Origin of the sequence: Mesobacillus jeotgali (genome assembly GCF_900166585.1) — a bacterium.
Lineage (GTDB): Bacteria > Bacillota > Bacilli > Bacillales > Cytobacillaceae > Mesobacillus > Mesobacillus jeotgali_A.
Genome location: NZ_FVZC01000009.1, coordinates 2,473,740 through 2,531,410, shown reverse-complemented (window position 1 = coordinate 2,531,410; position 57,671 = coordinate 2,473,740). Strand labels below are relative to the sequence as shown.

Below are 57,671 nucleotides of genomic sequence, written 5' to 3'. Positions count from 1 at the left end.
GGAAAAGAAGTGAGGATTTATCCGGGATCCTGAATGGGATCGACCATGATTTATATGATCCTGAGAGTTACCCAGGTTTGGCAGCTCGCTTTGGAACTGGGTCTCTTGAAAGGAGAATCGAGAACAAGCTTCAAATCCAGCGGAGTTTCGGTTTGCCTGAAAATGAGGATATGCCTGTAGTCGCGATGATCACGCGGCTGACAAAACAAAAAGGACTTGATTTGGTTAAAGGTGTTTTCCATGAAATTATATCGACTGGGTTACAGCTCGTGGTCCTTGGCACTGGCGACCCTGAGTTCGAGCAATTCTTCAGGGAAATGTCGGCACAATATCCTGATCAGTGTGGAGTGTATATTGGCTTTGATGAAAATTTGGCGCATCAGGTCTATGCAGGTTCAGATTTGTTCCTGATGCCTTCGCAGTTCGAGCCATGTGGTCTCAGCCAGATGATCGCGATGCGCTATGGCTCGATTCCTGTAGTCAGGGAGACGGGCGGTCTGAATGATACGGTCCAGCCTTACAATGAATTCAACGGTGAGGGAAATGGTTTTACCTTTGCCCATTTCAATGCCCATGACATGCTATTTACAATCGAGCGGGCGCTAGCTTTTTACCATCAGCGTGAAAAATGGCAAAAGCTGATGGTGGCAGCGATGAAAACAGATTATAGCTGGGCCCGGTCCGCGAAGCAATACAATGAACTATATTCCGATCTCATCTCAAGGAGTGAATCGCATGTTTTCTAGTGTTCCCAAATTCAAAACAGCTTTCTTGAAAAAACTCGAGATGATGTTTGGAACCAGCTTTGAAGAAAGCACAAGCCGGGAGCAATTCCAGACTCTCGGGCATATGATCAGGGAGCATGTAAGTTCAGATTGGATCAAGACGAATGAGCTATACCGTTCCGGAGCTAAGAAGCAGGTGTATTATCTGTCAATTGAATTCCTGCTGGGCCGGCTGTTGAGGCATAATCTTATCAATTTAGGTGTTGAAGAGGTTGTTAGTAAGGGACTAAGGGATCTTGGGATAGAGCTTGATCAGTTAGAGGAGATCGAGGCAGATGCTGGCCTTGGCAATGGCGGTCTTGGCCGCCTTGCAGCCTGCTTCCTGGATTCACTTGCTTCTCTTGATCTCCCGGCTCATGGCTGCGGCATCCGCTATAAACACGGTTTGTTTGAACAAAAAATTGTCGATGGCTACCAGGTGGAGCTTCCGGAACAATGGCTGAGACATGGCCACGTCTGGGAGGTGCGTAAAGCAGATGATGCAGTGGAGATTCCATTTTGGGGTGAAATCGAGAGCCGGATGGAAAATGGACGGCTTGTTTTCAGGCACCTGAACGCTGAGACAATCATGGCTGTTCCTTACGACCTTCCTGTCATCGGTTACCAGACTCAGACGGTCAACACCCTGCGCCTTTGGAATGCTGAACCATCCAGGTTCCCGGCTAATGCTGATATTTTTAAATATAAGAAAGATACCGAGTCGGTTTCAGAGTTTTTGTACCCAGACGATACGCATGATGAAGGAAAAATCCTCAGGCTCAAGCAGCAATACTTTCTCGTATCAGCGAGCCTGAAGGCCATTGTGGCCTCTTTTAAAAAGAAGAATAAGAGCTTGCTAGAGTTCCATGACTATGTGAGCATCCACATCAATGACACACACCCTGCGATCGCGGTGCCTGAATTGATGAGAATCCTGATGGATGAAGAGGGTCTCGGCTGGGAGGATGCCTGGCATATTACCGTCCAGACGCTTTCCTATACGAACCATACGACCCTGGCCGAGGCTCTTGAACGCTGGCCAATCCGGATTTTCCAGCCGCTTCTGCCTCGTATATTCATGATTGTAAATGAGATCAATGAGCGGTTCTGCAAAGAGGTGTGGGAGAAATATCCTGGTGACTGGAATCGGGTTGAAAACATGGCGATTATAGCCCATGGAGAGGTAAGAATGGCGCCGCTTGCGATTGTGGGCAGTCACAGCATCAATGGAGTAGCAAAGCTTCATACGGATATTTTGAAAAATCGTGAGATGAATTTGTTCTATCAATTCTATCCGGACCGTTTCAATAACAAGACGAACGGGATTACCCACCGGCGCTGGCTGCTGAAGGCGAACCCGGGGTTGTCAGGGTTGATTTCCGATGCAATTGGGCCAGATTGGGTGACATCGCCCCGTAAACTCGAGGAATTATTGAGCTTCAAGGGTGATTCTGCGTTCTTGGAAAAATTGCATGTCATTAAGCAGGCGAATAAGCAGCGGCTTGCACGGCGGATTTTAGACAAAACAGGGATTGAAGTCGATACAGAGTCAATCTTCGATGTCCAGGTAAAAAGGCTTCACGCCTATAAGCGGCAGCTATTAAATGTATTGCACATCATGCACCTGTATAATGCGCTTAAAAAGGACCCTGAAGCGTTACTGTATCCTCGGACATTCATTTTTGGAGCAAAGGCTTCACCAGGGTATTATTTTGCCAAAAAGGTCATTAAACTCATTAACAGTGTTGCAGAGAAAGTAAATAATGATCCGGCCACGAAAGATAAGCTGAAGGTCGTATTCCTGGAAAATTACCGTGTATCCCTGGCTGAGGATATTTTTCCTGCAGCCGATATCAGTGAGCAGATTTCCACCGCCAGCAAGGAAGCTTCAGGCACAGGAAATATGAAGTTTATGATGAATGGGGCTTTGACGCTAGGCACGCTTGATGGAGCCAATGTCGAGATTACCGAAATGGTTGGCAGGGAGAATGTATTCCTGTTTGGTTTGACGGCAGAGGAAGTGCTGGATTATCAGCATAATGGCGGGTACCATTCGCTTGAGTATTATCACCATGATGAACGGGTCCGAGAAATAGTCGACCAGCTGGTGAATGGATTTTTTCCCGATACAGAGAACCATTTTAACGAAATTTACGACTCCCTGCTTGGTCATAACGATCAATATTTTGTGTTGAGGGACTTTGCTTCCTATGCAGAGGCACATCAGGAAGTCAGCCGAAAGTATCTAGACCGCGGCGAATGGCTGCAAATGAGCCTGGTCAATATCGCCAAGTCGGGATACTTCTCAAGCGACAGGACGATCAGGGAATATGCGGATGAGATTTGGAAAGTTCAATCCGCCTTGAAAGTTTAAATGTTTCAGAAGGCTAAACCGGTGACGGTTTGGCCTTTTGTTTTGCAGCAGAAGTTGTCATCCGTTTCAGGAAAATACTGGCGATAGTGGGAAACGGTAAGAGGATTAGATCTGCATTGCCCGAAAAACCGGGGACGGGGGAAAACGGTAAAAGGAGAGGGTCTGCATTGCCGGAAAATGCCGGGGATGGGGGAAAACGGTAAAAGGAGAGGGTCCGCATTGCCCGAAAATGCAGGGGACGGAGGAAAACGGTAAAAGGAGAGGGCCTCCATTGCCGGAAGATATCGGTGACAAAGATAAACGGTCTTAGAAAAAATCCATAAGCCCAAATAGAATTAAGGATCACGAAAAGGTCACATAGAAAGATTCTATAAGCCCGAAGTGAGTTGTGAACCGCGAAAAGGTCACACAGAAAAATTCTATAAGCCCGAAATCAGTTGTGGGCCGGCGAAAAGGTCACATAGAAAGATTCTATAAGCCCAAAATTAGTTGTGAACGGTGAAAAGGTCACATAGAAAAAATCTATAAGCCCGAAATCAGTTGTGGACCGGCGAAAAGGTCACATAGAAAGATTCTATAAGCCCAAAGTGAGTTGTGAACCGCGAAAAGGTCACATAGAAAAAATCTATAAGCCCGAAATCAGTTGTGGACCGGCGAAAAGGTCACATAGAAAGATTCTATAAGCCCAAAGTGAGTTGTGAACCGCGAAAAGGTCACATAGAAAGATTCTATAAGCCCAAAGTGAGTTGTGAACGGTGAAAAGGTCACATAGAAAAAATCTATAAGCCCGAAATGAGTTGTAAACCACGAAAAGGTCACATAGAAAGATTCTATTAAGCCCGAAATGAGTTGTAAACCACGAAAAGGTCACATAGAAAGATTCTATAAGCCCAAAATGAGTTGTGAACCGCGAAAAGGTCACATAGAAAGATTCTATAAGCCCGAAAAGGTTTGTTAACCGCGAAAAGGTCCTCTAGAAACAATCCACCAATCAGAGCAGCTGAATACCCTTTTACAAAATTAATAAGGCTGTTCCAATCGTAATCAATATAGCTCCAGCAACGGTAGACCTAGTAGGTCTTTCTTTTAGGATAATGAAGCTGAGAATCATGGTCAGTACGACGCTGAATTTATCTATTGGATTGACGATGCTCACCTTTCCGATGGCAAGGGCAGCAAAGTAACATAGCCATGAAAACCCTGTAGCTGCACCGGAAAGTATAAGAAAGATATAAGATTTTCTGGTGATCGTTTTCAAGTCCTTCATTTTTCCCTGAAAAAAGACGATCCCCCAGGCAAAAATGATAATCACGACTGTTCGGATGAAGGTTGCTACATTTGAATCAACATCTTCGATACCTATTTTTGCTAGGATGTTCGTCAATGCTGCAAAAACGGCAGACATGATGGCGAGAAATAAATAGGACTTCGTATCGAAAACCTTTTTCTTAGCCTTTTTCTTCTTATCCCTCCCAATCAGCACAAAGGTACCAATGGAGATGATGACACCTCCGGCTACTACCGGCATTGTGGCTGGCTCCTTCAAAATAAAAAAGGAAAGCAGGATCGTCAGAACCACACTGGATTTATCGATCGGGACAACTTTTGATACATCCCCAATCTGGATTGCTTTAAAAAAAGCCAGCCAGGAAAGGCCGGTGGTCAGGCCAGAAAGAATGAGGAAAATCAGGGAATTCGTTGATACTGCCAAAATATTTTCCGTTTGTCCGGTAATCACCACCATCAAAAAGGCCATGATGACGACAACCACGGTCCTAACGGCAGTGGCCAGGTTAGAGTCGACATCCTCAATTCCGATTTTCGCGAGAATGGCTGTAAATGAAGCAAAAAGTGCAGCAAGGAGAGCAAGAATAATACTCATTGTCTATCTCCATTTCTATTTAGTCTAGTTTTAGTTTGGGGTTCTGCAAATAGAATATTCCTGTCCAAAAATAGAATAATACGACGACAACAGTTAGATGACCTCCTATCTTTTTTGATATCTTCGTATAATATTACGGATTTTTGGGCACTAATCGTGATAGTATGCAATCTTTTAAGAGGTGTTTTGGTTGAGAAAAGAAAATAATAATTTATTTATCGCCGGCTTGATCCTGGGATTGGGCTTATTGGGAGCGATAGATGGGATTGTGTTTCACCAGCTGCTCCAGTGGCATCACATGGTTCTTAGCGATAATCTGCAGCTGGAGATTTTCACAGACGGACTGTTTACCGCATTGTTTTCTGCAAAGCTCATTTGGGGCGGTGTCAAAATTTTTCAGGATGCGCGGAAAAATCAGCTTGGCAGCAGCTGGAGAATCTTTCTTGGCGGGATTTTCATCGGCGGCGGCGCCTTCAATATTGTAGAAGGTATCGTTGATCATCATATACTGCAAGTTCACCGTGTCAAGCCGATGGCTGAAAATCCATTAATGTATGACCTGGCATTTTTGGCCATAGGTGCCTTGCTGATGGTGATAGGTTTCATGATCAAGCGTCTGGAAGTGAATGCATGAAGATGGGGTGTTGTATTTGAAAAGAATCAATAGCTTTTTAGTTTTTTTCATACCATTTATTGCGTTCTTTTTTTACTTTACCAGTAACAATGAACACAATGCTTCTTCGGCTAATCATATGCAGCATGATTTCGTAGAAATACCAGAGGGCTATAGAGTTCCTTCTGTGAATTTAATTGTCACCCAGGACATGTCAGGTTCCTGGCTTTTAGAGGTAAATACCGCCAATTTTATATTTGCTCCTAAGAAGGTGGGGAGTGATGTCCCAAGTTACAACGAAGGTCATGCCCACCTTTACATAAATGGAAAAAAATCACCCGGCTCTATGGGCAATTTTATAATCTTGACAACTTGAAAAAGGGTGAAAATGAGATAAAGGTTACCCTCAATTCCAATAATCATGGCGGATTAGTTTTTAGAGGGAAGGCAATCAGCAGCAGAGTAGTTGTTTATAACGGAAAGTGAAGGATAAGGGCAACTCATAAAGGAGTCATTTAGACAATTAGGATTAATAAAGGACTTCATTATGAGACCTGATTTGGGAAAAACCACATTTCAGGTTGAAACAAAACAGCCTCAGTTCCCAAAATGCGAACTGAGGCTGTTTTTTTCTTAATCGTCGTCTTTCTTTTTGCGGTCATCTATATAGCTGTCTCCCTCTTTATACGGAATATCGCCGAGCTCTGATTCAAGGCCTGCTTCGTCAAGCATTTCCTCATACTCCTCTTCAGTATCGCTCTGGAATACTTGTCGGTCATCGCCTTCGATATCTGTGGCGCTGAAGGATTCATAGTCTTCAGTGAAACCTCGTTCTTTTTCTTCATCAATGTACAGTTTATTGTAGTCTTTATGATCTCCAGTAAAGTCAGCAGGTGTTTCCGATGTGCCGAAATCGGCAACATCATCGAAACTGTTCCTGTTATCGGTCATTTCTTCGTTTTGTCTCCGGTCAAAGTTGGTGTCATGAGTATATTCCAGCACATCCTCTTCTGCTGGACGGTCATTCGATATATGCTGTTCCTGTGAGTGTTCTACGCAGTATAAAGTGTATGGTACTGCTTCAAGTCGCTCGAACGGGATATCTTTACCGCACTCCGCACATTTGCCATACGTCCCATCTTGGATTGCTTTCAGGGCATTATCGACTTTATCAGCCTGGTTTTCATGATGCTCGTCCATCGCAAGATTCTTGCTGCGTTCAAATAGTTCTGTACCGCTGTCGGCAGGGTGATTATCATAGGAAGAAAGCTCTCCGGTTGCCTCTCTCTGGCTGCCATCAAGGTAACCTTCATTTTCGTTTAAATCTATTTGTGTTTGCAGTGTTTCTTTTTCATCTATTAACGTTTGCTTCAGTTGATTAAGCTTGTCATTTGTCAGCATGATTACACATCCTTCATATTGTTTCGTGTCATACGTACTAATTACCCGCTCAAAAGTTCAGGAAACATAGAAAAAGCTTCCGCCAGAGGCAGAAGCTTCTCAAATTAGATTAAATTAAACTGATAAAAATACCAACCGATAAAAGCAGGCCGAAAATCGTATTGGTTTTTGCAGTTGCAGCCATGGCCGGCATCATTTGCAAAGGATCTGATTTACCGATGAACCCTTTTGTTGCCTTGACAGCCTTTGGAATGCTTAAGGCTACAATTGCAAGCCATGGAGATACAATCCCTGCAATAATCAGGCCGATTACCCAAATGTATGAAACAATGAACATACCTGCAAGCAGACGAATCGCACCTGTTCTTCCAAGCAGGATGGCAAGTGTTTTTCTGCCAAACTCTTTGTCGCCGTCAAGATCGCGAATATTGTTAGAAAGCAGGATCGCTCCTACCAGTAAAAAGCTAGGAAATGATACCATTACACTGGTCGCTGTGACGGTGCCGGTCTGGATGTAGAAAGAAATCAATATGATCAGGACACCCATGAAGAAACCAGCGACGAGCTCCCCGAAAGGTGTGTACGCAATCGGAAGCGGCCCGCCTGTGTAGAGGTAGCCTGCTGCCAGGGAAACAACTCCAACAGCTGCCACCCACCAGCTTGTGCTCATACAGATATATACACCGAGTAAAACGGAAATTCCATATAGAGTGAAAGCCAGGTTAAGGACCGTTTTAGGCTTAATACCATGGCGGACAATCGCTCCGCCAATCCCCACAGAATTTTCATTATCTAGTCCGCGTTTAAAATCGTAATATTCGTTAAACATATTTGTTGCTGCCTGTATCAACAGGCTTGCGATCAGCATGGCCAGAAACAAACCCCAATGAACGCCGCCGCCGCTGTATTGTATGGCCAAAGCAGTACCTAGAAGGACAGGTGCAAATGCAGCAGTCAATGTATGAGGTCTTGTAAGCTGCCACCAGACTTTCCAGCTTGCTCCGTCGACTGCTGGTGAAGAACTAGGCTGAATCTGTGTTTGCATTCTAATTCTCTCCCTTAATATCAATCTATCAAACCTTAATATTTTATCTAAAAGAACGAAAATTGTCAAAAAGACCATTAACTTATAGGCTAAATTACCTTACAATTATTAGTGTAGATATTCACATACACACTGTCAATTAGTATTTTCACGACTAAACAGGATTAAATTTCCAGATTGTACAGCTTGCTTAGGTGAATTATATAATAATGAAGATAATAGCTTTGAAAAGCCCGCCCTAATTGACATTGCGATGTATGAGGTGTATCTTAAAATAAGCTTTTAAACGTTTGATAACAGATGAGAGGCTGTTATTGGGGGGATAATTTTGGTTGCCATTCAGGACACGGAACTTAGACAGGGAATTCTTGATGGAATTGAGCGGGCCAAAGGACAATCTCAGTCGATTTTGGTCAGTGAAGTCCATAAAATAGATCGCATGAATCCTTTTTATTTTTTTGCCTCTGGAAGGGAAAAATACTTTGGAGAACGTTTTTTCTGGAAAGATCCAGAGGGGGAGCAATTCCTGACGGGTTTGGGTATTTGCGGTCAAATACAGTCGGTTCAGGCAGCTGACCGCTTTTTTCATGTTGAAAAAGAGTGGAAGCGCTTCATGGAAACCGCACTTGTTTTTAATAAATACAATTATAGTGGAACAGGTCCAACCATATTTGGAGGATTCTCTTTTGATCCGTTGAAAAAGGGGACAGCATTATGGTCTAAATTTTCAGAAGCGCTGTTTCATATTCCGAAATTCATGCTGACCATCATTAAGGGTGAGGTATATTTTACGACGAATGTAATCTGCACCCAGCATGATGATATTTCATTATTTGAAAAAGTGACCCGAGAGCGGCAAGAAGTGCTTACTAAAGCCATGCTTACACCAGAAACTGCCGAGATGGATCTTAAGGAAATGGTTGAAATTGAACCGGAAGCCTGGAAACAAACAGTCAGAGATGTTGTTAATGGTTTTGGGGACAGCAATTTAAAAAAAGTCGTTCTCGCGAGGGAACTGCGCCTTCATTTCGAAAATGAGGTCCAGGCTGAAAGAGTCCTTGGGAATCTTTTGGAGAACCAGAAAGCGAGCTTTATATTTGCCTTCGAATCCAATGGGGATTGTTTTATAGGGGCTTCACCTGAAAGGCTGGTCAAGAAAAATGGAGACAGCCTGTTTTCTGCATGTCTTGCAGGTTCTATCGCAAGGGGAGCAAATCCCGAGGAAGATGAGAAGCTTGGCAATGAGCTTTTAACTGACCAGAAAAACTTGATAGAACATCAATATGTTGTCGATATGATCAAAGAGGCTATGGAGGAAACCTGTGATGAGGTAATCCTTCCAGATCAGCCAGCGTTAATGAAAATGAAATACATCCAGCATTTATATACTCCAGTTATCGGTAAAAACCGGAAAGGAACCTCTATCCTTCATCTGGTAGACAGGCTCCATCCGACACCAGCGCTTGGTGGATTGCCGAAACAGGCAGCGATTGAGAAGATCAGGGAAATTGAACAGCTGGACAGAGGCCTTTATGCTGCTCCTTTAGGCTGGATGGATTATCAGGGAAACGGTGAGTTTGCCGTAGCAATCCGCTCGGGACTGATCCAGGGAAAAGAGGCTTCATTATTTGCCGGATGTGGAATCGTGGCAGATTCAAATGCAGAAAGCGAATACAAAGAAACTAGCATCAAGTTCCGGCCGATGCTTACAGCACTTGGAGGAAAGATAACATGAGTCACCAGGAAGGTTTAACATCATATATCGCTGCATTCGTTGCAGAGTTATCGAAAACAGGGGTGAAGGATGTTGTCATTAGTCCTGGGTCCAGGTCGACGCCTATGGCACTTGTCATGGCGGAGCACCCTGACCTGCGAACCCATATCCTTGTAGATGAGCGCTCTGCATCATTTTTCGCCCTCGGGATTGCCAAAGCAACCCGGAAACCGGTTGCCCTCCTATGTACATCTGGAACGGCTGCGGCAAACTATTATCCTGCGGTAATTGAAGCTAGTGTTTCAAGAGTCCCGCTTATTGTCCTGACAGCAGACCGTCCGCATGAATTGCGCGATGTTGGTGCTCCACAGGCCATTGATCAAATCCATCTATACGGAAAGAACGTTAAGTGGTTTGTCGAAATGGCACCGCCGGAAAAAACGGAAGACATGATCCGTTATGCACGTACTGTTTGTGGCAGAGCAACTGCAACAGCCTCAAGCTATCCGCAGGGACCTGTGCATTTGAACTTCCCATTCAGGGAGCCATTGATACCAAAGATGGATGAGAATTTGTTTGAACTGCCTGAACGTGTGGGTGGCTATGTCGATATTCAGACAGGACATCTGAGTCTCTCTGATGAAATGTTCAAGAGAATTGGTAAGGACTTATCATCATACAAGAATGGTATCATCGTCTGCGGGCAGATTGATAACAGTGATTTTATTGAACAAGTCATCTCGCTTGCTGACAGCTTGAAGTTCCCGATTATAGCTGATCCGTTGTCACAGCTGCGGAGCGGGGAACACAAAAGGAGTCACATCATTGATACATATGATGCATTTTTGCGGAACGAAGATGCAAAGGAAGCATTGAAACCTGATGTGATTATCCGTTTTGGGGCAATGCCTATTTCAAAGGCACTGACTATTTTTATAAAAGAAAACCGCCATGCCCGTCAGTTTGTGATTGACAGCGGTGCCGGGTGGCGTGAGCCGACAATGTCAGCAAGCGATATGTATTATTGTGACGAAGCGATATTTTGCGAGAAGATCAATAGTGTCGTTGATTATGTGAATGAGTCCGGTTATATGAACAAGTGGCTCTCTTTGAACGAGACGGCCAAGCAGCAATTAACCGCCATTTCCGAGACAAAGGAATTAAGCGAAGGAAAGCTGTTCCATATGCTTGCCGAAATGCTTCCTGAGGGAGCGACTCTTTTTGTCGGCAACAGCATGCCAATACGCGATCTTGATTCGTTTTTTTTGCTCAATGATAGGAATATCAAGGTTATGGCAAACAGGGGAGCGAATGGCATAGATGGAATCGTTTCTACTGCGCTTGGCGTAGCGAATGTATCGCAGCCATGTTACCTGGTGCTTGGGGATTTGACATTCTACCATGATTTGAACGGTTTATTGGCTTCCAAATTATATAATATCGATATCAATATTTTGCTGATTAACAATAATGGCGGCGGAATTTTCTCATTCCTCCCTCAGGCAAATGAGCCAAAGCATTTTGAGATGCTTTTCGGCACACCTCTAGATCTGGATTTCAGTCATATTGTCGCCATGTACAATGGGAAATATGATGTGATTAAAGACTGGGAGCATTTTGCGGATACTTTTGCCGAGAACCGGAGTGCTGGTGGTCTTAAGGTGATGGAAGTCCGTACAGCCAGAGACTCGAACTTGACAGAACATCGAAATTTGTGGAAATCTGTTTCCCGGGAAATAACAGGGATGCTTACCGGTGACAAATTATGAAAACCATGATCAATGGAATCCAATATCATATCCAGCAATATGGCAGCGGCATTCCGCTCATATTGCTTCATGGTTTTACCGGAGCGGCTTCTACATGGAAGCCGTTTTGTCCTATGTGGGGACAGTATTCGGAGCTTTTGATGGTTGACCTGATTGGTCACGGGAAGACTGAATCGCCAGGCGATATGGGACGATACAACATCGAGAAAGTAGCCTATGATCTAAAGATCCTTCTGGATCAGCGGGGCATTGAAAAAGCTGATGTGCTTGGGTACTCGATGGGAGGACGGACAGCCATCACATTTGCTAGTCTGTATCCTGAAAGAGTCCGAAAGCTGGTTCTGGAGAGCACGACACCGGGGCTGAGAAATACAGAGGACCGGGAAGCGCGAATTCTGCAGGACCATAAGCTGGCGGCGAGAATTGAGAGTGAGGGGCTGGAAAGGTTTATCGATTTTTGGGAGTCAATCCCGCTTTTTCGCTCACAGTTGAATCTTTCGGAACAAGTAAGGGAACAAATAAGGAGTCAAAGGCTGAAGAATGATCCTGTCGGTCTGGCTAACAGCCTCAGGGGAATGGGAACGGGTGCCCAGCCTTCATGGTGGAATCATCTGGAGAACTTCGATTTCGAAACTCTTTTGATTACAGGCGAACTCGATGAAAAGTTCTGTGGAATTGCCGCTGATATGGCTTCAAAGCTGCCAAATCCGACACATTTGACGATAAATGGATGCGGGCATGCAATTCATGTGGAAGATAGTGAAAAATTTGGTACAATAGTAAGTGAGTTTTTGTGGAATACATAAGAGGAGGTTGTCTTAATGACAGTTGAATGGGTTTCAGAACGCAAGTATGAAGATATTCTGTATGAAACATATAACGGAATTGCAAGAATCACCATCAATCGCCCGGAAGTGCGCAATGCTTTCCGTCCTAAAACGGTTATGGAAATGATCGATGCATTTGCTTATGCACGTGATGATTCAAGTATAGGAGTAATCGTATTGACTGGTGCTGGAGATGATGCATTCTGCTCAGGCGGTGATCAGAAAGTACGCGGCCACGGCGGATACATTGGGGAAGACGAGATTCCTCGTTTGAATGTGCTTGACCTTCAACGTTTAATTCGTGTAATTCCTAAGCCGGTAATCGCTCAGGTAAAAGGTTATGCAATCGGCGGAGGCCATGTGCTTCATGTCGTATGTGACCTGACAATCGCAGCCGACAACGCTATCTTCGGCCAGACTGGACCTAAGGTAGGAAGCTTCGATGCTGGATACGGTTCAGGCTACCTTGCAAGAATCGTTGGCCACAAAAAGGCTCGCGAAATCTGGTTCCTGTGCCGCCAGTACAATGCCCAGGAGGCTTTGGATATGGGTCTAGTCAACACGGTTGTTCCTCTTGACCAGGTTGAAGAGGAAACACTTAAATGGTGTGAAGAAATCCTTGAAAAAAGCCCAACTGCACTTCGCTTCTTGAAAGCAGCAATGAACGCCGACACAGATGGACTTGCTGGACTTCAGCAAATGGCAGGAGACGCAACATTGCTTTACTACACAACAGATGAAGCGAAGGAAGGCCGTGACGCTTTCAAGGAAAAACGCAAGCCAGACTTTGGCCAGTTCCCAAGATTCCCTTGATTTTATAATTTTGACTCAGCTTGATGGACATCCATCAAGCTGTTTTAGTATGTAGAGAAGGGGTGACCACAATGACTGAATCGATGCCGAATTGGCTGAAAAAGCGGGCGGATCTAACTCCTGACAGAGAAGCCTTGATTTTTGATGGACAGACATATACATTTAAGCAAGTTTTTCAACAGGCAAATGAGTATGCTGGCAGGCTTGCTGCTCTCGATCTCCACAAAGGTTCATCTGCCGCGGTGCTTTTTTCCAATCAGGCTGAATCTGTCTTTATTTTATATGGATTGCAAATGGCTGGTATCAGGGCGGTGATTCTGAATAATCGGCTTACCTCCGAGGAGCTGTCATGGCAGCTGGACGACAGTGAAGCAGATGTACTCGTGTATGAAATGCGATTCAATGAAAAAGTAACTGCGATCAACACCAATATTAAAAAAATCAGTACGAATAATTTGAGCCAGCTAGAAGGAAATATTCCAGTTGTTCTTGAAGAATATCCAATGGACGAAGTGACGTCGATCATGTACACATCAGGTACTACCGGTAATCCGAAGGGTGTTATGCAAACATACGGGAACCACTGGTGGAGTGCAAATGCATCAGCATTAAATCTCGGATTACATGACCAGGATAAATGGCTTTGTATAGTGCCGATCTTCCATATCAGCGGCTACTCAATTTTAATGAGGAGCCAGATATACGGCATGCCAGTTGTATTGCATTCCTCCTTTGAAGAGAAAAAGGTAATCGATGATATCCATCAATATCAAATAACAATCATGTCGGTGGTCAGCACGATGCTGAGGCGGATTATTGATGAACTTGGCGCAGAGAGATTGCCAGTGCAATTCCGCTGCATGCTGTTGGGAGGCGGACCTGCACCGCTGCCTTTACTGGAATCATGTCTTAAAAAAGATATCCCGGTATTTCAAACCTATGGCATGACAGAAACATCTTCACAATTTGCAACATTGTCACCTGAATACAGTATTGAACGTTTGGGTTCTGCCGGTAAGGCGCTATTCCCAAACCAGATCCGGATAGTCGATGTTGATGGCCAGGATGTTCCTGCAGGCGCTGAGGGTGAGATTGTAGTAAAAGGGCCGAATGTTACAATCGGGTACCTGAACCGGCCGGATGAAAGTGCTGATAAAATCCGTAACAGATGGCTTCACACGGGCGATATTGGCTATATGGATGCTCAAGGCTTCCTTTATGTTCTTGACCGACGATCGGATTTAATCATTTCAGGCGGGGAAAATATCTATCCTGCTGAAATTGAAGGAGTTCTGCTTTCGCATCCCGGTGTTGCAGACGCAGGGGTGATTGGAGCGTCTGATGAGCAATGGGGGCAGGTACCAGTTGCTTTTATAGTGAAAAAAGAAGAAGTTTCTGAAGAAGCATTGCTGGCTCTTTGTAAACAGAAACTCGCTAAATACAAACTTCCGAAGAAGGTCTACTTTACGGACAGTCTCCCGAGGAATGCTGCAAAGAAATTATTGAGGCGCAAACTGCGAGAGTGGCTGGATGCGGAGCGTGATGGTAATGGATATTAAGTCCGTCTGTTTATCGGTTATTAAGATGCCATTAAAGCAGCCCTTCATGACTCATTTAGGTTCGGTGACGGACAGGGAAGCCATCATTGTGGAAGTGGAAGATCGAAATGGCATAGCAGGCTATGGTGAAGGGGTAGCTTTTACTTCCCCATGGTATACCGAGGAAACAGTCCAGACTTCATTCCATATGCTGAAAGATTTTTTGATCCCTCTTTTAAAAGAAAAGGGTATCAGCCATCCTGATGAAGCTTTTGCCCTGTTTAGTTCAGTTCGAAGGAATCATATGGCAAAGGCCTCGCTGGAAACTGCACTCTGGGATTTGCATGCGAAGAGAGAAGGCATTTCGTTATCGAAGATTATTGGAGGAACAATGTCAGCCATTCCAGCAGGGGTGGTTGTCGGCAACCCTAATTTGGCTGAGGTCCTTAAACAAATTGAAAGCTATTTGGAGCAGGGCTTCAAGCGGGTGAAGGTTAAAATCAGTCCAGATGCTGACTTCCAGTTAATCTCTGGAATCCGTAAGCAGTTCCCTGATTTGCCCCTGATGGCTGACGCGAACTCGGCATATTCACTACGAGATGTGGACAGGTTAAAAGCTCTTGATGAATTCGGCCTGCTGATGATTGAGCAGCCGCTGGGATTTGATGATATTATCGATCATGCGAAGCTTCAGGAGAAAATCAAGACGCCTATCTGCCTTGATGAAAGCATCGTCACTTTTGAAGACGCCAGGAAAGCAGTCGAGCTCGGAAGCTGCGGAGTTATCAATATAAAACTCGGTCGTGTTGGCGGCCTTAACGAAGCAAAAAGAATACACGATTACTGCCATTCCAAAGGAATTCCTGTTTGGGCGGGCGGCATGATAGAATTCGGTATTTCAAGAGCCCATAATATCGCCATCGCTTCACTGCCGGGATTCATGATTCCAGGTGATATTTCTGGTTCCGACCGCTATTGGGAACAAGATATCATCCAGCCGGAAATAAAGGTGGAGAATGGGATGATCAATGTGCCTGGCAGCCCTGGAATCGGAGTTGAACTTAATAGGAAGCGCATGAAAGAAGTTACTGTTATTGAAGAACGGTTTGTATTATAGAGTGAAGGAGCACTGCTAACGCAGTGCTTTCAGTTTGTAGACAAAAGGGATTCGGAATGCTCTCATTCCGAACCCCTTTTTGGATCTCATCGGATTTTTCAAAGGAAATAGACTCTATTTGCTATACTTTTAGGCCATTTTTGGACTTCTCCATGTCCAGTTGGCCATCTTCTTCAGGTTCAAGGCAGCGAAAGTAAGCATCGCCTGCATCGACAATTTTTTAAGCCCCCTCAGGGTTGTCCAACGCATGCCATGCTTTTCTTTTGCATCTGCGAATACACGCTCAATGGTTTCCTTGCGCTTCGCATAGATTTGTTTTACTTCTGGTGTATGCCTTAAGTGATCCGCCTCTTCCACATACTCCTGCCAGATATGGCGCGTTACCACCTTTTGGTGGTCTTTGCTTTCTGTGCATTGCCCTAAAAACGGGCAGGTTGCGCAGATCTGTTTGGGGGATTTATATTCACGATATCCCTCTTTCGTTGTGGTCGAATACTTTAGGACCTCACCGGCAGGACACAAGTAACAGTCGAAAAATTCGTCATACACATATTCATATTTGCGGAAAAAGCCATCCTTCGTCCGTGGTCGGGTATAAGGCAAAGCAGGGGTCATTTCGTTTTCCATCAGAAACTTCGTAATAGCTGGAGTTTTATAGGCTGCATCTGCCGCAACGGCATTAGGCTTTCCAACTTTCTCTATCACTTGTTCTACCATTGGCTCAAGGATCAGGCTGTCATGCGTATTCCCAGGTGTCACGATGGTTCCCAAAACAAATCCATTCCGATCTGATGCCGCATGGAAAGAGTAGGCAAACTGCTTTGTTCGCTCGTCCTTGACGTAGTATCCACTCTCAGGATCGGTCGTGCTTTCCTTGATTTCCTTCGTTTCTTCCTTCTCGAATTTATCGGGAGGAAAAGGTTTCTTCCCGTGGTCTTCTCGATCCTGATTGATCTCTTCCTGGAGTTTCTCTTGATACACCCGTGTTTCCTTTCGCACCACTTTCTTCTGGAATTTATTCTTATTCGCACTTGCTTTTACATGGGTTGAATCAATAAAGACATGTTCAGCACTAATAAGTTTCTTATCCGCTGCGGTCTTAAGAATTCGATAGAAGATCTGTTCAAACAAATCGGTGTCTTTAAAACGGCGTTCGTAATTCTTCCCGAAGGTGGAGAAATGGGGCACTTTATCATGGAATCCATAACCCAAAAACCAGCGGTAGGCCATGTTCGTTTCTACTTCGGCAATGGTCTGGCGCATGGAGCGGATGCCAAAGGTATATTGAATGAAGCTGAGCTTAATTAGAATCACAGGGTCAATGCTTGGGCGACCTACTTCGGAATACACATCCTTCACCAAATCATAGATGAAAGAAAAATCAAGGGCTGCTTCCATCTTACGGACTAAATGGTCCTGAGGAACCAGTTGGTCTAAAGCAACCATCTCTAATTGATCTCGTTGGATTGGATTATTTTTCGAAAGCATCTTCATCACCTCAAGCGTTATATGTATCTATTTTAAAAGAGACTTATGGTTAGTTCCACACTAAGTTGAGGAATCCTGTTGATTGAAGTGGAAGGCGCGTAGACTCCTGCGGGATCAGACGGACAGGTGAGACCCCGCAGACGCCAACGGCGGCGAGGAGGCTCAGCGCCGGCCCCGCGGAAAGCGAAGCGCCTGGAACGGAAATCAACGGCCCCATTCCAGCACAAACCAAAAAGACTGTAGACAAGCTCGATCTCCATCAAGTTTGTCTACAGTCTGGGAGCACTGCTAACGCAGTGCTTTTATTTTTTTCTCTAAGATAAATTCGAAAAAATCAGCGTTTTTTACCAATTCGCTATAAAAAAGAAAAAGTCGCTATAAAAAATTTATTTTCGTTATAAAAGAGAAAAAGTCGCTATAAAATCAAGATTTTCGCTATAAAAAAGGTGCCACCCTTTTTTGTGGCCAGTTTAATCAGTTAACACGTTTGAAAATCCTGATTTGGTTCATTTTTATCATAAAATTCGTTGCGAATGAAGCAATTCCTAATTAAAAATCTAATTCGAAAGAACTATTTTACGATAGTGTGATTTGAATCACTTAGTCTGCCGAATTAATTTATTATAATCACTATGGGAATGAGGTAAAACACCTCGATAAGAAGATATTGATATAGGGGAGTGTATGAAATGCTAGATCAAAAAACTATTGAGATCATCAAATCGACAGTACCGGTTCTGGAAGTGCACGGAGAACAAATCACGACAGTATTCTATAAGACGATGTTCGAAAATCATCCTGAGCTGCTGAACATTTTTAACCATGCTAACCAAAAGCAGGGCAGACAGCAAAGAGCATTGGCTGGAACGGTCTATGCAGCAGCGAAGTACATCGACAATCTTGAAGCGATCCTGCCGGTTGTAAATCAGATTGCCCACAAGCACCGCAGCCTTGGCATCCTGCCTGAGCATTATCCGATCGTTGGCAAGCACTTGCTGATTGCGATTAAAGAGGTTCTTGGAGACGCGGCTACAGATGAAATCATCAATGCCTGGGCTGAAGCATATGGCGTGATTGCGGATGCATTCATCTCTGTGGAAGCGGAAATGTATGACGCAGCGGCAAACCAAAAAGGCGGCTGGGATGGATTCCGACCATTTATCGTAGCGAAAAGAGTCGAGGAAAGTGAAGTCATCACATCTTTCTACCTGAAGCCAGTGGATGGAAAGGCAATCGCTTCATTTAAGCCGGGGCAGTATATAAGCGTCAAGCTTGAAATTGAAGGGGAAAAATTCACACATATCCGCCAGTACAGCCTGTCAGATGCTCCTAGAAAAGACTACTACCGTATTAGTGTTAAAAAGGAAGCTGGCATGGAAACACCGGATGGAAAAGTATCCAATTACCTGCACAATACCGTGGAAGAAGGGGAAGTTCTCCAGATCAGTGCACCTGCAGGCGACTTCTTCCTTGATACTGAAAAAGATACCCCGGTTGTTCTGCTTAGCGGCGGAGTTGGCCTTACTCCGATGGTCAGCATGCTGAACACTGTTGCTGAGCTGCAGCCGGAAAAAGAAGTGACTTTCATCCATGCGGCACAGAACGGCAAAGTGCATGCCCTTAAAGATGAAGTAGCAGCAACCGCAGCTAAAGCAAAGGTGAATTCAGTGGTGTTCTACGATCAGCCAACAGAAGAAGACCGCCTGAACAACAGCTTTGATGTTGAAGGGTATATTACAAAAGAATGGCTCAAAGAAAATGTGAATCTTGAACACTCAGACTTCTATTTCTGCGGCCCGGTACCGTTCATGAAAGCAGTAAACGCAGCGTTAAAAGACCTTGGCGTTACAGAAGACAGGATTCATTTTGAATTCTTTGGTCCAATGGCAAGTCTGGAAGCATAATAACAGTGAAGCACTCTCCCTTAATGGAAGAGTGCTTTTTTAAATTGATTATTGACTTCCTGGAAAATTCTGAATAAAATCAGATTAATAAATTTCAAAAAGCAATGAAGAGAAAAAGTAGAGTGCCCCTGTTTTTTACAGAGAGCTTCGGCAGCTGAAAAGAAGCAAAGACAGTCACTTGAAAAATGGTCTCTGAGCTCCGTCCTGAACATGCTGCAAGTATAAGTAGGGAACGGCGAGAGTTGGCACTCGTTATCAATGTCACAGTATAAGAGCAGGCAATCCATGCTCCGTACTTGGTGAGGCAAATAGTGTGAACTATTTGCGAAATAAGGTGGTATCACGGGAATCCAAACCTCGTCCTTAACTTTTGCAGTTAAGGACGGGGTTTTTTATTTTTCTAAGGAGGTCATTCAATGAGTATTTTTATTGGAGGAGCATGGGCCTATGCAAATGGTTCTTTGCATCTTGGGCATATTTCTAGCCTGTTGCCGGGTGATATTTTAGCTAGGTATTACCGGCTAAAAGGGGAAAAAGTTTTATATGTTTCTGGCAGTGACTGTAACGGGACACCGATTACAATAAGAGCCAAGCAGGAGGGAGTAACGGCAAAGGAGATAGCGGATCAATATCATAAGGAATTTGTCGATTGTTTTTCTCGTCTGGGGTTTTCTTATGACCAGTATACAAGGACTGACACAGAGCATCATCATGAACTTGTTCAGGCTATCTTTTTGGAGTTGTTTGAAAAAGGGTTCATTTACAAAAAAGAAATTGATCAGTCGTATTGCGAGCATGACCAACAGTTTTTGCCTGACCGATATGTAGAGGGTCTATGCCCGATATGCGGAGCGAATGCACGTGGGGATCAATGCGATGCCTGCTCCACTGTATTGGAACCGCTTGATTTGATCGACAGGCGCTGCAAGATCTGTGGCCACCCGCCCACCGTAAGAAAAACAGAACATTTTTATTTTGCTTTAAGCTCTTTTCAACAAACTCTGGAACACTATGTTGATGAGGCAGAACACAAAGAGGGTTGGCGAAATAATGCCATCTCTCTGACCAGGAGATATCTGAAGGAGGGTCTTCAGGATCGGGCGGTATCACGTGATTTAGACCATGGGGTAGGTGTGCCGCTAAAGGGGTATGAGCAAAAGAAAATCTATGTATGGATTGAAGCTGTTTCTGGATACTATACCGCCAGCAAACTTTGGGCAAAAGAAACAACCGGGGATGATGGGACGTTTTGGAACACCGAAACCAAATCGTATTATGTACACGGCAAAGACAATATTCCTTTTCATTCCATCATATGGCCTGCTATCCTTGCCGGGTTGGAAAAGGATCCTTTGCCATCCCATATAGTGTCGAATGAATATCTCACACTGGAAAAAAGAAAATTGTCGACAAGCAGAAATTGGGCTGTCTGGGTGCCTGATATTCTAGAAAGATATGACCCGGATTCCATCCGCTATTTTCTTACAATCAACGCCCCTGAAAATCGGGACGCGGATTTCTCGTGGAAGGAATTTATCTATAGTCATAATAGCGAATTGCTGGGCGCCTATGGAAACCTCGTGAACAGGACCTTGAAATTCATCCACAAATCATTTGATGGTGTGATTCCGGAAAAAACGATTAGCAAAGAAATAGCTGATGGTGTAAGCAGGTTATATGATGACACTGGTCGAAATGTTGAAGAGGCCAGCTTTAAGGAGGCATTGGAAACAGTATTTGATTTTGTCAGGTATTCGAACAAATACTTTGACCAGGAGCAGCCATGGAAGCAGATTAATGAAAATGTTGAAGCCTGCAAACAGACTATGGCTGACTGTGTTTACATCATTGGGAACCTGGCAAATATCCTGACACCATTCTTGCCTTTCTCTAGTGAAAAGATTAAACAAATGCTGTCTATTACAAAAGCAGGCTGGTGCCCGCTAGCTGTCTCGCCTCAAATTTTAAATGCTGTAGAGCCATTATTTAAACGAATCGATCCAGAGAGAATTCAAATAGAATTGGATAATCTGGATAGGCAGCACAAGGCTTAACCTGATTAATAATGTGTTTAAGTGTATTAACCTCAAGGTTGTGAATCATTTTTATTTCGAGTAAAGGAGGCTGATAGGATGAAAATAGTTATGGGATTCAGCGGGGGGAAGGATTCTACCCTTGCATTATATAAAATACAAAATAATCCTGATTATGAAGTTGATTCATTGTTAGTGACTCTCACAGAAGGGACAGGGCGTGTTTCCATTCATGGAGTAAGGCATGAGCTGCTGAAACAGCAATCGGAGTCTTTAGGAATTCGATTACGAGAAGTTTGGATCCCTCAGGAATGCTCGAATGATAAGTATCAGGAAATCATGAGGAAAACATTCTCTGAATTGAAGGCAGACGGTGTCACCCATATTGCTTTTGGTGATATTCACCTGCAGGATATCCGCGAATATAGGGAAAATCTTGTGGAAGGAACCGGTTTGACTGCTATTTTTCCTCTGTGGAATCATTCTGTTGATGACATCAGCAATCAGTTCATTCAGCTAGGGTTTGAGTCTGTGATCACCTGCATTGATTTGGAGGCACTAAACAAATGTTTTCTTGGAAGAATCTATGACAGGGAATTGCTCAAAGACTATCCGAAAAACCATGATATTTGCGGTGAGAAGGGGGAATTTCATTCGTTAGTGTTTGACGGGCCTAATTTTAAGTTTCCCTTAAGCTTTGAAAAAGGGGCTGAGAAAGTAACTCCTGATTATTTCACTGGGAAGGATCGTTTTCTATTTATTGATCTTATTCCGATCGAAAGAACCGACCATAAGCAATAAATAGGACCAGGTTGACCCGGTCCCAATATTTAGCTTAAAGCTTCAAATGTCTTGCAGTCGGTTTCCCGGCTGTTATCGGCTGTCTCGCCGGAATGGCTGACCACATAGATTTTGTCGGCGTTGCATAGGTTTCCATGCTCCCAATATTGACAGTTGTTTACTTCGCACAATACGTCTTTAGCCATGGTGTACCACTCCTTTTTGATTGATACATCTATAGCATGCAGCGGGAACGAATTACTCATTCAAGCTAATATTAGGCAAAAGGAATCAAGTTTGTCCCCTGGCCTTTTTTTGCCGGAGATATCTTTTGTCCTGCATGAACAGGCTCCAGAAATAGATGAAGCCAGGAAAAAGAATCAGGAATCCAACAATATATGTGGTGAATACAGCACGGAATGAATTTGGGTCGGTAAAGGCCGATTGTATCGTTACTTCCGGATAGACGATATATGGCAGATGGGCTTTTCCGTAAACATAGCTTGCTGCCAGATATTGAAGGGTAATCATGATAACAGCGAGCCTTGGGAGTCCTCTTAGCGATTTATTGCCAATCGATGGAAGAATCAGTGCAAGGCCGCCAATCATGAAAAGAACAACCGATATTATAAGAATAGATAAATCGTCCATCATATTATCATAAATCCAGGCAGCTTCATTTCGTAACGTCAGCATGATGGCAAAAGCCATTACCAGCGAAATCGGTCCCAGAATCAATGCATCACGTCTGTAGACATTATAAGCCTGAAGCTCATCAGATGCTTTTGAGTAATCTGCGAGCAACAGTGACGAAAGGAAGAGGGTACTGCTAACAGCAAAGCCGATAAAGGCATATTCATTTGGGCTGGTGAAAAGCTTTCCAAGATTGAGGTTTTGCGATCCATCAGTGAACTCGACAAACCCGCCATGTGTAATGGGGAGAACACTGATCAACAAGCCAGGGATCAGGATGCCGCAGATTCCTGATATATAGGTGAGCACTTTTCGATAATCCTCAGCAATATTTGAAAAAACAAGAAATGCACTTCGAACGGATAACAGAAGCAAGATCATGCTGCCTGGGATCAGCAGTACCGTGCCCAATGTATAAGCAGCTTTTGGAAACATGCTGTAAACTGCCACGACCAGGGCAACGATAAAAGTATTCGTTACTTCCCAGGTTGGCGAAAGATAGCGATTGGCGATATTTGTTGCCTTTGTTTTTGTTTTATTGATGTATACCATCGACCAGAAGCCAGCGCCAAAATCCATGGTGGCCATGACGGCATAAATAAAGACGAAGCCCCAGAGGACGGTTATAGCAGTTAGCGCATCAGTCACACCGAATCACCTCTTTTACGTATTTGAATCGAACAACGGAAATTCTTTTTGCTGTGCTCTGTTCAGGTCGTCCAATACGGTATTTTTCCTGAAGTAATACCGGAGAACGATGATTTCCATCACGCCAAGCAAAACGTACACTGCAGCAAAAAGAATAAATAATATTCCGAGGTTTGTTGCAGTTGTCGCAGCATCGGCAGTGGTCAGTACACGGTAAATGACCCATGGCTGCCTTCCTGTACAGGCAAAAATCCAGCCGAATTCAATCCCAAGCATGGCAAGCGGGCCTGTAGCAACAAACAACCACATGAGGAATTTAGGAAACCGGTCTTTCTTCAAGATTTTATTCCAAACAAATGCGATTAGAGAGAGTGTGATAAGCAGCATCCCAACCCCGACCATCGCATTAAATAATGTGTGGATGAACAATGGGGGCCAGTGTTCCTCGGGAAAATCATTTAAGCCCTTCACTTCGGTATCGAATGAATTTCCGGCCAGAAAACTTAATGCCCATGGAATTTCAATGCCCCATTTTACTGATTCCGTTTCCCGGTCGGTAAACCCTCCGATTGCCAGCGGGGCGTATTTTTGGGTTTCAAAAAGTCCTTCTGCGCCTGCCAGTTTTTCAGGCTGGTATTCATGAAGGTATTGTGCAGCTGAATGTCCATTGGCTGCAGTCAGAATGGAGAAGATACCGCCAATGATTAAACTGGCCATCAAAGCTTTTTGATGAAATTTATACAGCCTTGAGCCAAAGTCACTTTTTAGCATTTTATAGGCAGCAACAGTAGCGATAATAAATGCCCCGGTCATATAAGCTGTGACGACAACATGTCCAGCAGTAACAACGAAACTTGGATTAAAGAAGGCAGCCCATGGATCGATATCAACGAGCTCGCCATTTTCTACTCGAAAGCCAGCTGGTGTACCCTGGAATGCATGGACATTTGTGATCAGGACAGCAGAGGCAAGTGCCCCAAGAGCAACCAGCGTCAGACTGGCTATTCTCATCCAGGGTGCGATTCGATCTGCTGCGTACACATAAATCGACATGAACAAAGCTTCCACGAAAAAAGCATAAATTTCAATCTGAAAAGGCAGGGCCATGACTCGCCCGATGACCTCCATGAACCCTGGCCATAGGAGGGATAGCTGGACTCCTGCAATTGTGCCAGTCGGGATGCCGACTCCCAGGGTAACGGCAAATGCCTTAGTCCACCTTTTCGCCATTACGGCATAGTCCCTGTCATTTGTTTTCTGGTAGAGCAGTTCTGCTGCAAGAATCATTAGCGGCAGCCCAACCCCAATCGTTGCATTGATAATATGAAACCCCATGGTTGTCCCGAACAGTGAACGGGCAATTAATATTTCGTCCATCATTTAACTTCCCTTCCGTAATATGCCTCCTCCTAGTGTTTTCACTTTATTGGAAAATATGTAGGAAAATTTTCCATAAAAAAACCTCCCAAATTGGGAGGCAACGGTATTATTCATTCAACGCTTTTCCGAGCGTCGAGATATTTCTTTCCATCAACGTGAAGTATGTTTCCTTATTTTTTATGTCTTTATCCGTTAATACAGAAAGATTGTGGAGCGTAAGTGACTTAGCACCAATTTCTTCCTGAACCATTTTTGCCAGCTTGGATTCAAAGTTCTGTTCATTCAAAACATATTTTATCTTTTCGTCTCTTGCATGAGAAATGAGTTTTTGAAGTTCTTTTTGGGACGGTTCATTAGTTGTCGACTGTCCAGAGATACTGATTTGATCAATCCCATATCGCTCTTCCCAATAACTGTATGCTGCATGAGATACAATGATTTCCTTGCGCTTCGCTGAATGAATCACATTGGCAAACTCTTTGTCTACATCCTCTAATTGGGCAGCTAGTTCAGAATAATTTTGTTCAAAAGTATCTTTATGCTCTGGCATTTGTTCGATTAACTGTTCCTTGATAGCAAGGGCAAGATCGTTTGCATATATAGGATCTAGCCAGACATGCGGGTCGATGTCACCGTGTGCATGCCCATCGCCACTGTCATTACCGCCTTTGTCATCATGGCTGTCTTCCTCGGCATGGCTGTCTTCCTCTGCATGTTCATCATCGCTATGGTCATTCTCTTGATGGCCAGCTTCATCGAAATGTACGGCTTCTCCGACAGGAACCATTTTTACTTCCTCATCTTTCAAAGTTTTGCCCGCTTTATCAACAAAACCCTCAAGACCGAGACCGATATAGAAAAAAACGTCTGCATCAGCTAATGCCATCATATCTTTTTGGGAGGGTTCGAAAGTGTGTTCATCTGCTCCTGGAGGATACACGGTTTTAACCTCGACATATTGACCGCCAATTTGCTCGCTGAAAAACTGGAGCGGATAAACGGTTGTATAGACTTGCAACAGGTTCTGATCCTTTTCCTTATTTGAGGCGTTTTCTTTTCCGCAGCCGCTGAGAAAGGCTGAGATTGTTATAAAAATCGATAGTATAAAAGCAATTTTTTTCATATTGACCTCCTGGTTTCAAAACGGATTGATTACGATTTATGAACTGTAATGGTAGCATTCTTTTATAGTTTTCTGGTCAGTTGTTAAAAATATTAATTCGTAATCGTTACGATTTACCTTTTGTATCATACAAAAGGATTGGCAGAAAATCAAGTAAAACATTTTGGCTCTGCGGAGATTTACGGTATTCTAGATAGTAGACCATGTTAAAAAGGAGTAGAGAAGATGAGAATGCTTGAGGAAATCCTTCATTTTAATGAACAATTTGTTGCTGAAAAGAAGTATGAAGAATTCACGACTACGAAATTTCCAAACAAAAAAATGGTTATCTTAACATGTATGGATACCAGGCTTGTTGAACTTTTGCCAAGAGCGTTGAATATTCGCAATGGTGATGTGAAGATTGTCAAAAATGCCGGTGCACTCATCATGCATCCTTTTGGAAGTATCATGAGAAGTCTTCTGGTCGCTGTTTACCAGCTGCAGGCAGAGGAAGTGGCAATCATTGGGCACTATGACTGTGGCATGAGCGGTATGAAGCCTGATGGCATGATTGAGGAAATGCAACGTCGCGGTGTTAGTGATGATATGCTGAACACTTTGAATTATTCGGGAATCGATGTAAAGGAATGGCTTCACGGCTTTGACAATGTCAAGGACAGTGTTGGCCACAGTGTCGAAATCGTAAAGAACCATCCCTTGATGCCTAAAGATGTTCCTGTACATGGGCTAGTAATTGATCCGGCAACAGGAAGGCTGGATCAGGTTATCAATGGATATGAAAAGTAAGCAGGCAATTCGACTGCAATATTTTTAAAACAGGAAATTAATGATTATGGGCCTTGTCTTTTTTCCTTGATGGCCATTCTTCCGGCACAGGGTCGATTCCGCCCGGGTGAAGTGGCTGGCATTTCAGGATCCGCACGATGGTCAGCCAACCGCCTTTGAAGGGACCAAATCTCTGGATCGCTTCAAGCCCATAATGGGAACAAGTCGGATAAAAACGGCATGACGGCGGCTTCAAAGGCGATATGACTGCTTGATAAAATCGGATGATGCCGATGAATGCTTTTTTTAGCATAGGAAATCCCTTCTTAAAAAATTTAATCTCTTAAAAGGAGCTGCTTCAGCTCCTTTTATTTATTTTTCACCACGTTCATTATCAGAGGTGTTTTCGTGAAGATCACTGTTGTTTTCAATCGGGTCGACTGTGTGTTTGTATTGATATGCCTTAGAAGTGGTCAACACGCTTAAAACCAGGACTACGATGACAATGATGATCGAGATAATCAAAACGGTATACATAATACGTCCTCCTTTGTTCAAAATTATTGTAGCATGTTCCTTTCCTGGATAGGAAAAAAGTTGCTGTCACCATGTTTTTTCTAAAACAGGAAGGGGAATATAAATGATGACTAAGAGGAGGATGAATTAAGCATGGCACAAACAGAATTAATCCAAGCAGTAAACAAACAAGTTGCAAACTGGACGGTACTATATACAAAGCTTCACAATTACCACTGGTATGTAAAGGGCCGCCACTTCTTCACACTTCACGTCAAATTCGAAGAACTTTACAACGAAGCAGCAACAATCATTGATGAATTTGCTGAAAGAATTCTCGCGTTAGAAGGGAAGCCTGTCGCGACGCTGAAGGAATATTTAGAACTGTCTTCTGTTGAAGAAGCAACCGGTTCAGAAAACGAAGAAGATATGGTCAAGCAGCTGCACGATGACTTTGGAACAATTGTGGACGAGCTCCAGCAAGCAATTGAACTTGCAGAAAAGGCAGAGGATACAGCTACCGCAGATATGATGACGGAAGTGAAAATGAGCCTCCGCAAACATATGTGGATGTTCAAGGCTTATCTTGGATAAGAGAAAAACTGGCCGCCGGGCCAGTTTTTTTTGCGCAAAAAAAACCGGCTTAATCAGCCGGTTATATGTATTTTATTCATTAATGGACATTGCGGGAAGGATATGTGACCGAACGCGCTCCGAAATCATCCTGGGCAAATTTCCCCTTCAGGCTCTCGATCAAATAAAGCCCCATCAAATCATAAAGCTCCTGCTTATCGAGGTCCTGGATGATCTTCAGAAGGTCTTCACGGCTCATTTCTTCAAGGAAGGCAAAAGCGAGCATATCGATATCCTCTTCATCACCGGTCAATTTATTGCGGTAAAGTTCGTATAGCTCATCAATCAGTTTCATGACATTTCACCTCTCCTTCTTAATCCTCCATAATCCTATACTTATTTAATACCCTTGACTGGAAAAAATATGCCTCGGAATTGAAGCATTTTCCGGCAGGGTTATTGATTTTCTTTATCTGTATGCGTGCTCTAATTTTAACATACTCATTACTTTAAAAGGAATTTTGGAGTGCAAAAAATTATTTATTTTAAAGATATTCAGTATAAAGAAATATAGACGCAGGGAACGATATCCATGAGGTGACGTTCATGCAAGACGGCAAAAAAACTTACTATATCAATATAAGTGAAGGCGAGATTTCAAGTGTATCCACAGCATCTCCATGGAATTTCAAAATCGAAGCCACAGATGAAGAAATCACAGCGCTGAGGGAAATTTTTGAACAAAGCTATTCCACAGGCTGGCAAAATTTCATGAGGGCGCATGTCCCATATGTCCAATATCACTACGACAGGGAAAATGATGCTCTGGACAGACAGCTGATTCAGGCTTATGAGATGATTTATAAACTTGGTGATGAAGAAGCCAGGAACCATATTGAAAGCATGGGCATCCTGCCGCAAAAATAGTACATCCGCAGACAGAGGTCTGCGGTTTCTTCATTTTTCCTTTTTCGATATAATTAGAGGCATGAAAAAGGGCAGGAGAGAGCGGTCATGAAAAAATTCAATGCTTTAAATGGAGAAGAAGTGATCTTAGCCTTTAAGGAAAATGCATTCGACAAGAGTGCCCGCCATGTGCTGGTCATTTGTACATACCGTGGGGAATGGCTTCTTACCCATCATAAGGAAAGGGGCCTGGAGTTTCCGGGCGGCAAGGCAGAAGCAGGGGAGACACTCGAACAAACTGCACGAAGAGAAGTCATGGAAGAAACCGGTGCTATATTAAAATCGATTGAAAGCATCGGGGAGTACCAGGTCGGTGTGGGAGAAGAATCGTTTGTAAAAAGGATCTATTACGCCGAAGCGGAAGAAATACTGCCGCAGGATGATTATCTCGAAACTGGAGGACCAGTCCTGAAAAATGGCAATTTGTTAGTGGAAAGAATGATGGATGAATACAGTTTTATTATGAAAGATGACGTAATAAAATACACACTTGAATATTTAAAGGAAAATCGGTGAAAAGTGGCGGCCAATCTTCGGCCGCTCTTTTAATGGACTTTAATTTTGATATATTGGCGAAAAACAATTTTGATTGGCGATTTTACCATTTATCAGTGAACATTTAATTTTATTGGCCATTCTCAAAACTTTATTGGTGACGCTGGCACTACTTTATCAAACAAAAAGTGAAAGAAGCCGGACCATATTCCGACTTCTTTACTGATTACTTTTTATCAGTTTCTTTTCAAGCAGTTCGACCAGCTGATACATCACTGTCGCGAACACGGCGATGACCAGCAGTGAGAGGAATACGAGGGTAAAGTTGAAAACCTGAAATCCATAGATGATCATATATCCAAGGCCTCTTGCTGAAACAAGGAATTCTCCGACTATGACACCTACCCATGACAATCCGACATTCACTTTCAAGGTTGATATAATAGTTGGGAAACATGCAGGGAGAATGGCTTCCCTGAAGCATTGAGTCCTTGTCGCTCCGAAAGTCTGCAGCACTTTCAGATAGTTAGGGTCAACTTCTTTAAAGGCTGTGTAGACAACGATTGTCGTGATGATGACCGAGATGATTGCGCCCATCGCAATGATCGATGTCATGTTGGTGCCAAGAGCGACAATCAGAATTGGTCCAAGCGCCACCTTAGGCATTGAATTCAATATGACGAGATATGGGTCCAGTATTTTGGAGAGCATCGGTGACCACCATAATATTGCTGCCAGTATGGTACCAGCAAGAGTACCTAGGATGAAACCGAGAACAGTCTCTGCCAGTGTTATGCCAAGATTGACAGCGAGTGAACCGTCAAGCGTCTTCTCAATCAGAAGATTCCAGATTTTTGATGGTGAACTGAAGAGAAGTGGGTCAATCCATTTTTGCTGGCTCGAGATTTCCCAGCTTGCAAAAAAGGCGATGAAGATCAGCAATTGATAGACCCGGACTATTTTTTGCTCTTTGCTCAGGTTTTTCAGGTACTGTTGATGAAGGAGTTCAGTTTTCTTCTGGTTCAACGGATTCCAACTCCTTCCAAATAGTCTGGAACAGTTCATTGTATAAAGGGTGGTTCCTGGCCTCGAATGGACTTAGGTTCCTAAGCTCTTCAGGCATGGAAAAGGTTTTATGCAATCGGCCTGGCCTTGGTGAGAAAAGGAAGATCCGGTCACTCATCGCTATGGCTTCGCCGATATCATGTGTGACGAGGATGGCTGTTTTGCCAAATGTCTTGAATGTGTTCGAGACCAGGTCCTCTAGCTTTAATTTCGTCTGGTAATCAAGCGCGGAAAAGGGTTCATCGAGCATGAGCAGCTTTGGTTCTGTTGCCAGTGTCCTAACAAGGGCCACTCGCTGGCGCATCCCGCCCGACAATTGTTTAGGATAAAGCTTCTCCACATTCTCGAGCCCCATTTGTCTCAGGAGCGCTAACACTTCTTCTTTTTTTGTATCTTCCAAGGATCTGCTTATCTTTAATCCTAGTAAAATATTCTCCTCAATCGTTTTCCAGGGGAATAAGTAGTCCTGCTGCAGCATGTATCCCGTTTGATTCGCAGCTTCTTTGACGGATTTGCCTTCAAGCTTTACCTGTCCGTCAGAAGGCTGTATCAATCCTGCGATAATCGAAAGCAGCGTCGTCTTGCCGCAGCCGCTCGGACCCAGGAAGGAAACAAACTCCCCTTCCCGGACATCGAGTGAAATATCATTCAGCGCAGTAACAGCGGATGTTTTTGTAAAATAAGTGTGATGGATCCCTCTTAATGTCAAAAAGTCCATTAGGCTGCAACCTCCAGTTATTTCATGATTTCTTTTGCCACCTCTGTATTCACTAATGTTTCATGGCTGACTTCCTTAGGAAGTTCCCCTGCTTCATCCATGATGTCCTGCAGGTTTTTCCATTCTTTCTCATCCAGAATCGGATCTGTCGCATATGAACCCTGGCTCTTATAACGATCAACCACTGTTTCGATGAGAGCTAAATCGGTATCTTTAAAGTATTCCTGTATGGCTTCAGCTGTTTCTTTGGCGCTGTGGGAATCGACCCATTTCTGTGCCTTGTAAACTGCTCGTGTGAATTTTTCAATAGTTTCCGGGTTTTTCTTCATAAAGCTTTGTTTTGCCATGAAAGTGGTATAAGGGACATGACCGGATTCTGTACCAAATGAAGCGACAATATGGCCTTTGCCTTCTTTTTCAAAAAGGCTCGCCTGCGGTTCGAAAAGCTGCACGAAGTCTCCGGTGCCGGAAGCGAAGGCGTTTGGAATATTCGCGTAATCAATATTCTGGATCATCTCTAAATCGGTCTTTGGATCGATGCCATGCTTCTTAAGGACGAACTCGCCAACCATTTGCGGCATTCCGCCAGTCCGTTGACCAAGATAGGTAGCCCCCTTTAACTGATCCCAGGAGAAATCATCAATTTTATCCCGGGAAACAAGGAAGGTACCATCCGTCTGGGTAAGCTGAGCAAAGTTGATCACCGGGTCATTTGAATCCTGTGCATACACATAGATTGAAGTTTCGGAACCAACGAGTGCAACATCTGCTGCGTTCGACAGCACGGCAGTCATCGTCTTGTCACCGCCCCAGGTTGTCGTCAACTCAACCTCCAGGCCTTCTTCCTCAAAAAATCCTTTGGCAAGGGCAACATATTGAGGAGCATAGAAAATTGAACGAGTTACCTCTGCAACCTTAACAGTCTGTACTTTTTCTTGACCGCAGGCTGCAAGAGGTATAATAAGTATGGCAACCAAAAATAAAGCAAAACCGGCCTTGAACCATTTTTTCATAAAAATGCCTCCTAAAAAATCTGTCTTAAATTGGGCTTACGATAATGTATGAGGATGGAGAAAATGTGTGAATGCCCAGTAGCAAAATCGAAAAAAATTCATATAAGAGGAGTGATTAAGGTGGAAAATGACGGCCAAATGATATCCGCTTTTAAATTTCCTTCCCCTAACCCTGCAGTAGATATGGAGATGGTGACCTACCTTGCAGGAGGTCTGCGGGTAAAAGGCCTGCTGGCTAGACCGGCTGACGGCAGGGGGACGGAAGGATTCCTATATCTGCGTGGCGGTATAAAAAATGTAGGAAAGGTCAGGCCAGCCCGGATTGCGCAATTTGCTGCCGAAGGGTTTACGGTGTTCGCTCCTTTTTACCGTGGAAACCAGGGCGGTGAAGGAGATGAGGATTTTGGAGGAGATGACCGTGTTGATGCTTTTGCCGGCTTCAGCTTGCTTCAGTCCCTGCCCTGGGTCGCGAGGGTCCATGTGTTTGGTTTTTCCCGCGGCGGTTTAATGGCCCTGCTGACGGCCATCCAGTTTCCCGAGACAGCCTCGGTCGTCACCTGGGGAGGAGTGACCGATATGTTCTTAACATATGTGGAAAGAAAAGACCTGCGGAGGATGATGAAGAGGGTAATCGGCGGATCGCCAAAAAAGGTGCCAAACCGTTATAAATTCAGGACACCATTGTACGAAATCGAAAGTCTGATGTCTCCTGTCCTGCTGATCCATGGCCGCAATGACCGTAATGTTTCCGCTGAACATTCATATCGGATTGAGAAACGGTTAAAAGAGTTGGACAAGCCCGTGGAAAGCTGGTACTTTGATGAATATACACACTACTTCCCGCCGGTGATGAACCGGAAAGTGGTCACTGATTTAACGAATTGGATGAAATCACAGCCATAACAATGATAAAATGAATTTTGAAGTTACTAGTGAAGAGGAGCGAAAACAATGGGGATGCCATTAGAGTTGAATACAATGATCGTGACAAAAGGCCGCGAAATTAGGCTCGAAGACAATTTCTTCTCTCTGAAAAAGGAAGGCTACAGGCTCTATCCAATTGACATTCCGCTAGAAGTCAAAAAAACCATCGAAGGCGACCTGACTGGAACCGGCGTCATTTCAAAAGTCGAGTGGACAGCGAAAGAGACTACAATTACTTACCAATTAGTTTCATTGAATTCAACGAACTGAGCAGGGCACATTATTGTGCTCTGTTTTTTATTGGAAAAAAAGCGAGTGCCGAGTTGGGGAGAGGGAACTTGTAAAAGCATGTGGCCAGTTTAGGTGTGAATGGGGGTCTTATGTGTCAAGGTGGTATGACATAAGGGTGCAATTAGGGGTGAACGGAGGTCTTATGTGTCTGGCTAGGCAGTTATAAGGGTGCAATTAGTCACGAACGGGAGTCTTATGTGTCTGGCTAGGCAAGCATAAGGGTGCATTTAGGGGCGAACGGGAGTCTTATGTGTCGAGCGTGGACCCCATAAGGGTGCAATTAGGGCCGAACGGAGGTCTTATATGTCCGGGAGGTACGCCATAAGGGTGCAATTAGGGGTGAACGGGAGTCTTATGTGTCGAGCGTGGACCCCATAAGGGTGCAATTAGGGGCGAACGGGGGTCTTATGTGTCCAGGAGGTATGACATAAGGGTGCAATTAGAGGCGAACGGAGGTCTTATGTGTCCAGGAAGGCAGTCATAAGGGTGCAATTAGGGGTGAACGGGAGTCTTATGTGTCTGGCTAGGCAAGCATAAGGGTGCATTTAGGGGCGAACGGGAGTCTTATGTGTCGAGCGTGGACCCCATAAGGGTGCAATTAGGGCCGAACGGAGGTCTTATGTGTCCGGGAGGTACGCCATAAGGGTGCAATTAGGGGCGAACGGAGGTCTTATGTGTCCAGCAGGTACGCCATAAGGGCGCAATTAGGGGCGAACGGGGGTCTTATGTGTCCAGGAGGTATGCCATAAGGGTTCAATTAGAGGCGAACGGGGGTCTTATGTGTCCGGGATGTACGCTATAAGGGTGCAATTAGTGGCGAACGGAGGTCTTATGTGTCCAGGAGGTACGCCATAAGGGTGCATTTAGGGGCGAACGGGGGTCTTATGTGTCTAGGATGGCAAGGATGGACGTCATAAAGGTGTAATTACTATCAAACAGCACCATAATACAGCCGGAGATTACAAAGACTTGAACATAAAGCTTAAGTATAGGTGCTGAGATTTAAATGAGAGCCAAAGGGGGTTAGTCATTTCTAAAAAAGAATACCAATAGCCGGAAAAACAACAAAACAAAAGCCATCTCCTCTAGAGAGATGGCCCTAATCAAATTCCTATTTCGCTGTTGGTCCGCCTTTTTCTTCGATTTCTGACGGTACGTTTGTGAACTTTTTAAAGTTTGCGCGGAACTTGTCGGCAAGCTCGTTTGCTTTTGCGTAGTAAGCGTCCTGGTTGCTCCAGGTTTTGATTGGCTGCAGGACATCGTCAGGTACTCCTGGTACATGCAGCGGGATATCAAGGCCGAAGATTTCGTCTTTGACTGTTTCGACATTGTTCAGTTCGCCTTCAAGTGCTGCCTGAACCATTGCACGTGTGAAGGCAAGTTTCATGCGGCTTCCAGTTCCGTATTCTCCGCCTGTCCATCCTGTGTTGACTAGGAATACCTTCGCGTTGTGCTCATCGATTTTTTCACCGAGCATTTCAGCGTATCTTGTTGCTGCTAGCGGCAGGAATGGTGAGCCGAAGCAGGTTGAGAAAGTTGCTTGCGGTGACGTGATACCGCGTTCTGTGCCCGCCAACTTCGAAGTGTAACCGCTCAGGAAGTGGTACATCGCTTGTTCCTTCGTCAGCTTGGCGATAGGAGGCAGAACTCCGAAAGCGTCGGCTGTAAGGAATACAATTGCGTTTGGATGGCCTGCAATGCTTGGGTCTACAATATTATCGATCGCCTGGATTGGGTACGCAGCGCGAGTATTTTCTGTCAGGCTGCCATCATCATAATCAGCTACTCGCGTTTCGTCATTCACCACGACGTTTTCAAGAACAGATCCGAAGCGGATTGCATCAAAGATTTGCGGTTCTTTTTCCTTTGATAAGTTGATGCACTTTGCATAGCAGCCGCCTTCGATATTGAAAACACCGTTTGGTGACCAGCCGTGCTCGTCATCGCCAATCAAGCGGCGATTATTATCGGCGGAAAGAGTTGTCTTACCTGTTCCTGACAGTCCGAAGAACAATGCTACATCGCCTTCACGTCCCACGTTTGCAGAGCAGTGCATAGAAAGGATGCCGTTTTCCGGAAGCAGATAGTTCATTACTGAAAAAATTGACTTTTTCATTTCGCCTGCATATTCAGTTCCCCCGATCAACACGACGCGTTGTTCAAAAGAAACGATGATGAAGGTCTCGGAATTTGTGCCATCAACCTCAGGGTCTGCCTTGAAAGTAGGAGCTGAAATGACCGTGAATTCGGCTTTATGTTCTGCAAGATCTTCCTCTGTCGGGCGGATGAACAATTGATGGGCAAACAGGTTGTGCCATGCATATTCATTGATGACCTGGATTGGAAGGCGGTATTTTTTGTCCGCGCCTGCGAATCCGTTGAAGACGAAAACCTCTTCTTTTTCTTTGAGGAATTTCAATACCTTATTATATAGCTTTGTGAAGGATTCCTCGGAGATCGGCTGGTTTACAGGACCCCAGTCAATCTTGTCCTTGACGGATTCTTCTTCAACAATGAATTTATCTTTAGGTGAACGGCCAGTGTATTTACCAGTAGTCGCTCTGACTGCACCAGTGGAAGTCAGAAGGCCTTCGTTGCGGTTAAGCACCTTTTCCACGAGCTGGGGAACAGAAAGCTGTACCTGTACATTGCTTCCTTTTAATAATGCTGAAAGTTCGTTTGATATTCCTACAACGTTCATCGGAGAATACCTTCCTTTTTAAAAGATTAATATTTTTGTAAGTGGTTACATCACGGTAATAGTATAACACATTGATTTAATTAATCTATACTAATGCAACAAAAAATTACCTTGTCCCTAAATTGCGTTATATAATTCTTTCTTTATATAGTCAAGTAAAATGGGTCGATGAGGCAGCTTTTTATTTTGCAGAAAATCTTTCAACACCAATCGACATTTTTATCAAGAAAACCATTGACATGCTATTATAGGTTCGTTATGATTTTGATTTGAACGGATACTCTCTTATCCCGAGCTGGTGGAGGGACAGGCCCAATGAAACCCAGCAACCTGCAAACGAGGAAAAACAGCTTTTGAAAATGCTGATAGACTTCGGGCAAAGGTGCTAACCTGACGCAAGGGAATTGCCCTTGAACGATAAGAGCGAAAGGCGCGGATTGAAGCAAAACCTTTCCTCATGAATTGGAGAGGTTTTTTATATTGCTTTTTTCTGTTCCCAGAAAAACTGGTGAACTGCCTTCTTTGGTGTCATTGCTCCCGTGGGTAGATTAGGAAAAAGAAATTCATCATGAATCCTAAACAAATTTTTCTAATAAAAACTCAGCGTTTATTTCATACTACATAGGGAATGAGTACCGTATCAACCGAGGTTTGTATTGGGACAGCCTCGATCTATTTTTATAAATGAGGGAGGAACTCAGATGTCAAACAAACGCCGTTTGTTCACTTCTGAATCAGTAACAGAAGGCCATCCGGATAAAATTTGCGACCAGATTTCTGACGCAATTTTGGATGCGATCCTTGCGAAGGATGCCAACGCACGTGTTGCTGCTGAAACATCAGTTACTACAGGCCTTGTACTAGTTGCAGGGGAAATTACTACATCTACATACGTAGATATTCCAAAAATCGTTCGTGAAACAGTAAAGGAAATTGGCTACACTCGTGCGAAGTATGGTTTCGACTCTGAAACTTGCGCAGTCTTGACTTCTATTGACGAGCAGTCAGCTGATATTGCAATGGGTGTTGACCAGGCTCTTGAAGCACGTGAAGGTCAAATGTCCGATGCGGAAATCGAAGCAATCGGAGCTGGAGACCAGGGCTTAATGTTTGGTTTTGCGTGCAATGAAACGAAAGAGCTTATGCCTCTTCCGATTTCGCTTGCTCACAAGCTTTCACGCCGCCTGACTGAAGTTCGCAAGGAAGAAATCCTTCCTTACCTTCGTCCAGACGGAAAAACTCAGGTAACAGTTGAATACGATGAAAATGACAAGCCAGTCCGCATCGATACAATCGTTATCTCAACACAGCACCATCCTGAAGTTTCGCTTGAGCAAATCCAGCGCAACCTTAAGGAACATGTCATCAACCCTGTCGTACCGGCAGAGCTGATCGATGAAAACACAAAATACTTCATTAACCCAACTGGCCGTTTCGTTATCGGCGGACCACAAGGTGATGCAGGACTTACTGGCCGCAAGATCATCGTTGATACTTACGGCGGATATGCTCGCCACGGCGGAGGCGCATTCTCTGGTAAGGATCCTACAAAAGTTGACCGTTCAGCTGCATACGCTGCACGTTACGTTGCGAAGAACATCGTAGCTGCAGGCCTTGCTGAAAAGGTTGAAGTTCAGCTTGCATACGCAATCGGCGTTGCCCGTCCGGTATCCATCTCTATCGATACATTCGGAACAGGTAAAGTGAGCGAAGACGTACTGATTGACGTTGTTGAAAGCAACTTCGACCTTCGTCCTGCAGGAATCATCAACATGCTTGATCTGCGCAAGCCAATTTACAAGCAGACAGCTGCTTATGGACATTTTGGACGTTCTGACGTGGATCTTCCATGGGAGCGTACTGACAAAGCTGAAACACTTCGCACTCAGGCAGAAGGAAAATAAAATCACAAGGGGAGTTGCATAGAAATATGTAACTCCCTTTATTATTTGACGTCAAATCAATGGATTGACAGTGTTTGCGAATGGTTCAAAAGGTGTAAAATAAAGTATTACCTTAAATTTCCCTTAGATTTTACTGCAAAAATTATGCGTTTAATGATAGTATAAGATGGTATGTTTTTAGAGACTGCTTTTTTCGCGAACTTTATTGTTTTTAGCTCATTCTAACGACATGCAATGAACCAATTGAAAACAGCGTTGAACGTAAAAAATCATTGGAAATAACAATAAATTTTTTCTGAAATGGAGAAGGTGAAGTACATAATGTGTGGCTTTATCGGTTGTGTACATGAAAAAGCACAAGAATTCAGCAGCGATGAAAAGCAGCTGTTCAAAAATATGAATGATATCATTACCCACCGCGGTCCAGATGATGATGGGTATTTTTATGATGAGCATATCCAATTCGGCTTCCGACGCCTGAGCATCATCGACCTGGAGGCTGGACATCAGCCTTTGACCTATGAAAACGAACGTTACTGGATCATTTTTAACGGAGAAATCTACAACTATCTTGAGCTTCGTGAAGAGTTGATCGAAGAAGGCCTTACATTCGAAACTCATTCAGATACTGAAGTTATCATTGCCCTTTACAGCCATCTTAAAGAGCAGGCTGTCGACAAGCTTCGCGGAATGTTCGCATTTGTTATCTGGGATAAGCAGGAACAGGTTCTTTATGGCGCTCGTGACCATTTTGGCATTAAGCCTTTCTTCTACTTTGAAGATGAGAATCGTACTTTCTTCGGATCTGAAAAGAAGAGTATTTTGCTTGCACTTGAGAATGATGTGATTGATTATAAGTCTCTTCAACATTATTTGACTTATCAGTTCGTTCCAGAACCTAATACAATGTCCGAAGGCATCTACAAGCTTGAACCAGGGCATTATTTTACAAAGAAAATCGGTTCACCGATGGAAATCAAACGTTATTGGAAAGCTAGTTTCTCGCCAATCCACAAATCTGAGGATGAATTCACGAAGGAGATCAGGGATGTTCTGTTCGATTCGGTGAAAATCCACATGCGCAGTGATGTGCCAGTTGGTTCATTCCTTTCCGGTGGAATCGATTCTTCCATCATTGCATCGATTGCGAAGCAATATCATCCTGGAATCAAGACATTCTCTGTTGGTTTTGAACAGAATGGCTTCAGTGAGATTGACGTAGCGAAGGAAACGGCGGATCGACTTGGTGTTGAAAACATCAGTTATGTAATCAGCCCTCAGGAATACATGGATGAACTTCCTAAAATCATGTGGCATATGGATGATCCGCTTGCGGACCCGGCAGCTATACCTTTGTATTTCGTTGCGCGTGAAGCCAGGAAACATGTAACGGTTGTTCTGTCTGGTGAAGGTGCGGATGAATTGTTCGGCGGATACAATATTTATCGTGAACCGCAGGATTTGGAGATGTTCAACAAGATTCCTCAGGCAGGGAAAGCTATGCTTAAAGGCATTTCGAAAATAATGCCGGATGGAATGAAGGGGAAAAGCTTCATTGAGCGCGGTGTGACGCCAATGGAAGAGCGTTATATCGGGAATGCGAAGATGTTCTCTGAAAAAGAGAAAAGCGAGCTGCTGCACGTATATAACGGCCAGTACGATTATAGGGATATCACAAAGCCTCTATACAGAGAGAGCAGAGGGTATGACCCGGTTGATACAATGCAGTATATTGATATCCATACGTGGATGCGCGGCGATATTCTATTGAAGGCTGATAAAATGACAATGGCTCACTCACTTGAGCTTCGCGTACCATTCCTTGATAAAATTGTTTTTGAAACAGCATCAAAGATTCCTACAAGCCTTAAGACTGCCAATAATACGACTAAGTATATTTTGCGTAAAGCGGCAGAGGGTGTGGTTCCTGAGCACGTATTGACCCGGAAGAAGCTTGGCTTCCCAGTGCCGATCCGCCACTGGCTGAAGGATGAAATGAATGAATGGGCCAAGAACCTGATAAAAGAAAGCAACACAGAACATCTGATCAATAAATCGTATCTTTTAAAATTATTGGATGAGCACTGCCAGAACAAGGCAGACAACAGCCGTAAAATCTGGACTGTTCTGATGTTCATGATGTGGCATGATGTATATGTCGAAAAAAAATACTCCTTCCAGAAGGAGTATGAGGCTCAAAAAGTATTTCAATCCTAAAATTCAGGGGAGGTAGGTGATGGCCTGCCTCCCCATCTGCACCCAGGCTTCCACGAAGTCTTTCATGGGTGCTTTTTTATTTTTCTCACCTGTAAGTGGGTCATTGAAGAAAACAGAGTTTTCATCATAGCCGGTAATCAGGACAGAATGTTCCTTCATGGTTATTTTTACAGCTCCATCAGGTGTATGCCATGTCTGGAAAAAGCTATCGTCCAGTTTTTTATATTCGGTGTTAATGATTACCCAAACGGGCCTGTTATCAGATAAATGGATTTTTAATTCCTGGAATTCAGCTCCAGTCAAATCTTTTATTTTGCCGGGGAGATACTTTTCTGCAAGTTCAGCGATCGGTTTATGGTAGACTCCCAGCCCAGGTTTTGTGTATGTATACATATTGCCGACAAAACCCTTATTCGGATCGCCAAAAAAGATTTTTCCATTGCTGATACGGTATTCGGCAGGGTTTTTCCGTACTTCCTTAGCAAGAGTCAGCTTGTCTGTCTGAACTCCCTGATGCTGCAGGAGCATGGCCAGGCTAGTGACCTCACAACCTCTTGGGAGCTCCGGCATTTGCCAAACGACTGGAGCCTCAAGGAGTACCTGTTTTTTTATCGGGATGATCTGTGGTTCGTAATCATCTATAAAAACAGGTGCCTTTTTGGCAGGGGATTCAGGTTCATCAAGCCAGTCTTTCACAGACTGCACTGCCTGGGCAACATGTGATGCCTGAAGATTTTCCAGCAGGAAAGCTCCCACAATCGATGTAAAAACAAGCATAAACATCAGGATGGATCTCATCATGCTATTTTGTTTTCGAATCAATAGATAAAACAAAACCAGCAGCGGTATGATTGCTGCGAGCGGTAAATATAATTTGTCCACGTCCATCACCACGTCCGCATATTTCCATAATAAAAGGGTATATTATATTATTTAGTATCGGACTGGCAAGCAATTTTTTTAGCGGATCATTGACCTTTATTCTGCAAACTTTTATAGTACTGCCCTTTTTCTGCATATTCTCGTGAAATCCGCTCCATATCGCGGATATCTTCTTCGTTCAGTTCTCGGATGACTTTAGCGGGGCGTCCGAAAGCAAGAGTATTGGGAGGGATTTTCTTACCCTGAGGAACAAGGCTGCCGGCTCCAATAAAAGCACCTTCTCCAATTTCAGCCTGGTCGAGAATGATGGAACCCATCCCAATTAATGCTTTTTTCCTGATAATACAGCTGTGGAGGATAACCTGATGGCCGACCGTCACTTCGTCTTCCAGGATTAATGGATTGTTTGGGCTCTGATGCAGGACTGAGTTATCCTGTATATTCACTCTATTGCCGATGATTGTCGGAGCCACATCACCGCGGATCGAGGTATTGAACCAGACACCCGATTCCTCGCCTATTTCAACATCCCCAGTAATTGTTACATAATCTGCGATAAAAGCTGAATCCGCTATTTTAGGTGTTTTGCCATTGTAAGGATAAATCATTGTGCACACTCCTGTAATTTATTAAGGCTTTGGTTTTTATTTTTTTCTAATTATATATTATAGTTCTTTTAAAGAAAGAAAAAGTATTTGAGTGGGGGAATGGTCATGTGGAAATGGGAAGCTGATGGGGATGCTAAAGCTGTAATCGTCATGATTCATGGTGCACTGGAGCATCATGGCCGGTATGGATGGCTGATTGAAGCCTGGCGTTCATCCGGTTTTCATGTGATAATGGGTGATTTGCCTGGACACGGCATGACAACTAGGGCGAACCGTGGCCATATTGATTCATTTGAGGAATATATCCTTGAAGCGAAAGAGTGGATAGAAGCTGCGTATGACTTTAACCTCCCGGTGTTTTTGCTGGGCCACAGCATGGGCGGACTTATCGCCATCCGCTTGCTTCAGGAGGAACGGGTTGAGATTGCCGGACTTATTTTGTCATCACCATGCCTTGGATTGGTGACTTACCCTTCAAAATTGCTAGATATGGTCTCTCACGGTTTGAATGTGGTAGTTCCGACTTTACGGATCTCTCCTGGTCTGACTGTCGAAATGGCAACCAGGAATGATGACGTCAAGGCTGTTGATGCGAATGATTCGCTTTATATTACGAAGGTTTCGGTGCGATGGTACCGTGAATTGGCAGCTGCAATGGAGCAGGCATTTGAAGAAATGGGCAAAGTACAGGACGTACCGACTCTGCTGCTGCAGGGCGGGGATGATAAAATTGTCGATAAGCGTGAGGTGAAAGAATGGTTCAACAATGCCCCGCTGTCGGAGAAGCGCTACAAAGAGTGGCCAAAATGCTATCATGAAGTTTTTAACGAGCCTGAACGCGAAGAAGTGTTTGACTATGCTCATGATTTTGTCATGAGCCAGCTGAAGGCGATAGGATATGTTTATTAGAGATGGAGAGGGTGAAACTGCAGCATGATGATTCCATCAATGCCCATAAGTTTGATGTACCGGGTGTACAGACAAGTCCTGCCCCAGGTTCACCGAGAGCTGACATATTGGAAAAGCAGGGCGGAAGAGATTCCGAACCCTGAATTAAGAAAGCAGGCATTGGCAAGCATCGAGCACAAAACATTCCACTGCGAAGGCGGCTCGATTTTAAGCCTTACCGCAAAAAAAAAATATAAACAGGCTATCAGGTTCATTGTCGCCTACCAGACAATCAGCGATTATCTTGATAATCTATGTGACCGCAGCACGTCCCTTGACCCGGCAGATTTTGCAGCGCTGCATGAATCAATGGCAGACGCACTCAATCTAGAGAGTCAGCTTAAAAATTATTACCGCGAGCGGGAAGACCAGAATGATGGCGGGTACTTGATCGAACTGGTGACCGTTTGCCGTGAAGTCCTCGCAGAGCTTGAGCATTACCATGTGATCCGAGAACATCTTGGAGAGCTATGTGAGTATTATTGTGATTTGCAAATCCATAAACACGTCGAAGTGAAAGAGCGGGTTCCGAGGCTCCAAACTTGGTTCGATGGCCATCGCAAAAACATTCCGCAGATGGAGTGGTATGAATTCTCGGCATGTACCGGTTCTACACTAGGGATCTTCTGCCTCGTCTCTTACGCGCTGCGAGATGACTTCAAACCGGAATACGCGGATAGCATCCGCAATGGCTATTTTCCATACATACAAGGGCTGCACATCCTGTTGGATTATTTCATAGACCAGGAAGAGGATCGGGAAGGCGGGGATTTGAACTTCTGTTTCTATTATGAGAATGAAGAAGCATTGTTCGACCGTTTACGGCATTTCGTGGAAAACGCCGATTATCACACCGCCAAACTGCCTCATCAAAGATTTCATAAACTGATTAACAGGGGCCTCCTCGGCGTCTATCTTTCGGATGAAAAAGTAAGACGTCAGGAGAGAATCAGAAAGCTTGCCAGGGAAATGATCAAAACAGCCGGCCCCGTCAGCTACTTCTTTTATATCAATGGACGAGCCTACCGCTCTTTGCAAAGATGGGTGCCAGGTGGACTGGTGCGGGCGTTTATAAAATGATTTAGGATTTTTTTGAAACAGCCGAGCCTGGCTGTTTTTTTTTATTCCGTTGATTAGTTCAGACCAATTGAGGTAGGAGGTGTTCAGCAGCCCTCAGCCCGTGCACTTAAAAAGGAAATTGAGAAGGCGGGATTTCTTCTTAAGCCATTTGTTACTGGTCATGGCCCAAAGGAACAAACGGGTCACATAACCCTTCGATAGGTTCCCGGTCTCTGTCCATAAGGGAGAAACGGGTCACATAAACCTTAGATATGTTCCCGGTTCTGGCCAAAAGGGAGAAACGGGTCACATAAACCCTCGACCTGTGCCCGGTCATGACCAATAGAGAACAACGGGTCACATAAATAAACCCTGGTAAAGTTCCCGGCCACTGGCCAATAGTGAGAAATCGGTCACAAAACCCAGAATCTTTTCCCCTGAATTCATCAAAAGGACAACTCCTTAGAAAAAAGCCTCCCATCTTCAGGAGGCTTGTTATCTTTTTTCAATCGCAATAATGAAAGGCGGGTTATTTTTCTGGTTCAGGAATTTATATTCGAGTACGTGTGCGATGCTTTGATCGAGCGACTTCACATATCTTAATAAATAGTCTCTTTCGACTTTTCCTTCTGGATGTCCGTGGTAAATGACGATTACGATGATTCCTTCTGGTGCCATGATTTCAAGCAGCTGATCGATGGCCTGGATGGTTGTCTCTGGGACGGTGACGATGTCCTTATTTCCGCCTGGAAGATAGCCGAGATTGAAAACAGCGGCTGTTATTTTTCCGAAGTGCAGCGGCGGGATGCATTCGGTAAGGTTTTCATGTCCGGTATGGAACAGGGTAACCTGATCCTGCAGATGATGTTCACGCAGCTTGTTTTTGCATGACATTAGCGCTTCATCCTGGATATCAAAACCGTAAATCCGTCCAGAAGGACCCACAAGATTAGCTAAGAAAATCGTATCATGACCATTTCCCACGGTTGCATCCACAGCGATGTCACCGGGGTGTATGGCTGATTCAAGAAGGTTCCGTGCAAAGGGAAGAATCCGTTCAAGCTTCATTTTCAATCACCACACTATTTTTAACCTGAAATTTACCTTGCCAGCTATCGCGGCGTTTCATTTCTTTATCAATTGCGTTCAGCACTTCCCATTTGTTGACGCTCCACATCGGTCCGATCATCAGCTCAATCGGACCATCTCCTGTAATCCGATGGATGATCATTTCCGGAGGCAAAATTTCAAGCTGGTCGCAGACTAATTTTACATAATCCTCAAAGCTTAGGAACTTTAGGAGTCCCTTTTCATATTGCTTGACCATCGGGGTGCCTTTCAGCAAATGGAGCAAATGGATTTTAATGCCCTGGACATCAAGCTTGGCGACTTCTTGAGCCGTCTCCATCATCATTTCAGGAGTTTCCATAGGCAATCCGTTAATGATGTGGGAACAAATCCTGATGCCATGTTTGCGGAGTTTGTCCACACCCTGCTTGTACGTTTCATAATCATGAGCACGATTGATTAAATTCGCCGTTTTTTCATGCACAGTCTGAAGACCTAGCTCAACCCATAAATACGTTCGCTGGTTAAGCTCGGCAAGATATTCAACGACATCATCCGGCAGGCAATCAGGCCTCGTTGCAATGGAGAGCCCGACGACACCTTCCTCGTTCAATACGGTTTCGTATTTTTGCCGGAGCACATCGACCGGCGCGTGGGTATTAGTGAAAGCCTGGAAATAAGCCATATACTTGCCATCTTTCCACTTCGTATGCATTTTTCCCTTTATTTTAGAAAATTGAGTTCCAAGATCTTCAACCCTGTCACCCGCGAAATCGCCTGAACCAGATGCGCTGCAAAACGTGCAGCCGCCATGGGCCACTGTGCCGTCACGGTTCGGGCAGTCGAAACCGCCATCTAGCGCCACCTTGAAAACCTTATGGCCAAAATGGTTCCTTAAATGGTAATTCCATGTATGGTATCTTTTATCATCTGTTGCGAATGGAAAAGGGTTGGCCTGTTTCATGCCAGATGCCTCCTTAAAGCCTGTCAGTCAGTAATAATAAAAATTGTACCACTTAGAATAGGTGAATCCAATTGCAAAAAGATTACAAAAAGCTTTTGCCATCATTAAACTTCAACAAAAACGTGATAGGAAAATGCATTGTGAACAAAATAAAGAAGAAGCGGACTTTGCTTCAGCAACATAAAAAGGAGGGGCTAAAAATGGCAACACGTCAATCGGTTGACCAGCTACTTCAGCAATGTGAAGATGCAATCAATCTTGCCCAGGAACAATATAAGACTGCAGCTACCCAGCAGCATTATAATGACGGCAATTTCACGAACGCCCTGCAGGCTCTTGAGGACGCTTATAATGATTTGGCCAAGCTGGCCTTCAGCGCGAACGCCCAGCAGCGAGACCAGCTGCACAGAATGAGACTGCAGCTCCAGCAGGTCCAAAACAATATGATTTTGCTTGACCATTAAACAGGAGGGGAAAACTTTGAAAAAACGCTCAAAGCAAAACAATCCTGAACAAAAGACACGGAATGGGATCAATAACCAGGATCTTGAACTTGGAACCGATCACGATCCTGTAAAAGAAGCAAAGAAAAAATATGAACAAAGCGGCGGACAGCCTGTTAAGTCAAAATTCCATCCAGAACCGGAGCAATCTTCATAAATTTGTAACACCCTCACTTCCAAAAAGGAAGTGGGGTTTTTTCTTTTTACTTTCATATTATTGATTGAATCTAAACCCGGAATGCGGCACTCAACAGTCTAAATGGCAAATCCAAAAAATACCCCCCGTTCACAATTCGGATAAAACTGGCGGAAATTCCGTGATGTAAATCACAGATTGGGGGCTTTTAGAAATGGTTTAAATAAGGTAGCGGCACATCAGTAAGTTTTGAAAAATACATCAACCATAAAGGTTGGTTTTTAAATGCAAGTTGTCTTGTGAAAATATTCACGAATCTGTCACATGTAGAAAGGAGTCATGTATATGAAAGTTGTCAAGTCCGCTTTGTCCTTGATATTATTTTTCATTTTTCAGCTGCCAGGATTGGCAGGTGCTGAAGCCACATCCGATGTTTTGAATATGGAGGAGCTGACGATCCAGGTAATGCCTGAGTACTCCTACCATCCGAAAGATAAAAAGAAGAATCCACCACTTTTGGTCGGTTACCATGGAGCGCTGAAAAATAATTCGGAAGAGGCACAAAAAGGCAAGGTAGTCATTCCGCTGCCGATGGATGAGAAGAATTTCAGGCTTGGATTCGTGGCTGACTATACCCGCGATCTCAAAGAAATGAATGAAATCGAATATGAGCTGGATAAGAAAAAAGGAACAATTTCCTGGGAAACGAGCGAGGAAATCCAGCCACAGGAAATCTATAAATTTGTGATTGAGTACTACACCGACAGCATCAACGTGAAAGAAGACACGAAAAAGCTCACTTACGATTTCGAAAGCTTTACGAATATAGGCCTGCTTAACCTGATTTTCGTGGAGCCGCTCAACTCGGAAAGCTTCAAGCTGGAACCTGCGTCGGAGCAGCAGCAGAAGAATTCCTACAACATGAACATGTTTCTTTATCAAGGCCAGGGAATGAAGCCAGGTGAAACGAAGAACATCACACTGGAGTACGAACGAAAAGACGATCGGACGACAGCTGAGATTATGGAGGATATGGCCGGAGACGCAAAGAAAGCTGGCACACTAAAACAGAATGAAGAGAAAATGCCTTTGTGGCTTGTCATCACGGTTGTTGGCAGTGTAACGGTCATCGCGGCTCTGCTTCTGATTTTCCTTATGAAGAGAAAGAAAACAAGGCCGGTAAAAGACGAGATTACAGCAGACTATGAAACGAAAAAAGCAAAACTGCGCGGGATGCTAGTGGATGGAAGCATAACGGAAACAGAATACAATGAATTGCTCAAAAAGCTGGGAGGTAAAAAGTAATGTCCAAAAACAAAAAAATCGTTATCGGGCTGGGACTTGCAGCTGTCGCATTCATAATCATGATGTTTTCGACGATGCCAAGCGCCGGCAGCAAGGAAATCACAATCGCTGACCTTAGTAAAAATGGGTCGAAGTATGAAGGTGATTATATTATGACACAGGGATTGCTCAATAAGGAATCGGTGAAGTGGGATGCTGATAAGCTGGAGCTTCGTTTCGAGCTATATGAGGAAGGCGAGGGAACACTCCAGGTCTTTCATAAGGGCATAAAGCCTGACAATTTTTCTGAGGATGTCATCGTCCTCGTTGAAGGTTTCATCCAGAAGGACGGAGTTTTCGAGGCTGAAAAAGTCCAGACGAAATGCCCGACAAAATATGAAGGCGAAGATATGGAGAACTATGATACCGAAATGCATAAGGAAATGTACAAAAATGACAAGAAGGAATAAAACAGATGGGTGGTTATCTGTATGTATTTGATCGGCAATATCTCAATTTATCTCGGGATCGTGATTGCGCTTTATGGAATCATTGCCAATATGGCTGGGATTAGGAAGAAAAGCAGCAAATGGCTTGAAAGTGCCAGAGGAGCAGTACTCTCACTCGCTTTTGTTTCGAGCATCGCATCCTTCCTGCTGTTATATCTGCTTGGAACCAGCCAGTTCCAATATAAATATGTAGCATCTTATACAAACGAAAGTCTGCCAATGGCTTATAAGCTGACAGCCTTCTGGGCTGGAAATGCGGGATCGCTGCTCTTGTGGGCCTTCCTTTTATCTATCTATGCGGCAATGGTTGTTTTTTCAAAAGAAAAAAGGAATCCGATGATGCCATATGTCTCTAGTATCCTGATGCTTAATATCCTGTTCTTTTTCACGGTCATGGCACTGAATGTCAACCCGTTTGAAATGACCGATAAGATTCCGGCTGATGGAAAAGGGCTCAATCCCATGCTTCAAAATCCCGGGATGATTCTCCATCCTGTAACGCTTTATATGGGGTATGTCGGACTGGCGGTACCATTTGCATTCGGGATTGCCGCACTGATCCTGAAGAGAATGGATTCAGAGTGGATCAAGCTGACAAGGAGATGGACTTTGCTGGCATGGCTGTTCCTGACACTTGGAAATGTCATCGGCGGCTGGTGGGCATATCTTGAGCTTGGCTGGGGCGGCTACTGGGCATGGGACCCGGTTGAAAATGCCTCCTTCCTTCCGTGGCTGACCGTATCGGCCTTCCTGCATTCGGTCATGATTCAGGAAAGAAAGAACATGCTGAAGACGTGGAATGTAAGTTTGATCATCCTATCTTATATCCTGACATTGTTCGGTACTTTCCTGGTGCGAAGCGGCATCCTGACTAGTGTCCATGCTTTTGGCGACAGCAATTTGGGAACTTACTTCCTGGTGTTCATGGCGTTCATGATGCTGTTTTCACTCTATATCGTCATGACCAGATACGGACTGATCAAGAAAGAAAGCAGCCCAATTGAAGCTTACTTTTCAAAGGAAAGCAGCTTCCTTCTGAACAACTTGATCCTGGTGGCAGCAGCATTCGCTGTCTTCTGGGGCACGATGTATCCGCTGATTTCAGAAACCTTCACCGGAACAAAGGTCAATGTGGGAGCGCCTTATTTTAATAAAGTAATGGCCCCGATTTTACTGGTGCTGATTGTGCTGATGGGAATCTGTCCTCTCATTGCCTGGCAAAAAGCAGTACTTGAAAAATTCATGAAAAACATGCTCTGGCCGCTAGTAATGGGGGTGGTGACCGCAATCATCCTGCTCGCTTTTGGCATCAAGGGTATTTACGCCATCATTGGATTATCGGCAACAAGCTTTATGTTCGGTACACATGTACTTGAATTCGCAAGAGGTATCAATGCAAGAAGGAAAGCAACCAGGGAAAATATTCTGAAGGCTGCTTTCAAGCTGACGGTGAAAAACCAGCGCCGGTATGGCGGATATATCGTCCATATCGGTATCGCGGTCATTGCGGTGGGGGTCATTTCTTCTCACTCCTACTCAACAGAAATATTGAAAACGGTAGATTCCGGAAACAGCATCAAGATTGGCGAATACAGCCTGAAATTCAACGAGCTTACTGAACATATGAAAAACGGAAATGGCGTTGTCGAAGCGGATTTGGATGTGACTTATAAAGGCAAAGACATCGGCAAAATCAAGCCGGAAAAAATCTTTTATGAGACATGGCCCGAGCCGTCGACTGAAGTAGCGATCAAGACTAACTGGAGCCAGGACCTATACGTGGTACTCAGTTCTTGGGAGAACAAAGACAAAGTCACTTTCATGGTAAAAGTGAATCCATTCGTCAGCTGGATTTGGGCAGGCGGCATCATCATGGTCATCGGCACAGCATTTGCGCTCGCAGGCGGCCGGCCGACTGCATTCCGTTACCAGATTAATAAGGCGATTCCGAAGGTTGGAAGGTGATGGGGATGAAAAAGAGGATTATGATGACGACACTCCTGTTGCTGATCGTGATTCCAGGAATCACTACAGCTTTCACTTACAATTCAAAGGAATTCAAGCACATCATCTCTCAGCTTGATATGCAGGGACATGCGGACCATGAACTGTCCACCTGTTCGGTGAAGAAGGTTTATTACGATGAAGTGGTCGAAATGCTGAATGGGGGCAAGTCAGAACCGGAAATCATTCAATCTTATGTAGAGGAATACGGGCAGGCCGCCTTGAGAACACCGGGCGGCGGCACGAGCGGCTGGATTGCCTGGGGAATGCCGGCTGCAGGTTTCGGCATTGGAAGTGTGATTGTCGGATTCTGGCTAAGGAAATTGACCATCAAAAAGGCGGAAATAAAGGTTGAAGACAAGGCAGGATGGAATTCCGAAATCGAGAGGGAAATCGCATCAAAAACTTTTGACGAAGAGCGCCGGAAGCTTTTCTAGGAGCTGATCAAAATGGAGTATGTATTTTTAATAATTGGATCACTCGTTATCATTACTTGCTTCTACTTCATCATTTCACCTTTCTTCTCGTCAGCCGAAGTGCGGAACGAAGGTTTGGAGGCAGATGGTGAAAGGTTGACGCTTGAGCAGGTGTATAGCGCAGTGAATGAGCTGGAAATGGACTTTTTAATGAAGAAAATCACCCGTGAGGATTTTGAAAAGATGAAAGAGGATTATCACCTCCTTGCGGCTGAAATGTTAAAGGAAGAAACAAAATTGCTCACATCAGGGAAAAAGACGCTGCCAAAAGGGAAAGCAAAACTGAAGGCTGACGAAGCGGAAGAAGAAATTTTCAGGGAACTGAAGAAGCTTCGCCAGCAGAAGGGGTGAGTTGAATGGCACCTGCCTATCATCCTGAATGGCTCGTGAATTTCTGGCTGGCGGCTCCTGGTTTGAACCTGTTGAATCCCCATTTTGTGCTGATATTTTTTGGAGCAGTGGTTACGCTGAATTGGTTTTATCAAAGAAAAAATCGGTCGGCACCCGAAGACACAGAGGAGGAGCAGTTGTTCAGGCACCTTTTACTAAGAAAGAAAGTGATCGAGGAAGAACTTGCCGGACTTCCAGGCAGGCTGGTCTCAGCAGAAATTACTGAAGAAACGTTTAACAATAGAAAGCTCGAGTACCATCGCCAATTAACCGAGGTAAACAAGGAACTGGAACAATACACTTGATGAAAGAGTTGGGGACCATGCTGGAATTAAGAAAAATGACCAAGATGCTGGGGGATAAGCTGATATTGCGAAACATCACCCTTACTTTGGAAAAAGGGGAAATCCTCGCAGTAATAGGGCCTAACGGTGCAGGGAAGAGTACGTTTTTCAAATGTACGGTCGGATTGCTGCAGCCAACCAGCGGGGACATCCTGCTTGATGGAAAGCTGGTTAAGAAAAACTCAGCACAGATTAAGCAGCGAATTGGCTTTTTAGGTCATGAATCATTTCTGTACAATAACCTGTCCCCGCTCGAGAATCTAAAATTTTACGGTAAGCTTTACAAGGTGAAAGACCTTGACAGGAAAGCAAATGAACTTTTGAAGGAAGTCGGTCTTTACCTCTTCAGGGATATGCCAATCAGGTCGTTCTCAAGGGGAATGATGCAGCGGCTGGCGATTGCCAGAGTGCTGCTGCCTGACCCGGAAATTCTGATGCTTGATGAGCCGCACACCGGACTCGACCAGGAGGCGGTTGCACTATTGAATCAAATCATTAAAAACAAACGGGACAGCGGGACATCGATTCTCATCATTTCTCATGACTTTGAACAAGTACATGCACTTGCTGACAGGGCAGCCCTGCTGAAGAAAGGGAGAATCATCGCTGCCAGGCAGCTTGGAGAAGATGTTACCCTCGCTGAGATGAAGCAGTGGTACGAGGCAGAGGTGAAAAGCTCATGATGTCAATCATTAGAGATGCATGGACGATTGCCAGCAAAGACCTTAACAATGAGATCAAGACGAAGCAGACGATCGGGATGATGGTCATCTTCTCCAGTTTGGTGGTCCTTATCTTTAGCTTCGCTTTCGATCCGACGAACAATATGGTGAAGGCTGTCATTCCGGGCCTTGTCTGGCTGATCACCGTGTTTTCCGGGATTCTTGGACTGAATCGATCCTTTCTGTCTGAGCATGAAAACGATGCATTGACTGGATTGCGCTCTGCACCAATCGATCCTTCAAGCATCTATCTCGGAAAGGTTTTAGCGAACTTTATACTCGTAACGGCAGTTCAGCTTGTAAGCATCCCGGTTCTATTCCTGCTGTTCGACTATCGCTTTCTTGGGAAAATCAGCTGGTTCATCCTTATTGTCGTCATCGGAACACTGGGCTTCATCATTGTCGGCACATTCCTTGCAGCACTGTCGGCAAACGCCAAAAACAGTGAAATGCTCTTGCCAGTTTTGCTGCTGCCGCTTTTAAGCCCGCTGCTGATTGCAGGTGTACAGGCGACGAGAATCGTTCTGGAAAATGAAATGATCGCCGATGCGGCGTCCTGGATCAGGTTGATGGCCGCTTATGATTTATTGTTCCTGGCAGCGTGCTTTTTCTTATTCGAATTTATTATGGAGGGGTCTTGATGAAAAGGAATACGGGCATGATCGACCGGATCTTGCTGTTTACGTTGATACCGTCATTTTTTATTGCACTTTATCTGATTTTTATTTGGTCGCCAGTTGAAAAAATGATGGGTGTTACCCAGAAAATATTTTATTTCCACGTTGGCAGTGCCTGGGTAGCCTTCCTCGCTTTCGGTGTCGTTGGATATTACAGTGTGAGGGTGCTGATCAAACCGAAACTGCGGCACCATATCAATGCAGGAATCTCTGCCGAAATCGGCGTCCTGTTCACCACGATTACATTGATTACCGGGATGATCTGGGGAAAATCAAGCTGGAATACATGGTGGACCTGGGAACCGCGCCTCGCTACAACCCTGATTCTCTGGTTCATCTACGTTGCTTATCTGTTCGTCCGCAAGATGGACGGTTCAATGGAAAAAATCGCAAGGCTGTCAGCTGTTTTTGGCATCGTTGGCGTCATCAATGTCCCGATCGTTTTCATGGCCATTCGCTGGTGGAATACGAAGCTTCACCCAATCGTGTTCGGGGAAGGGAAAAGCCAGTCAGGGGGCGGGATTGAACCTGATATGCTCGTCGCACTGCTGTTCTCCATTTTTACGATTACCCTGCTCTACGCGTTCTTGATGCGCAAAGGAATCGAGATTGAGAAAATGAGGCATGTCGTCAAAAAGGCTAAATTAAAAGCAATGGAAAAGCTTGCGGGTTAACTATAAAGGAGGAATAGAAAATGACTTACTTATTCATGGGTTATACAGTGATCTGGACTTTGATTGCAGGTTATGTACTCGTGCTTGGCCGACGCCAGAAGCAGCTGAAGAAAGAAATCGAACTACTTGAAGAATGGAACTCAGATTTTTAAAAGCGGGTGATGAAGATGCTCAAAAAAATTGTTCCGGTTATCGTGATCGCTGCCGTTCTGGGACTCCTAGGCTTTTTGGTCAGCGGTCTGGGCGGGAAGACATCCGCACAGGCTGGTGACCAGGCCATCGATTTTGAGCTTCAGGATATCGATGGCAACACCTATAAGCTTTCCGATTTTAAAGGCCAGCCGGTGGTCCTGAATTTTTTCGCAACCTGGTGTGCGCCATGCATTGAAGAAGCGCCTGAACTTGAAGCATTCGGCAAAGAGTATAAGGATGCAAAGCTATTGATCCTTGCCAAAGGCGAATCGAAAAGACGGATGGAAAAATACATTGGCGAAAGCGGCTCAAAGCTTACTTATTTACTGGATACAAAAGAAGAGATATCAAAAGAATACAACGTGATCGGTCAGCCTGAGACCATCATCGTCGACGGAAACGGAATCATAGTTGAACGCTTCTCCGGCCCCACAACGAAGGATGATTTAATAGCGATCATCCAGGAAAAAACATCACCTTGACCTTGGTTAAAGCACTATTGTGTTTTAATAAGACTGTTTTGCAGCAGCCTTTAGTAGATTGCGATGAGGGAGGTGAAAAAGGTGAAAAAGATGCTGAAAAAGCTGTTGGGGATAGACAAGAAGATGCTGTTATTCATTGGTGTTTTTGCTGGAATCATTGTTTCTGTCGTGACTGTCAAGACGCTGGCTTATACGGATTCACCGGAGTTTTGTTCAAGCTGCCACATCATGACAGAAGTCCATGACTCATTTTCTGATTCCAATCACGCCGGCCTGGCCTGCGGGGATTGCCATTTGCCGCACGAGAATATGGTCAAAAAATATACCTATAAGGCAAAAGCAGGCATGACGCATGTGTATTTCAATACACTGGGGGAAGCAAAAATACCCAAGGTGCTCCATGCAACAGGAAGCTCTGACGAAGTCATAAATGGAAACTGCATCAGCTGCCATGAAAACACACTGGATAATGTATCGCATGATGCAAAAGACAGCTGTTCAAGCTGTCACCAGGCAGTGCCGCATGGCAAAGGCTTCAAGACAGAGGATTATTTTAAACCGCCTAAACCAGGCGAGCTTTTAGAGAAAAAAGGAGGTACGATGAACAATGGCTAGAAATTTCCGCTGGGCCTATTTGCTCCTTGCGGCTGTCATGCTCATCATAACAGGCTGCTCCAGTTCAGATGAAAAAGCAACTTCAGCCAGTGAGCTGAAAACGGGGCTAAGCAAAGATGAAATCAGCAATGAGGCATTCAAGGATCTTTTCCCGCTTCAATATGACAGCTATAAACAAAATGAAAAAATGGAGGACACCAAATACAGCGGTTCCGTCAAACGAAGCAAGTTTGACCATGATAAGGAACCGTATTTGCCTGTTCTTTTTAACGGCTACGGGTTTGCCACAGAGTATAACGAGGACCGCGGCCATATCTATGCAAATGAGGATATCCGGGCAATTGCTCGTATTACAGACAAGTCAATCGGTTCATGTCTGACATGTAAATCGACTGCTGTTCCCCATATGATTGAGGAAATGGGCGATGACTACTGGAGCGGCAATTTTAACAAAGACATCTGGCCGAAAGCAGAAGCAATGGGACACTCACCAATCGGCTGTTCAGACTGCCACGACCCGCAGACCATGGATTTGCGCGTCACCCGACCTAGCTTCATCAAAGCTATGGAATCTCAGGGCATCGACATGTCCAACCCAACGAAAAATGACATGAGGAACTACGTCTGCGGGCAGTGTCACGTAGAATACTATTTTGCAGCTGATAACGGGGAAGTTACTTTTCCTTGGGCAAATGGCTTCAAGCCGGAAGACATGTATGAATACTATGAAACTACCGCCAAAGAAAAAGGCTTCGAGAAGGACTGGGTGCACAATATCTCGGGAACGCCAATGCTAAAATCCCAGCACCCTGATTTTGAGACCCATATCGAAGGTCCGCATGGCGAAGCTGGCGTCACATGTGCAGACTGTCACATGCCATATGACAGGGTAGACGGCAAAAAGAAAATCAGCTCACACTGGTGGACATCGCCACTGAAGACTATGGATCAATCATGCGCAACCTGCCATACCAACAGGGATATGGAAGAGCTGAAAGAACGTGTAATCGGTATCCAGGATACACATATGGAAGCCCTTCATAAGGCTGAGGATATTTCAATTACCTCACACTATTATGTGAATAAAATGATCACATCAGGAGTAAGCGAAGAAAAAATCAAGCAGGCTCAGGAGCATATCAGAAAAGGACAATGGTTCTGGGATATCGTAGCGGCTGAAAGTTCGGCAGGATTCCATAATCCGCAGGGAGCTATGGATTCATTGAGGGTTTCCATTGAAGAATCGAACGCAGCAATCAATATTGCCATCGAAGAACTGACCAAGAAAGGTGTAAACCTGGAAGAAGTCAAAACGGAGATTGAAAAAGTGAAGAAGGCTGTTTACGACGAAAAAGATAACTTCAAGAAGAAAGACAAAGCAGTCAACAGTTACTTCCCGGCACAACAGCCAGCTCCGAAAAAATAGAGAATAGTACATTTAGAGAATAGATAAATAGGAAAACACTGTGCAAATGGTACTTTGTACGGTGTTTTCTTTAGTTTTGCAGAAAAGTGGATGGGTGTCAATTATTCCATGTTCAAATCTGACATGTTATCTGGAGCTTAGCCTTTGACTGCCAAAAATAGCTGCATTTCAGAAAAAACAGTAGAAGAATCCAGTAATGCATGCAGCAAACATTAAGAATCCTCCGTCCATCCCCGCTATATTCTGCTCAGACATCTTTTATTCCGCGAAACTACCCGATAATTCCGCGGAAATAGCAGTTTATTCCGCGAAACCAGCGCGCGATTCCGCGAAAATGGCATGTAATTCCGCGAACTGGAAAAAATTAAACTATTTTTCCAGTCAAACCCCCAAAGAAATAGAAAATTTAAACTTCAAATTCCATTAGAAATTCCTATTGCAACCCTAGATAAAAACCTCTAAAATTACTTTGACATTCGCAAATTAATCAGTGAAAGAAGGCGTTTTTCATGCCTAGAGCCTTGTGGCTTTTAATTATCGGGATGGCAGTCAATGTTACTGGTTCCTCTTTTTTATGGCCTTTGAATACAATCTATATACATGAACATTTAGGCAAGTCACTGTCCGTTGCGGGTATCGTACTGATGCTTAATTCTGCAGCCAGTGTCATCGGCAATCTGTTTGGCGGAAGCCTTTTTGATAAAATTGGCGGTTACAAGTCTATCATTCTCGGAATCGGCATTACGATTCTGGCACTGATGGGATTGACCTTTTGGTCCGGATGGCCGCAGTATATTTTCTTTTTGACCCTGGTTGGTTTTGGCTCGGGAATTGTTTTTCCGGCGATGTATGCGATGGCTGGATCGGTCTGGAAGGAAGGCGGCAGGAAAGCATTCAACGCTATCTACGTGGCCCAGAACCTTGGGGTCGCTGTTGGTGCCGCGCTAGGCGGACTTGTAGCATCCTACTCGTTCCAGTTAATATTCATGGCGAACGCAGCCATGTACCTGATTTTCATGATGATTGCGGTTTTTGGCTACCGCAGCATCAATACACGTGCGGCGGCGCAAACGAACGTCCTTCAGGAAAACGGAGCGGTCAAAAGCCATACCAAGCTTTATGCACTGCTGATCCTGTCAGTCGGCTATTTGCTTTGCTGGGTCGGTTACGTACAGTGGCAAACAACAATTGCCGCTTATACCCAACAGCTGAATATCTCCCTGAACCAGTACAGCATACTCTGGACAATCAACGGTGCCCTGATCGTCCTTGGGCAGCCAGTTGTCAACCGACTGATTAAGCCGTTCCAGAATAAAATGAAGCTGCAAATCATCATCGGGATGGTTATCTTCATGGTTTCGTATGCTGTCGCGGCTGGGGCTCAGGCTTTTTCTGGATTTGTAGCTGGAATGGTGATACTGACCGTTGGCGAGATGCTGATCTGGCCAGCAGTGCCTACCATCGCGAATGACCTGGCTCCAAAGGGGCGCGAAGGCTTTTATCAGGGGATCGTCAACAGCACAGCAACCGGCGGGAGGATGGTCGGTCCGCTCATGGGCGGAATCCTTGTCGACCTGTACGGCATGTCGATGTTATTTGCGATACTGATAGCAATCATATTCATCGGGATTTTCACAACCGTAATATACGA

58 protein-coding genes, 1 riboswitch and 1 other annotated feature (2 of these 60 cut by a window edge) are annotated in these 57,671 nt (G+C 44.4%); of the genes, 39 read left to right on the top strand and 19 right to left on the bottom strand.

The window, feature by feature from the left end; genetic code table 11:
* Together glgA and B5X77_RS22805 are read left to right on the top strand one after the other, a co-directional pair.
* Nucleotides 1-746 carry the 3' portion of a glycogen synthase GlgA gene (gene glgA, locus B5X77_RS22810; RefSeq protein WP_079510183.1) on the top strand. It extends 706 nt beyond the left edge of the window, so only the last 746 of its 1,452 coding nucleotides appear in the window; the start codon falls outside the window, past its left edge; the stop codon is at nt 744-746.
* A complete protein-coding gene (locus tag B5X77_RS22805) occupies nt 736-3,138 on the top strand; it encodes a glycogen/starch/alpha-glucan phosphorylase (RefSeq protein WP_079510182.1) in 2,403 nt (800 codons plus the stop codon). Before glgA ends, B5X77_RS22805 begins: the two co-directional genes overlap by 11 nt.
* A gap of 1,012 nt (nt 3,139-4,150) precedes the next feature.
* Here B5X77_RS22805 and B5X77_RS22800 read toward each other — a convergent pair.
* A complete protein-coding gene (locus B5X77_RS22800; RefSeq protein WP_079510181.1) occupies nt 4,151-5,020 on the bottom strand; it encodes an EamA family transporter in 870 nt (289 codons plus the stop codon).
* A gap of 190 nt (nt 5,021-5,210) precedes the next feature.
* On the opposite strand from B5X77_RS22800, the gene B5X77_RS22795 reads away from it, so the two are divergent.
* Together B5X77_RS22795 and B5X77_RS22790 are read left to right on the top strand one after the other, a co-directional pair.
* A complete protein-coding gene (locus B5X77_RS22795) occupies nt 5,211-5,654 on the top strand; it encodes a DUF2243 domain-containing protein (RefSeq protein ID WP_079510180.1) in 444 nt (147 codons plus the stop codon).
* A 16-nt stretch (nt 5,655-5,670) separates the two neighbouring features.
* The gene (locus B5X77_RS22790; RefSeq protein WP_139378413.1) at nt 5,671-6,009 is read left to right on the top strand and encodes a hypothetical protein; all 339 of its coding nucleotides are present in this window, start codon (nt 5,671-5,673) and stop codon (nt 6,007-6,009) included.
* A 257-nt stretch (nt 6,010-6,266) separates the two neighbouring features.
* On the opposite strand, the gene B5X77_RS22785 is transcribed toward B5X77_RS22790, so the two are convergent.
* Nucleotides 6,267-7,034, bottom strand: a complete 768-nt coding sequence (locus B5X77_RS22785) for a TraR/DksA C4-type zinc finger protein (RefSeq protein WP_079510178.1) — start codon at nt 7,032-7,034, stop codon at nt 6,267-6,269.
* A 109-nt stretch (nt 7,035-7,143) separates the two neighbouring features.
* Nucleotides 7,144-8,079, bottom strand: coding sequence for a 1,4-dihydroxy-2-naphthoate polyprenyltransferase (locus B5X77_RS22780; protein WP_079510177.1), 936 nt, complete (start codon nt 8,077-8,079; stop codon nt 7,144-7,146).
* Between the two features lie 328 nt (nt 8,080-8,407).
* Between B5X77_RS22780 and B5X77_RS22775 the strand changes: the two genes are divergently transcribed.
* The 6 genes from B5X77_RS22775 to menC all read left to right on the top strand — a co-directional run bounded on the left by B5X77_RS22775 (nt 8,408) and on the right by menC (nt 15,857).
* Entirely contained in the window at nt 8,408-9,814 is a 1,407-nt protein-coding gene (locus B5X77_RS22775; RefSeq protein ID WP_079510176.1) for an isochorismate synthase, read from the top strand.
* The gene (gene menD / locus B5X77_RS22770; protein WP_079510175.1) at nt 9,811-11,562 is read left to right on the top strand and encodes a 2-succinyl-5-enolpyruvyl-6-hydroxy-3-cyclohexene-1-carboxylic-acid synthase; all 1,752 of its coding nucleotides are present in this window, start codon (nt 9,811-9,813) and stop codon (nt 11,560-11,562) included. The genes B5X77_RS22775 and menD overlap by 4 nt, the downstream gene beginning before the upstream one ends.
* Entirely contained in the window at nt 11,559-12,368 is an 810-nt protein-coding gene (gene menH / locus B5X77_RS22765) for a 2-succinyl-6-hydroxy-2,4-cyclohexadiene-1-carboxylate synthase (RefSeq protein WP_079510174.1), read from the top strand. The genes menD and menH overlap by 4 nt, the downstream gene beginning before the upstream one ends.
* A 15-nt stretch (nt 12,369-12,383) precedes the next feature.
* On the top strand, nt 12,384-13,202 hold the full coding sequence (gene menB / locus B5X77_RS22760) for a 1,4-dihydroxy-2-naphthoyl-CoA synthase (protein ID WP_079510173.1): 819 nt from the start codon (nt 12,384-12,386) through the stop codon (nt 13,200-13,202).
* A 71-nt stretch (nt 13,203-13,273) separates the two neighbouring features.
* Nucleotides 13,274-14,761, top strand: coding sequence for an o-succinylbenzoate--CoA ligase (locus B5X77_RS22755; protein ID WP_079510172.1), 1,488 nt, complete (start codon nt 13,274-13,276; stop codon nt 14,759-14,761).
* The gene (gene menC, locus B5X77_RS22750) at nt 14,751-15,857 is read left to right on the top strand and encodes an o-succinylbenzoate synthase (RefSeq protein WP_079510359.1); all 1,107 of its coding nucleotides are present in this window, start codon (nt 14,751-14,753) and stop codon (nt 15,855-15,857) included. Before B5X77_RS22755 ends, menC begins: the two co-directional genes overlap by 11 nt.
* A 129-nt stretch (nt 15,858-15,986) precedes the next feature.
* Here menC and B5X77_RS22745 read toward each other — a convergent pair whose 3' ends face one another.
* Nucleotides 15,987-17,345: an IS1182 family transposase gene (locus B5X77_RS22745; protein ID WP_079505720.1), complete on the bottom strand. Its 1,359-nt coding sequence runs from the start codon at nt 17,343-17,345 to the stop codon at nt 15,987-15,989.
* Between the two features lie 689 nt (nt 17,346-18,034).
* Here B5X77_RS22745 and hmpA point away from each other — a divergent pair.
* The 3 genes from hmpA (at nt 18,035) to B5X77_RS22725 (ending at nt 22,083) form a co-directional block, all read left to right on the top strand.
* On the top strand, nt 18,035-19,249 hold the full coding sequence (hmpA, locus tag B5X77_RS22735) for an NO-inducible flavohemoprotein (protein WP_079510171.1): 1,215 nt from the start codon (nt 18,035-18,037) through the stop codon (nt 19,247-19,249).
* Between the two features lie 95 nt (nt 19,250-19,344).
* Nucleotides 19,345-19,617: a binding site (T-box leader), on the top strand.
* Nucleotides 19,618-19,665: 48 nt separating this feature from the next.
* Nucleotides 19,666-21,303, top strand: a complete 1,638-nt coding sequence (gene metG / locus B5X77_RS22730; RefSeq protein WP_079510170.1) for a methionine--tRNA ligase — start codon at nt 19,666-19,668, stop codon at nt 21,301-21,303.
* A 78-nt stretch (nt 21,304-21,381) separates the two neighbouring features.
* Nucleotides 21,382-22,083: a Dph6-related ATP pyrophosphatase gene (locus B5X77_RS22725; RefSeq protein ID WP_079510169.1), complete on the top strand. Its 702-nt coding sequence runs from the start codon at nt 21,382-21,384 to the stop codon at nt 22,081-22,083.
* A 29-nt stretch (nt 22,084-22,112) separates the two neighbouring features.
* Here the strand turns inward: B5X77_RS22725 and B5X77_RS22720 are convergent, their stop codons facing one another.
* From B5X77_RS22720 to B5X77_RS22705, 4 genes are all read right to left on the bottom strand, one after another.
* The gene (locus B5X77_RS22720) at nt 22,113-22,268 is read right to left on the bottom strand and encodes a DUF1540 domain-containing protein (RefSeq protein WP_079510168.1); all 156 of its coding nucleotides are present in this window, start codon (nt 22,266-22,268) and stop codon (nt 22,113-22,115) included.
* 85 nt (nt 22,269-22,353) lie between these two features.
* Nucleotides 22,354-23,403, bottom strand: coding sequence for a cytochrome d ubiquinol oxidase subunit II (locus B5X77_RS22715; protein ID WP_079510167.1), 1,050 nt, complete (start codon nt 23,401-23,403; stop codon nt 22,354-22,356).
* Nucleotides 23,404-23,418: 15 nt separating this feature from the next.
* Nucleotides 23,419-24,780, bottom strand: a complete 1,362-nt coding sequence (locus B5X77_RS22710; protein WP_079510358.1) for a cytochrome ubiquinol oxidase subunit I — start codon at nt 24,778-24,780, stop codon at nt 23,419-23,421.
* 109 nt (nt 24,781-24,889) lie between these two features.
* Nucleotides 24,890-25,906, bottom strand: a complete 1,017-nt coding sequence (locus tag B5X77_RS22705; RefSeq protein WP_079510166.1) for a metal ABC transporter solute-binding protein, Zn/Mn family — start codon at nt 25,904-25,906, stop codon at nt 24,890-24,892.
* A gap of 225 nt (nt 25,907-26,131) precedes the next feature.
* Here B5X77_RS22705 and B5X77_RS22700 point away from each other — a divergent pair, with 225 nt between their 5' ends.
* Nucleotides 26,132-26,695, top strand: coding sequence for a beta-class carbonic anhydrase (locus B5X77_RS22700; protein WP_079510165.1), 564 nt, complete (start codon nt 26,132-26,134; stop codon nt 26,693-26,695).
* 37 nt (nt 26,696-26,732) lie between these two features.
* Here the strand turns inward: B5X77_RS22700 and yidD are convergent, their stop codons facing one another.
* Both yidD and ytzI read right to left on the bottom strand, forming a co-directional pair.
* Entirely contained in the window at nt 26,733-26,987 is a 255-nt protein-coding gene (gene yidD / locus B5X77_RS22695) for a membrane protein insertion efficiency factor YidD (RefSeq protein WP_079510164.1), read from the bottom strand.
* A 59-nt stretch (nt 26,988-27,046) separates the two neighbouring features.
* Entirely contained in the window at nt 27,047-27,211 is a 165-nt protein-coding gene (gene ytzI / locus B5X77_RS22690; RefSeq protein ID WP_079510163.1) for a YtzI protein, read from the bottom strand.
* A 132-nt stretch (nt 27,212-27,343) separates the two neighbouring features.
* On the opposite strand from ytzI, the gene B5X77_RS22685 reads away from it, so the two are divergent.
* Nucleotides 27,344-27,784, top strand: coding sequence for a Dps family protein (locus B5X77_RS22685; RefSeq protein WP_079510162.1), 441 nt, complete (start codon nt 27,344-27,346; stop codon nt 27,782-27,784).
* 79 nt (nt 27,785-27,863) lie between these two features.
* On the opposite strand, the gene B5X77_RS22680 is transcribed toward B5X77_RS22685, so the two are convergent.
* Nucleotides 27,864-28,118, bottom strand: coding sequence for a DUF6154 family protein (locus B5X77_RS22680; protein ID WP_079510161.1), 255 nt, complete (start codon nt 28,116-28,118; stop codon nt 27,864-27,866).
* Between the two features lie 251 nt (nt 28,119-28,369).
* Between B5X77_RS22680 and B5X77_RS22675 the strand changes: the two genes are divergently transcribed.
* Together B5X77_RS22675 and ytkD are read left to right on the top strand one after the other, a co-directional pair.
* Nucleotides 28,370-28,690, top strand: a complete 321-nt coding sequence (locus B5X77_RS22675) for a hydrolase (RefSeq protein ID WP_079510160.1) — start codon at nt 28,370-28,372, stop codon at nt 28,688-28,690.
* A gap of 87 nt (nt 28,691-28,777) precedes the next feature.
* Nucleotides 28,778-29,245 carry an RNA deprotection pyrophosphohydrolase gene (gene ytkD / locus B5X77_RS22670; protein WP_079510159.1) on the top strand — a complete coding sequence of 156 codons (468 nt, stop codon included), beginning with the start codon at nt 28,778-28,780 and terminating at the stop codon, nt 29,243-29,245.
* 198 nt (nt 29,246-29,443) lie between these two features.
* Here the strand turns inward: ytkD and B5X77_RS22665 are convergent, their stop codons facing one another.
* From B5X77_RS22665 to B5X77_RS22655, 3 genes are read right to left on the bottom strand one after another with little or no spacing between them, the layout of a single operon-like run.
* A complete protein-coding gene (locus B5X77_RS22665; protein ID WP_257391878.1) occupies nt 29,444-30,250 on the bottom strand; it encodes an ABC transporter permease in 807 nt (268 codons plus the stop codon).
* Nucleotides 30,231-31,007, bottom strand: coding sequence for an ABC transporter ATP-binding protein (locus B5X77_RS22660; RefSeq protein ID WP_079510157.1), 777 nt, complete (start codon nt 31,005-31,007; stop codon nt 30,231-30,233). The genes B5X77_RS22665 and B5X77_RS22660 overlap by 20 nt, the downstream gene beginning before the upstream one ends.
* A gap of 17 nt (nt 31,008-31,024) precedes the next feature.
* A complete protein-coding gene (locus B5X77_RS22655) occupies nt 31,025-32,020 on the bottom strand; it encodes an ABC transporter substrate-binding protein (protein WP_079510156.1) in 996 nt (331 codons plus the stop codon).
* Between the two features lie 138 nt (nt 32,021-32,158).
* Between B5X77_RS22655 and B5X77_RS22650 the strand changes: the two genes are divergently transcribed.
* Both B5X77_RS22650 and B5X77_RS22645 read left to right on the top strand, forming a co-directional pair.
* Complete coding sequence (locus B5X77_RS22650; RefSeq protein ID WP_257391909.1) at nt 32,159-32,923, top strand: alpha/beta hydrolase family protein; 765 nt, start codon at nt 32,159-32,161, stop codon at nt 32,921-32,923.
* A 48-nt stretch (nt 32,924-32,971) separates the two neighbouring features.
* Entirely contained in the window at nt 32,972-33,214 is a 243-nt protein-coding gene (locus B5X77_RS22645; RefSeq protein WP_079510155.1) for a DUF2584 domain-containing protein, read from the top strand.
* A 1,132-nt stretch (nt 33,215-34,346) separates the two neighbouring features.
* Here B5X77_RS22645 and pckA read toward each other — a convergent pair.
* The gene (pckA, locus tag B5X77_RS22640; protein WP_079510154.1) at nt 34,347-35,936 is read right to left on the bottom strand and encodes a phosphoenolpyruvate carboxykinase (ATP); all 1,590 of its coding nucleotides are present in this window, start codon (nt 35,934-35,936) and stop codon (nt 34,347-34,349) included.
* A 282-nt stretch (nt 35,937-36,218) separates the two neighbouring features.
* Nucleotides 36,219-36,360, top strand: a riboswitch (SAM riboswitch).
* Nucleotides 36,361-36,637: 277 nt separating this feature from the next.
* Between pckA and metK the strand changes: the two genes are divergently transcribed.
* A complete protein-coding gene (gene metK / locus B5X77_RS22635; RefSeq protein WP_079510153.1) occupies nt 36,638-37,840 on the top strand; it encodes a methionine adenosyltransferase in 1,203 nt (400 codons plus the stop codon).
* A gap of 321 nt (nt 37,841-38,161) precedes the next feature.
* Complete coding sequence (gene asnB, locus B5X77_RS22630; RefSeq protein ID WP_079510152.1) at nt 38,162-40,057, top strand: asparagine synthase (glutamine-hydrolyzing); 1,896 nt, start codon at nt 38,162-38,164, stop codon at nt 40,055-40,057.
* Between the two features lie 3 nt (nt 40,058-40,060).
* Here asnB and B5X77_RS22625 read toward each other — a convergent pair whose 3' ends face one another.
* A complete protein-coding gene (locus B5X77_RS22625; protein WP_257391877.1) occupies nt 40,061-40,939 on the bottom strand; it encodes a C39 family peptidase in 879 nt (292 codons plus the stop codon).
* Between the two features lie 86 nt (nt 40,940-41,025).
* Complete coding sequence (locus B5X77_RS22620; protein ID WP_079510151.1) at nt 41,026-41,547, bottom strand: gamma carbonic anhydrase; 522 nt, start codon at nt 41,545-41,547, stop codon at nt 41,026-41,028.
* 105 nt (nt 41,548-41,652) lie between these two features.
* Between B5X77_RS22620 and B5X77_RS22615 the strand changes: the two genes are divergently transcribed.
* Together B5X77_RS22615 and B5X77_RS22610 are read left to right on the top strand one after the other, a co-directional pair.
* Nucleotides 41,653-42,456 (top strand): alpha/beta hydrolase, encoded by an 804-nt coding sequence (locus tag B5X77_RS22615; protein WP_079510150.1) that lies wholly within the window; start codon nt 41,653-41,655, stop codon nt 42,454-42,456.
* 24 nt (nt 42,457-42,480) lie between these two features.
* Complete coding sequence (locus B5X77_RS22610; protein WP_079510149.1) at nt 42,481-43,575, top strand: tetraprenyl-beta-curcumene synthase family protein; 1,095 nt, start codon at nt 42,481-42,483, stop codon at nt 43,573-43,575.
* Nucleotides 43,576-44,049: 474 nt separating this feature from the next.
* Here the strand turns inward: B5X77_RS22610 and B5X77_RS22605 are convergent, their stop codons facing one another.
* Both B5X77_RS22605 and B5X77_RS22600 read right to left on the bottom strand, forming a co-directional pair.
* Nucleotides 44,050-44,622 (bottom strand): tRNA 5-(aminomethyl)-2-thiouridylate-methyltransferase MnmM, encoded by a 573-nt coding sequence (locus tag B5X77_RS22605; RefSeq protein ID WP_079510148.1) that lies wholly within the window; start codon nt 44,620-44,622, stop codon nt 44,050-44,052.
* The gene (locus tag B5X77_RS22600) at nt 44,612-45,586 is read right to left on the bottom strand and encodes a tRNA modification radical SAM protein MnmL/YtqA (RefSeq protein ID WP_079510147.1); all 975 of its coding nucleotides are present in this window, start codon (nt 45,584-45,586) and stop codon (nt 44,612-44,614) included. The genes B5X77_RS22605 and B5X77_RS22600 overlap by 11 nt, the downstream gene beginning before the upstream one ends.
* 200 nt (nt 45,587-45,786) lie before the next feature.
* Here B5X77_RS22600 and B5X77_RS22595 point away from each other — a divergent pair, with 200 nt between their 5' ends.
* From B5X77_RS22595 to B5X77_RS22515, 16 genes are all read left to right on the top strand, one after another.
* A complete protein-coding gene (locus B5X77_RS22595) occupies nt 45,787-46,050 on the top strand; it encodes a YtzC family protein (protein WP_079510355.1) in 264 nt (87 codons plus the stop codon).
* A 16-nt stretch (nt 46,051-46,066) separates the two neighbouring features.
* Nucleotides 46,067-46,246, top strand: a complete 180-nt coding sequence (locus B5X77_RS22590; RefSeq protein ID WP_079510146.1) for a glycogen biosynthesis protein GlgD — start codon at nt 46,067-46,069, stop codon at nt 46,244-46,246.
* Between the two features lie 324 nt (nt 46,247-46,570).
* Nucleotides 46,571-47,530, top strand: coding sequence for a hypothetical protein (locus tag B5X77_RS22585; RefSeq protein WP_079510145.1), 960 nt, complete (start codon nt 46,571-46,573; stop codon nt 47,528-47,530).
* Entirely contained in the window at nt 47,530-47,979 is a 450-nt protein-coding gene (locus B5X77_RS22580; protein WP_079510144.1) for a cytochrome c maturation protein CcmE, read from the top strand. Before B5X77_RS22585 ends, B5X77_RS22580 begins: the two co-directional genes overlap by 1 nt.
* 21 nt (nt 47,980-48,000) lie before the next feature.
* Nucleotides 48,001-49,983, top strand: coding sequence for a heme lyase CcmF/NrfE family subunit (locus B5X77_RS22575; protein WP_079510143.1), 1,983 nt, complete (start codon nt 48,001-48,003; stop codon nt 49,981-49,983).
* Nucleotides 49,984-49,988: 5 nt separating this feature from the next.
* Nucleotides 49,989-50,459: a cytochrome c-type biogenesis protein CcmH gene (locus B5X77_RS22570; protein ID WP_176167407.1), complete on the top strand. Its 471-nt coding sequence runs from the start codon at nt 49,989-49,991 to the stop codon at nt 50,457-50,459.
* Nucleotides 50,460-50,471: 12 nt separating this feature from the next.
* Nucleotides 50,472-50,849 (top strand): hypothetical protein, encoded by a 378-nt coding sequence (locus tag B5X77_RS22565; RefSeq protein WP_079510141.1) that lies wholly within the window; start codon nt 50,472-50,474, stop codon nt 50,847-50,849.
* A gap of 5 nt (nt 50,850-50,854) precedes the next feature.
* Entirely contained in the window at nt 50,855-51,193 is a 339-nt protein-coding gene (locus B5X77_RS22560; RefSeq protein ID WP_079510140.1) for a hypothetical protein, read from the top strand.
* A 17-nt stretch (nt 51,194-51,210) separates the two neighbouring features.
* Entirely contained in the window at nt 51,211-51,915 is a 705-nt protein-coding gene (gene ccmA / locus B5X77_RS22555; protein WP_079510139.1) for a heme ABC exporter ATP-binding protein CcmA, read from the top strand.
* A complete protein-coding gene (locus B5X77_RS22550) occupies nt 51,912-52,595 on the top strand; it encodes a heme exporter protein CcmB (protein WP_079510138.1) in 684 nt (227 codons plus the stop codon). Before ccmA ends, B5X77_RS22550 begins: the two co-directional genes overlap by 4 nt.
* Complete coding sequence (locus B5X77_RS22545; protein ID WP_079510137.1) at nt 52,595-53,305, top strand: cytochrome c biogenesis protein; 711 nt, start codon at nt 52,595-52,597, stop codon at nt 53,303-53,305. Before B5X77_RS22550 ends, B5X77_RS22545 begins: the two co-directional genes overlap by 1 nt.
* A 20-nt stretch (nt 53,306-53,325) precedes the next feature.
* Nucleotides 53,326-53,457: a CcmD family protein gene (locus B5X77_RS22540; RefSeq protein WP_079510136.1), complete on the top strand. Its 132-nt coding sequence runs from the start codon at nt 53,326-53,328 to the stop codon at nt 53,455-53,457.
* Nucleotides 53,458-53,472: 15 nt separating this feature from the next.
* Nucleotides 53,473-53,979 carry a TlpA family protein disulfide reductase gene (locus B5X77_RS22535; protein ID WP_176167406.1) on the top strand — a complete coding sequence of 169 codons (507 nt, stop codon included), beginning with the start codon at nt 53,473-53,475 and terminating at the stop codon, nt 53,977-53,979.
* Between the two features lie 90 nt (nt 53,980-54,069).
* On the top strand, nt 54,070-54,594 hold the full coding sequence (locus B5X77_RS22530; RefSeq protein ID WP_079510354.1) for a cytochrome c3 family protein: 525 nt from the start codon (nt 54,070-54,072) through the stop codon (nt 54,592-54,594).
* Nucleotides 54,587-56,020, top strand: coding sequence for an ammonia-forming cytochrome c nitrite reductase subunit c552 (locus tag B5X77_RS22525; RefSeq protein WP_079510134.1), 1,434 nt, complete (start codon nt 54,587-54,589; stop codon nt 56,018-56,020). The genes B5X77_RS22530 and B5X77_RS22525 overlap by 8 nt, the downstream gene beginning before the upstream one ends.
* Before the next feature lie 509 nt (nt 56,021-56,529).
* A protein-coding gene (locus B5X77_RS22515; protein ID WP_079510132.1) for an MDR family MFS transporter crosses the window boundary here: on the top strand, nt 56,530-57,671 show its 5' portion. 43 nt of this gene lie beyond the right edge of the window; the window shows 1,142 of its 1,185 coding nt (coding positions 1-1,142); its start codon is at nt 56,530-56,532; its stop codon lies off the right edge, out of view.

Bases quoted from the DNA above. Each gene is read 5' to 3' on its own strand.
- B5X77_RS22805 (WP_079510182.1), top strand. From the start codon at position 736: ATGTTTTCTAGTGTTCCCAAATTCAAAACAGCTTTCTTGAAAAAACTC.
- B5X77_RS22800 (WP_079510181.1), bottom strand. From the start codon at position 5,020: ATGAGTATTATTCTTGCTCTCCTTGCTGCACTTTTTGCTTCATTTACA.
- B5X77_RS22785 (WP_079510178.1), bottom strand. From the start codon at position 7,034: ATGCTGACAAATGACAAGCTTAATCAACTGAAGCAAACGTTAATAGAT.
- B5X77_RS22780 (WP_079510177.1), bottom strand. From the start codon at position 8,079: ATGCAAACACAGATTCAGCCTAGTTCTTCACCAGCAGTCGACGGAGCA.
- menD (WP_079510175.1), top strand. From the start codon at position 9,811: ATGAGTCACCAGGAAGGTTTAACATCATATATCGCTGCATTCGTTGCA.
- menH (WP_079510174.1), top strand. From the start codon at position 11,559: ATGAAAACCATGATCAATGGAATCCAATATCATATCCAGCAATATGGC.
- menB (WP_079510173.1), top strand. From the start codon at position 12,384: ATGACAGTTGAATGGGTTTCAGAACGCAAGTATGAAGATATTCTGTAT.
- B5X77_RS22755 (WP_079510172.1), top strand. From the start codon at position 13,274: ATGACTGAATCGATGCCGAATTGGCTGAAAAAGCGGGCGGATCTAACT.
- menC (WP_079510359.1), top strand. From the start codon at position 14,751: ATGGATATTAAGTCCGTCTGTTTATCGGTTATTAAGATGCCATTAAAG.
- B5X77_RS22745 (WP_079505720.1), bottom strand. From the start codon at position 17,345: ATGCTTTCGAAAAATAATCCAATCCAACGAGATCAATTAGAGATGGTT.
- hmpA (WP_079510171.1), top strand. From the start codon at position 18,035: ATGCTAGATCAAAAAACTATTGAGATCATCAAATCGACAGTACCGGTT.
- metG (WP_079510170.1), top strand. From the start codon at position 19,666: ATGAGTATTTTTATTGGAGGAGCATGGGCCTATGCAAATGGTTCTTTG.
- B5X77_RS22725 (WP_079510169.1), top strand. From the start codon at position 21,382: ATGAAAATAGTTATGGGATTCAGCGGGGGGAAGGATTCTACCCTTGCA.
- B5X77_RS22720 (WP_079510168.1), bottom strand. From the start codon at position 22,268: ATGGCTAAAGACGTATTGTGCGAAGTAAACAACTGTCAATATTGGGAG.
- B5X77_RS22710 (WP_079510358.1), bottom strand. From the start codon at position 24,780: ATGGACGAAATATTAATTGCCCGTTCACTGTTCGGGACAACCATGGGG.
- B5X77_RS22705 (WP_079510166.1), bottom strand. From the start codon at position 25,906: ATGAAAAAAATTGCTTTTATACTATCGATTTTTATAACAATCTCAGCC.
- B5X77_RS22700 (WP_079510165.1), top strand. From the start codon at position 26,132: ATGAGAATGCTTGAGGAAATCCTTCATTTTAATGAACAATTTGTTGCT.
- yidD (WP_079510164.1), bottom strand. From the start codon at position 26,987: ATGCTAAAAAAAGCATTCATCGGCATCATCCGATTTTATCAAGCAGTC.
- ytzI (WP_079510163.1), bottom strand. From the start codon at position 27,211: ATGTATACCGTTTTGATTATCTCGATCATCATTGTCATCGTAGTCCTG.
- B5X77_RS22685 (WP_079510162.1), top strand. From the start codon at position 27,344: ATGGCACAAACAGAATTAATCCAAGCAGTAAACAAACAAGTTGCAAAC.
- B5X77_RS22680 (WP_079510161.1), bottom strand. From the start codon at position 28,118: ATGAAACTGATTGATGAGCTATACGAACTTTACCGCAATAAATTGACC.
- B5X77_RS22675 (WP_079510160.1), top strand. From the start codon at position 28,370: ATGCAAGACGGCAAAAAAACTTACTATATCAATATAAGTGAAGGCGAG.
- ytkD (WP_079510159.1), top strand. From the start codon at position 28,778: ATGAAAAAATTCAATGCTTTAAATGGAGAAGAAGTGATCTTAGCCTTT.
- B5X77_RS22660 (WP_079510157.1), bottom strand. From the start codon at position 31,007: ATGGACTTTTTGACATTAAGAGGGATCCATCACACTTATTTTACAAAA.
- B5X77_RS22655 (WP_079510156.1), bottom strand. From the start codon at position 32,020: ATGAAAAAATGGTTCAAGGCCGGTTTTGCTTTATTTTTGGTTGCCATA.
- B5X77_RS22650 (WP_257391909.1), top strand. From the start codon at position 32,159: ATGATATCCGCTTTTAAATTTCCTTCCCCTAACCCTGCAGTAGATATG.
- B5X77_RS22645 (WP_079510155.1), top strand. From the start codon at position 32,972: ATGGGGATGCCATTAGAGTTGAATACAATGATCGTGACAAAAGGCCGC.
- pckA (WP_079510154.1), bottom strand. From the start codon at position 35,936: ATGAACGTTGTAGGAATATCAAACGAACTTTCAGCATTATTAAAAGGA.
- metK (WP_079510153.1), top strand. From the start codon at position 36,638: ATGTCAAACAAACGCCGTTTGTTCACTTCTGAATCAGTAACAGAAGGC.
- asnB (WP_079510152.1), top strand. From the start codon at position 38,162: ATGTGTGGCTTTATCGGTTGTGTACATGAAAAAGCACAAGAATTCAGC.
- B5X77_RS22620 (WP_079510151.1), bottom strand. From the start codon at position 41,547: ATGATTTATCCTTACAATGGCAAAACACCTAAAATAGCGGATTCAGCT.
- B5X77_RS22615 (WP_079510150.1), top strand. From the start codon at position 41,653: ATGTGGAAATGGGAAGCTGATGGGGATGCTAAAGCTGTAATCGTCATG.
- B5X77_RS22610 (WP_079510149.1), top strand. From the start codon at position 42,481: ATGATGATTCCATCAATGCCCATAAGTTTGATGTACCGGGTGTACAGA.
- B5X77_RS22605 (WP_079510148.1), bottom strand. From the start codon at position 44,622: ATGAAGCTTGAACGGATTCTTCCCTTTGCACGGAACCTTCTTGAATCA.
- B5X77_RS22600 (WP_079510147.1), bottom strand. From the start codon at position 45,586: ATGAAACAGGCCAACCCTTTTCCATTCGCAACAGATGATAAAAGATAC.
- B5X77_RS22595 (WP_079510355.1), top strand. From the start codon at position 45,787: ATGGCAACACGTCAATCGGTTGACCAGCTACTTCAGCAATGTGAAGAT.
- B5X77_RS22585 (WP_079510145.1), top strand. From the start codon at position 46,571: ATGAAAGTTGTCAAGTCCGCTTTGTCCTTGATATTATTTTTCATTTTT.
- B5X77_RS22580 (WP_079510144.1), top strand. From the start codon at position 47,530: ATGTCCAAAAACAAAAAAATCGTTATCGGGCTGGGACTTGCAGCTGTC.
- B5X77_RS22575 (WP_079510143.1), top strand. From the start codon at position 48,001: ATGTATTTGATCGGCAATATCTCAATTTATCTCGGGATCGTGATTGCG.
- B5X77_RS22570 (WP_176167407.1), top strand. From the start codon at position 49,989: ATGAAAAAGAGGATTATGATGACGACACTCCTGTTGCTGATCGTGATT.
- B5X77_RS22565 (WP_079510141.1), top strand. From the start codon at position 50,472: ATGGAGTATGTATTTTTAATAATTGGATCACTCGTTATCATTACTTGC.
- B5X77_RS22560 (WP_079510140.1), top strand. From the start codon at position 50,855: ATGGCACCTGCCTATCATCCTGAATGGCTCGTGAATTTCTGGCTGGCG.
- ccmA (WP_079510139.1), top strand. From the start codon at position 51,211: ATGCTGGAATTAAGAAAAATGACCAAGATGCTGGGGGATAAGCTGATA.
- B5X77_RS22550 (WP_079510138.1), top strand. From the start codon at position 51,912: ATGATGTCAATCATTAGAGATGCATGGACGATTGCCAGCAAAGACCTT.
- B5X77_RS22545 (WP_079510137.1), top strand. From the start codon at position 52,595: ATGAAAAGGAATACGGGCATGATCGACCGGATCTTGCTGTTTACGTTG.
- B5X77_RS22540 (WP_079510136.1), top strand. From the start codon at position 53,326: ATGACTTACTTATTCATGGGTTATACAGTGATCTGGACTTTGATTGCA.
- B5X77_RS22535 (WP_176167406.1), top strand. From the start codon at position 53,473: ATGCTCAAAAAAATTGTTCCGGTTATCGTGATCGCTGCCGTTCTGGGA.
- B5X77_RS22530 (WP_079510354.1), top strand. From the start codon at position 54,070: ATGCTGAAAAAGCTGTTGGGGATAGACAAGAAGATGCTGTTATTCATT.
- B5X77_RS22525 (WP_079510134.1), top strand. From the start codon at position 54,587: ATGGCTAGAAATTTCCGCTGGGCCTATTTGCTCCTTGCGGCTGTCATG.